This window comes from Formivibrio sp. oc-25 (assembly GCF_055810895.1).
On record NZ_JBVVOL010000006.1, the window covers coordinates 23,774 to 81,158 of the forward strand.

Genomic DNA, 57,385 nt, shown 5'->3' on the forward strand with positions numbered 1-57,385 from the left:
CCACCATCGCCACCGATGGAGTCATTGCCGAGCACACCGGCCGGCGTCACGGTCAGTACGCCATCTTCATCGACTTCATAGCTGTCGTTGACGGCATCGGGCAGATCGTTGACCGACTTGACGGTGATGCTGACGGTAGCGGTGTCGGTATCGCCATTGGCATCGGTGATGGTGTAGGTGTAGCTGTCGGCACCGAAGTAGTTGGCATCCGGGGTGTAGGTGAAACCGCCGTTGGCATTCTGGGTCAGGGTGCCATGGCTAGGCTGGGTGAAGCTGGTCACGGCCAGCGTGCCACCATCGCCACCGATGGAGTCATTGCCGAGCACACCGGCCGGCGTCACGGTCAGTACGCCATCTTCATCGACTTCATAGCTGTCGTTGACGGCATCGGGCAGGTCGTTGACCGAGTTCACCGTGATGTCGACAGTGGCTGGGGTTGCATCGTCCTGGCCTTCGTTATCGGTTGCCGCATACTGGAAGCTGGTATCGCCGTTCCAGTTTTCATCCGGTACGAAGCTGAGGCTGGCGCTGTTGCCTGCGGCCGGAATCACCTGGCCGACGGTCACCGGGTTGCCGTTATACAGCAGGGTACCGTTTTCCGGCAGGCTGTTGATGGTGAAGCTTGCCACCGTACCGTCGAGATCCGCACCAGTGAGGGTGATTGCAATCGGTTCGCCATCTTCATTGCCGGATACATTCTTGTCGTCGGTTGTCGGGGCTTCGTTGGCAGTCGTCGGTGCGACGATATCCGGATCGCTCAGTGGCATCAGTTCCTGTTCTTCAACTACAGCTGCTTCAAAGTTGAAGGCGAGCGGGCTGACATTTTCAACGATGCGCAGCAGGCGCACGAAACCGTGGCCTTCATCTGCGCCGCCAGGGCCGCCTACCAGGCCGGCTGCGGCAGGCTCCAGGGCGGTGGTAACGTCAATGCCCTGTTCCAGCGCGCCCAGAATCTGGTCGCTGACGGTGCCGGCGCTGGCCACGCTGGCTTCGCTCTGATCCACCGGCGGCATGCTGGCCATTTCGGTATCAAAGCGCACTTCGCGATTCGGCCCGATATCGATGATTTCGCCATTGGGCAGTTGCAGCTTGGCGAACCCTTGCGCATCGGTGATCAGCGTCTGGCCATCGAGCAGCGGATCGCCCGGTTTGAGCTGAACCAGCCCGCCGGTTGCATTGCGTACATAGGCCACGCCTTCGATCACGATGACGGATTGGGTTGCGGCAACAGGAACAACGGTAGATTCAGCCATGATTTTCTCCACGCTCAGGAATAAGGGCTTGTATTCAACTTAGGCCGGGGAGAAAACGGTCGCTATTGTCCTGAAGTACAGGTGGCGAGGAAGGTGACGTGCAGCCGACAGGCGGTGGGTCTTTCCAGGAATTTAGCGAATGCCATTGACCAGCAAGGTCAATTGCACCCGATCCTTGATGTGCAGCTTTTCGAAAATGGAGGAGAGATGCGCCTTGACCGTGCGTTCGGTAATGCCGAGCTCGCGTGCGATAAGCTTGTTGGCCGCGCCACGCGCCGCCTGTATTGCCACTTCGCGTTCGCGTTCGGACAATACGGTGAGCAGATCGGGGGCGGCGCTTGGCCGGGGTAATTGCTGCAAACCGGTCAGCAGGCGCTGCAACAATGCCTGGCCAGTCCAGATGCCATCGTTGCTGATGACCTCCAGAATCTGCTGCAGCGTTGCGCGGGGTGCCAGTGCATGGCAGTAACCGCGGCAGCCGGCCTGCAGCGCGGCGTAGGCTTGCGTATCCTGCGGTACGGTATGGGTGAACAGGATCCGGTAGCGGTCGGTGCGTGCTTGCCACCAGTGATCGCCCAGCGCCGGCAGGCCGGGCATGACGGCATCGATCAGCACGCAGCTTTGTGCCGGTGCTTGCCAGTCGAGTCCCGCCGGTACCGTTGGATGGGGCGCGACAGCCGCCTGCCAGTGACGCAGCAGGTAGTCATCGGCGGTTATCAGAATGATTGGCAGGGTATTCATCGTTCTGTCAGTGCACTGGCCTTGGCCCGCAGCACGGGCTTCAGCAGGTAGGAAAGTACGGTCTTCTTGCCGGTCAGGATATCCACTTCGGCCATCATGCCGGGAATGATCGGCAGTTTTTTTCCGCTTTCTTCAAGATAGGCATGTTTGGTGCGTACGCGCACCAGAAAATACGAATTGCCCTTATCGTCGGTAATCGAATCGGCACCGATGTGTTCCAGCGTGGCATCCAGCCCGCCGTAAATGGCGAAATCGTAGGCGGTGAATTTCACCAGCGCGGGCTGACCGGGGCGCAGGAAGGCAATGTCGCGCGGCAAGACTTTGGCCTCCAACAGCAAGGTGTCTTCGCTCGGCACGATGGCGATGATGTCCTTGCCCGGTTGCACCACGCCGCCGACGGTGTTGGTGAACAACTGCTTGACCGTGCCGTTGACCGGAGAGCGGATTTCCGATTGCTTGACGCGGTCGGCCAGCCCGACGCTGCCGGCGGACAGGCTGGAGAGCTTGCCCATCACGTCCGACAGTTCCGAGCGGGCCTGGTTGCGAAATGCCAGCTCGACCTCCTGTACCTTGCGCGAGGCTTCGCTGATCGCGGACTGGATGCGGGGAATCTGCGCGGTGGCGCTGTTGCGCTCGCCACGGTATCGCGCCAGATCGCGTTCCAGCCGCAGGATGTCGACATCCGATACCGCGCCGCTCTTGAGCAAGGGGCGGGTGGCATTGAGCTCTTGCTGGGTCAGGTCATAACTTTGCGATGCCTGCTCGCGGCGGGCCTGCACCTCGCTGAGCTCCTGCGAGCGCTGTGCCAGTTGCGAGCGTGCTACGCCGAGTGAAGCCTGCAGCTCGGCCATCTTGGAAAGGTAGAGCGAGCGTTCCTGCGCGGCGATATCCGGAATCTGTTTTTCCACCGCGTCCGGCAATTCGAACGGTCTGCCCGAGGCAATCGCCTCCAGCCGGGCCGCCTTGGCCTGCAGCGCCAGGTTCTGCGACTGGTTTTCCTGCAGAGACGATTCAAAGCGGGTCGGGTCGATCTTGATGAGGATCTGGTTTTCCTTGACCGCATCGCCCTCGCGCACCAGGATTTCCTGTACCAGGCCGCCATCCAGGCTTTGCAACACCTGCAGCTGGCGTGAGGGAATCACCTTGCCCTCGCCCCGGGTGACTTCGTCCAGATGGGCAAAGGCGGCCCATACCAGCAGCAGGCCAAGGGCCAACAGGGTGCCCCAGACCAGGATGCGGGCGCCGCGCGGATTGTGCTGGGTCGCAGCCCAGCTCGCATCGGCCAGAAAATCGCCGTGATCATGTAATCCGGAATCTTGATTGGCTGGTTTCATGGTCAGCTCGCCTTTCCGATACGCCCTTGTTGCAAGGCTTCCACGACCTGGGCTTTCGGTCCGTCCGCCACAATCTGGCCCTGATCGATCACGATCAATCGGTCGACCAGTTCCAGCAGCGAGGTGCGATGCGTAACCAGTAGCAGCGTCTTGCTGGCCACCAGGCGGCGCAGTTTGCCTTTGAGTTGCTCTTCGCTCTGGAAATCCATGGCGCTGGTGGGCTCATCCAGCAGCAACAACGGGGGATCATTGAGGACGGCGCGCGCAATCGAGATGGCCTGTTTTTGTCCGCCCGAGAGCGAATCGCCGCGTTCGCCGATCAGCATGTCAAAGCCGCGCGGATGGCGGTTGACGAATTCGGCCAGACCGGCAATTTCGATGGCGTTCACCAGTTGGTGTGCCTCGGCAAACGGTACGCCCATGGCGATGTTGTCGCGCAGCGTGCCGTAGAACAGCAGCGAATCCTGCGGGACGAAACCGATGGATCGCCGCAGTTCGGCCGGGTCGATTTGCCGGGTGTCTATGCCATCGACCAGTACCGAACCTTCGTCCGGATGATACAGGCCAAGGACGAGCTTCTCGATCGTGGTCTTGCCCGAACCGATGCGTCCGATCACGCCGATCTTTTCGCCGGCCTTGATGTGAAAACTGGCCCGGCGCAAGGCCGGTTCTTCCGCGCCGGGATAGGTGAAGGTTACGTTGCGGAACTCGATTTCCCCGCGAAATGCGCTGCGATGCAGGAAGTTGCTGTCCTGCGGCCGCTCCACCGGCAATTGCATGTGCGTTTCAATCGCGCTCAGCGCAATGCGGGCGTTGTGGTATTGCGTGAGCAGGCCAGCGATCTGCCCCAGCGGCGCCATGGCGCGGCCGGACAGCATGGACGCCGCAATGATGCCTCCCAGGCTCATTTCGCCTTCGATCAGCAGATACACGCCGACGATGATGATGATCACCGACACAATCTGTTGCGCTTCCTGGGCGAAGTTGATGGTGCCGGACGATAACAGCTTGAGGCGTTCGCCCACGCTGGCCAGAAAGACCGTGGCGCGTTCCCAGCGTCGCTGCATCTCGCCTTCCGCGCCCATGGTCTTGATGGTCTCGATGCCGACCAGGCTTTCCACCAGCGTGGCGTTGCGCTGGGCCACCGCCCGCTGGCTGAGCTCGGTCAGATTGCGGATCTTGCCCTGGGTGACCAGCGATACCAGCACGACCAGCACCATGCCTGCCAGCGGCGGGATGACCAGCCAGGGCGAAATCCAGGCAAGTACCAGCAGAAAGATCAGTGCAAATGGCAGATCGATCAGCGAAGTGATCGTTGCCGAGGCGATGAAGTCGCGCACAGCCTCGAAGGCGCGCAGATTGGCGGCGAATGAACCTACCGAGGCCGGTCGTACAGCCATGCGAATGCCCAGCACGCGTTCCATGATCAGGGCGGACAAGTTGATGTCGATACGCTTCGATGCCAAGTCAATGAAGTAGGCACGCGCCGTGCGCAGGATAAAATCAAACACCAGTGCAATCGCCACGCCAATTGCCAGCACCCACAGCGTTTCAATCGCATGGTTGGGGACTACCCGGTCATAGACATTCAGCGTGAACAGCGGCAGCGCCAGGGCAAAGGTATTGACGATCAGCGATGCAAGCAGCGCATCGCGATACAGTCGCCAGTTGGAATATACCGTGCTCCAGAACCAGTGCCGGCCCCGAAACTGACCCAGTTCGGGGGTACGGCTATCGAAGCGATAGCGCGGGCGCACGAATATCGCAAAACCGGTGTAATGCGCTTCGAGCTCGGGCAGGGTAAGGCTTTCTGCGCTTTCACCCGATTCGGGGAAGCGAACCTGAAGCTGACCATCGGGCAGGCGTTGCAGCAGCAACAGGGCGCGCTGGTCATTCAATAGCAGTATTGCCGGCAGCAGCCGGTCGGGAATTTCATTCAAGCCTCGCTGGACGACGCGTGCGGAAAGTCCGGCACGTGCTGCGGCACGCGGCAGCAAGGAGGGGGTGAGCAGGTTGTCTTCCAGCGGCAGCCCTGCCACCAGCGATTCACGCGACCAGGGCTCGCCATGGATGCGGGTGAGTTCGATCAGGCATTCAAGCAGCGGATCAAAATGCGCAGCATGCTGACGGGTATGCCAGCCAGGATTGGGAGAAGACGGAGCGCTGGGCGCGTGGGCTTGCGGATTCATGGGCGTCGCCGGCAACAAGACTTATTATCAGTTTAATCAAAGCATCGCTGGCATGCCGCACAAAATAATTAACAATCAGCGAAAAATCTTGCCCGGGTTCATGCGGGCGTGGGGGTCGAGCAACTGCTTGATTTGCTGCATCAATGCCCATTCGATACCGCCGCGATAATGCGCCAGTGCTTCGGGTTTGAGCTGGCCAATGCCGTGTTCGGCGCTGAAGCTGCCGGCAAATTCGGCCACGCAGTCGTAGACGATCGTGTTGATCGCGGCTTCGTCCCGGTAGGCTGCAGCGCTCTTGTCGGTACGAAACACGTTGTAATGCAGGTTGCCATCGCCCAGATGGCCAAAGGCAACGATCTCGGCATCGGCAAAGGCCGCCATGATGCGCGGCGCGCAAGCGGCCAGAAAATCCGGCACGCGGCTGACCGGCACGCTGATATCGTGCTTGATGCTGACACCCTCGCGCTTCTGCGCCTCGGGGATCTCTTCGCGCAAGCGCCACAGTGCTTCGATGTCGCTCTCGCTGCGCGCCAGTACCGCATCCTCGATCGCCGATTCGGCCAGCACTTCCAGCAGGCGATCATTCAACGCTTCGTGATCGCCGCAATCGCTCAGCTCGATCAGCACCGCCCACTCCGGCAAGGGCGAGAACGGCTGGCGCAATTCGGGGAACTGCTTTTCCAGCAGCGCAAAGCAGGTGCGGCCGATCAGCTCGAACGAGGTGATGCGGTCGCCAAGCTGATCCTGCAGGTTGCGCAACAGCATCAGTGCCTGCTGCGGATCAGGCACGACCACCAGTGCAGCAGCGCGCGCCGTGGGCAGTGGGTAGAGCCGCAGTACCGCGCGCGTAATGATGCCGAGCGTGCCTTCCGAGCCGATGAACAACTGCTTCAGGTCATAGCCGGTATTGTCCTTGCGTAGCGCCCGCAAGCCGTTCCAGATCTGGCCATCGGGCAGGATCACTTCCAGTCCAAGCGTCAATTCGCGCATATTGCCGTAGCGCAGCACATTCAAGCCGCCAGCATTCACCGCCAGCGCTCCTCCGATACGACACGATCCGGCGGCACCCCAGTCCGCCGGAAACAGGCGCCGGGCTTCGCGGCAGGCCTGTTGTACGTCAGCCAGAATGGCGCCGGCTTCGACCGTGACGGTGTTGTTGCCGGCATCGACTTCCAGTATCCGGTTCATGCGTTCCAGTGACAGGATCAGTGCCTGCCCGCTTTCGTCCGGCGTGGCCGCGCCGCAATTGCTGGTGTTGCCACCCTGCGGCACGATCGGCACCTGATGCTCAGCACACAGGCGCACCACGGCCGCGACTTCCTCGGTCGAGGCCGGGCGCGCCAGGGCCAGCGCCTGCCCGCGATAACGGCGACGCTGGTCCAGGCAGTAGGGTGCCAGATCGGCCGGATCGGTCAGTACGGCGGATGTGCCCAGCAGTGCTTGCAGTGCGGACAGGAATTCGGGATGGGTCATCGGAAGGTGGTCTTAGGCAATAAAATGCACGACGTCGTAGGTCGGAATTCATTCCGACCTGCGGCAATAAGCTTGAGTAAATCAGAATTCGAACAGTATCCAGCGCGGTACCGGCATGTTTTCCAGTGCCGGATTATCGCCGTGATCAAAGCGTCCCTTGCCTTCGTTATCGATCAGGTAGTAGGCCGGGCCGATGCGTGGCTGTACCTTGATCTTGTACAGTCGGCCGTTGGCGCGGTATTCGGTGATCGTGGCTTCCTTCTGCTCGATGATGCGCACCTGCTGCGCATCCGGGCTGTCTGCCGACGGGGGGGGCGGTGGCGGGTCGATTGGCGCGGGCGCGGCAACGGCAAACAGGGGCAACAGGGCAAGCAGTAACAGGCGACGCATGATGGTTCCTTTCCCGACCCGTCCGGTCAGAGGCTGAACTGCATTTCGCGCTCGGCATCCGAAGGCTCGAAGCCGCGCGATTCGTAGAATTTGAAAATGGTATCGACCACGGCCTGCGGCTCATCGATGACCTGGATCAGGTCCATGTCCTCCGGGCTGATCATGCCCTCGCCCGCCAGCGCGCTGCGCAGCCATTGCACCAGTCCGGCCCAGAAGCTGCTGCCCACCAGCACGATTGGAATCTTGCGCGATTTGCCGGTCTGGATCAGGGTCAGTGCCTCGAACAGTTCATCCATGGTGCCGAAACCGCCCGGCATCACCACATAGGCGCTGGCGTGGCGCACGAACATCACCTTGCGCGCAAAGAAATGGCGGAAGGTCTGCGAGATATCCTGATACGGGTTGCCGTGCTGTTCGTGCGGCAACTGGATGTTCAGGCCCACCGAGGGAGAACTGCCGTGGAAGGCGCCCTTGTTGGCGGCTTCCATGATGCCTGGGCCACCGCCGGAAATTACCGAAAAACCGGAATCGGACAACTGGCGCGCAATGGTTTCGGTGAGCTTGTAGTATTCGTGGTCGACGGGCGTGCGCGCCGAGCCGAAGATCGACACCGCCGGCCTGATCGATTGCAAACGCTCGGTCGCTTCAACGAATTCGGCCATAATACCGAACACGCGCCAGGCTTCGCGTGCCAGCAGGCTGGAGCTGTCGTTGGGAATGGCCGGGGCCAGGCTTTGGGGCAACTTGTCGCGCAAGGTCATGACGGTTTCCTGTTTTTTCATTATCGCGGGGCACGCGCAGGCGTTTTCCCGTATCTGAAGTATAGAGGCTTTCTTACATGCCCACCTTGTTGCTGATTGATGGCTCGTCCTACCTTTACCGCGCTTTTCATGCGATCCAGTCGCTGTCCGCGCCCGATGGCACACCGACCAATGCGCTGTACGGCTTTATCAACATGCTCAAAAAGCTGCGGGAAAAAACGCCGGCCGATTATATCGCCTGCGTGTTCGACGCCAAGGGCAAGACTTTCCGCGATGACCTCTATCCCGAATACAAGGCGCACCGCCCGCCGATGCCGGACGAGTTGCGCGTGCAGATCGAACCGATCCACGCTGCCGTGCGCGCATTCGGCATTCCGATCCTGATGGTCGACGGCGTGGAAGCCGATGACGTAATCGGCACGCTTGCAGCCTGGGGTACGCAACATGGCATTGAAACCATCATGTCGACCGGCGACAAGGACATGGCGCAACTGGTGAACCAGCATGTGCGCATTGAAAACTCGATGTCGGGCGAAGTGCTCGATGAGGCTGGCGTGCTGGAAAAGTTTGGCGTACGCCCGGACCAGATCGTTGATTACCTGACGCTGGTCGGTGATACCGTCGACAACGTACCCGGCGTACCCAAGTGCGGGCCGAAGACCGCCGCGAAGTGGCTGGCCGAATATGGGACGCTGGATCAACTTATTGCCCATGCCGAGGGCATCAAGGGCGTGGTGGGCCAAAATTTGCGCGATACGCTGGGCTGGCTGCCGGTGGCGAGGCAACTGGTCACCATCAAATGCGATGTCGATCTGCAAGCCGAGCTGCCGCAGGGCGTGGAAAGCCTGAAGCCGCAGGCCAATGACTGGGCCGCACTGCATGGTCTGTTCAGCCGTTATGCTTTCAAAACCTGGACGCGCGAGGCAGAAGCGCACCTGCAAAGTGCGGCTGCGCCCGCGGCCGGCACCACCGACCTGTTTGCAGGCGCCGATCTGTTTGCCGATCCGCCCGCCGCGCCAGCCCCGGCAGAGACCGTGCCGCCTGCCCGGGTCGAACGTCATTACGAATGCATCCTGACGGAGACGCGACTCGATGCCTGGCTCGCCCGCTTGCTGGCCGCGCCGGTGGTGGCCGTGGATACGGAGACCACCAGTCTCGATCCACTCAATGCGCGCATCGTCGGCATGTCTTTCTCGATCCAGGCCGGCGAGGCTGCTTACCTGCCGCTCGCGCATCGCGGGCCGGATGCCCCGGATCAGATTCCGCTCGATCTGGCGCTGGCGAAACTCAAGCCCTGGCTGGAATCGGCCGAGCACAAAAAGCTCGGTCAAAATCTGAAATACGATCAGCACGTCTTTGCCAATCATGGCATTGCACTGGCCGGGATCAGCGACGATACGATGCTGATGTCCTACGTGCTGGCCAGCCACGAAAAGCACAATATGGATGACTTGGCCGCGCGGGAACTGGGTGAGACCACCATCCACTACGAGGAACTGTGCGGCAAGGGCGCCAAGCAGATCGGCTTCGACGAGGTGGCTGTGGATGACGCCACGGCCTACGCCGCCGAGGATGCCGATATCACTTTCCGACTGGGGCAAGCGTTGGGCGCGAAGCTCGCGGCCGAACCCGCGCTGGAAAAACTCTACCGCGAGATCGAGCTGCCCTCGCGCGAAGTGCTGTACCGGATGGAGCGCACCGGCATCCTGCTTGATCCGCAACTGCTCTCGCGCCAGAGCCATGAGCTGGGTCTGCGCCTGATCGCACTCGAGCGCCAGGCGTATGAACTGGCCGGCCAGCCGTTCAATCTGGCCAGCCCCAAGCAGATCGGCGAAATCTTTTTTGAGCGGCTCAAGCTGCCGGTGATCAAAAAAACGCCGAAGGGGGCGCCATCGACCGATGAAGAAGTGCTGCAGGAACTGGCGCGCGATTTTCCGCTGCCCAAGGTGCTGCTGGAGCACCGCTCGCTCTCCAAGCTGAAATCGACCTACACCGACAAGCTGCCGCTGATGGTCAACCCGACCACGGGCCGGGTACATACCAGCTTCAGCCAGGCCGTGGCGGTGACCGGGCGACTGGCCTCCAGCGACCCCAATCTGCAGAACATTCCGGTGCGCACCGAGGAAGGCCGACGTATCCGCGAAGCCTTCATTGCCCCGGCCGGCTGCAAGCTGGTTTCCGCCGATTATTCGCAGATCGAATTGCGCATCATGGCGCATCTCTCGAACGACGCTGCGCTGCTCAAGGCCTTTGCCGAGGGAATCGACATTCACCGCGCCACCGCCGCCGAGGTGTTTGGTGTCACACCGGATGAAGTCAGTCACGAACAGCGCCGTTACGCCAAGACCATCAACTTCGGCCTGATCTACGGCATGAGCTCGTTCGGGCTCGCCAGCCAGCTTGAAATCGAGCGCAGCGCGGCGCAGACCTATATCGATCGTTACTTCGGCCGCTTCCCCGGCGTGGCGAGCTATATGGAGCGCACGCGCGCCGAGGCGAAATCCCGGGGCTATGTGGAAACCGTGTTCGGTCGCCGCCTGTGGTTGCCGGAAATCAACTCGCCTAACCCGATGCGCCGCGCCGGCGCCGAACGCGCTGCGATCAACGCGCCGATGCAGGGCACGGCTGCCGATCTGATCAAGCTCGCCATGATCGAGGTAGCACGCTGGCTGGAAACGGAAAAGCTGCAGTCACGCCTGGTCTTGCAGGTACACGACGAACTGGTGCTCGAAGTGCCGGATGGTGAAGTCGCGCTGGTGCGCGCGGAATTGCCACGGCGCATGGCCGGTGTCGCGCAACTGGCCGTACCGCTACTGGCCGAAGTAGGTGTGGGCATGAACTGGGATGAGGCGCACTGAGCGTTGTTTGTTGCACTGCAAAGCGATGGCATGCTTTCTGCTGCATGATCGGGTCACTTCATGCATAAGGATTCCACTGCAATGTCAGCCCTGAAAGTCGCCGTGCTTTGCGGCAGCCTGCAACGCCCTTCCCGCACCCTGGTGTTGTGCGAAGCCCTGCTCGCCAAGATTGGCGAACATCGCACAATTACCCCGCACGTGATCGAAATCTCACAAATCGGTCGTGTGATCGGAAGCTGTCTGCAACGTGGCGAATTGCCAGCCGAGATGCAGGCGCATCTGGTGGCCGTGGAAAATGCCGATCTGGTGATCGCCGCCAGCCCGGTTTACAGCGCCACCTATACCGGGCTATTCAAGCATTTCATCGATTTCATGGGCATGGATGCGCTGGCTGGCACACCAACGCTGCTGGCTGCAACCGGCGGCAGCCCGCTGCACGGGCTGGTGATCGACCAGCAACTGCGTCCGCTCATGGCGATGAAGCAGGCGCTGACCCTGCCGCTGGGCGTTTATGCCACCGAAGCCGACTTCGTGAATTACAAGATCGCCAGCCCGGCGCTGGAGAAGCGCATCGAACTGGCGGTTGGGCTGGCGTTGCCGCATCTGCCGCAAACTGCCTGACCATTCACTTCAGGCATATTCTGGCTGTTTTCCCTCTCCCCAACCTGCATGCGGGAGTGGGGCTGTAGGTCGGAATTCATTCCGACATCGATGGCCGCAGGCCGTCAGGTTGAAACCCGATCTACGGCTGCAGTGCAATCCCGGCAAAGTGCGAAATTCGCTCGGCCAGCAGTGCGTTGGTTGCCAGAACGGCGTTGCCCTGCAGGATGGCGTTTTCCGTCCAGTAGTCATTGACGCGACCACCGGCTTCTTCCACCAGCAGCAAGCCGGCAGCGCAATCCCACGAATTCATGTGCGCACTGATGTAGGCATCGACCCGGCCTGATGCCACGTAAGCGAGCCCCATCGCCCCGGACCCGGTGCGCCGCACCACACAACCGGCATTGATGGCCGTCTGTACCAGGGGCACATATTGTTCGGTGGCACGCAGCGACCAGCCGATCTCGACGCTGGCCTCATCCAGCGAGGCCACCGTGCTGACCGCCATCGGTTTGTCGTTGCTGGTTGCGCCCAAGCCGCGCTCGGCAAAGAAAAGCTCATCGTGATTGGGATCGTAGATCGCGGCGACCTGCGGGCGTCCATCGTGCAGGTAGGCCAGCGAAATGCAGCAATGCGGAATGCCGCGGGCAAAGTTGGCGGTGCCATCGATCGGATCAATGATCCACAAATCGGCCGCCTGGGCATCGCCGCCTTCTTCTTCGCCCAGTACCGCGTGCTGCGGGAAACGTGCCAGGATCATCTCGCGCACGACGCGCTCGACCGCGCCATCAGTCTCGGTCAGGTAATCCTGCCGCCCCTTGAAGGTAAAGCCAGTATTGCCAAAAGCAGCGCGGATCATGCGTCCGCCCTCTAGTACCACCTGCCTGGCCAGTTCGGCATGTGCCGACATGTTGTTCTCCTCAGATTGCGGGTCGAGGCTGACCCCAGAGAGGCTATTGTCCAACAGGATGCGCTGGCGGGCCAGATTCTGTTGACAGGGTGAATGGATTTTATGCGGGTCGCGTTGCAATCCACTTTTGCAGCTCGGACAAGGGCAACGGCGGGCTGAAGTGGTAACCCTGGGCCAGATCGCAGCCGAGTTGCCGCAGCAGATCGGCTTGTTCCGCGCTTTCCACGCCTTCGGCCACGATGCGCATGTCCAGCTTGTGGCCCAACGCTATGCTTTGCTCCACGACCGTGCGCGCACTCGGGTCGCTGAGCATCTCGCGGATGAAACTCTGGTCGATTTTCAGTTCGGTGGCCGGCACGCAACGCAATTGCGCCATCGATGAGTAACCGGTGCCGAAATCGTCGATCGACAGGCCGATCTGCTTGAGCCGCAGGCGCGCGAGGATGTCGAGCGCCTTGTGCAGTTCCGAGATCAAGCCGGTCTCGGTGATTTCCATCAGGATGCGCGCGGGCGGCACGGCGTAGCGTTCGGCCAGGGCATCGAGCCGGTCGGGAAAGCTGAGGTCGGTCAGCGACAGGGCAGAAATATTGATCGAAAGCGAAGTGTCTGCCACGGTCGCCAGCTGGCCAAATTCGGATAGCGCACGCTGGATCACCAGTTCGGTCAAGGCATCGATCAAGCCCAACTGTTCGGCGGTGACGATGAACATATCCGGATAGACAATGCCGCGAATCGGGTGCAGTAGCCGTACCAGTGCCTCGAAACCGGCGATACGGCCATTGGCCAGGTCGATTTGCGGCTGATAGTGCAGCACGAATTCATCCAGCTCTATGGCGCGCCGCAATTCGGTTTCGGTGACGGGGTTGGGCAGGCTGCGCAGTTGCGGGGGCAAGGGGGCCTGATCGCGAATGCTGCTGAGCAGGGTTTCGATTTCGGTCAAACGGAAGGGTTTTTCCAGCCGTCCGATGGCGTTGAGGCCGAGTGAGATCGCCAGTTCTTCTGCCGTGCGCAATACCTTCTTGTCGATACCGCTGATCAGGATCACACGCTGTCGGTATTTGGCCGCACCCAGCAGCCGCAATAGTTCGATACCGTCGGTACCCGGCATCATCAGGTCGATCATGACAGCGCACACGTCATCGGCCATGACCGCATGAAAAAAACTGCTGACACTGGTCGTTGCCGTGCAGGCAAGGCCCAGGCCTTCGGCAGCCAGGCAGATCAGTTCGCCGATTTCCGCCTCGTCATCGATCACGACAATACGCGGTGGGCGGCAGTGTTGGGTGTATTCACTCATGCGCGGGTCTCTTCCATGACTTGGCTGATCATCTTTACAAACTCGCCTTTGACATAAGGCTTGTTCAGCAACGGCCCATCGACGCGGGTGCCGTTGCGTTCGGCCAATGTTTGCGACGGGAACCCCGAGGTGTAGATCGTGCGGATACCGGGTCGCAATGCACGAATCTGCTCAGCAAGTCTCACGCCATTCATGCCGCCAGGCATGATCACATCGGTCAGCAAGAGATCGATTCTGTCGGCTTGCGCCTGTGCACTCAGCGCGGAGGGACCGTCAGTGGCCTGTATTACACGGTAGCCGATTTCAGTCAGATGGGTAGTGGCGATTTCCAGTAGATCGGGCTCGTCATCGACCACCAGCGCCACCATTCCCGGCACTGCCTGATAGTTCGGCGAGGCTGACAGACTGGCATGTGCCACCGCATCATTTTCATCAGCCACCGGCAACAGCATCGATACCGTCGTGCCGATGCCGATCTCGCTATAGAGCCGGATGTAACCGCCGGATTGCTTGACGAAGCCGTACACCATGGCTAATCCGAGCCCGGTGCCCTTGCCGCGCTCCTTGGTGGTGAAGAAGGGCTCGAATGCGTGTTTGAGCTGCTCTGGCGTCATGCCGTGTCCGGTATCGGAAATTCGCAGGCAGACATAACTGCCAGGCCCGATCTCGCCGGCATGTACGGCCGGGAAATCCTGATCCAGCTCGACCCGATGCGTGCTGAACGTGAGCGTGCCGCCATCGGGCATGGCATCGCGGGCGTTGACGGCCAGATTCAGCAGCGCATTTTCGAGTGCTGCGGCATCGACATGGATGGTGGGCGTCGTGGTTTCGATATCGGTCACGATGCGGATATCTGGCCCCAGGGTGCGTGCTGCCATTTCCACCAGGTTGGTGATGGTGTCCGCCAGTTGCACGGCGGCCGGTTGCAGATGCTGGCGGCGTGAGAAGGCAAGCAGTCGTTTGGTCAGGTCGGCACCGCGCAGGGCGGCTTTCTGGGCGGTATGTACCCGCTTCAGTGCGGCGGGCTGCGTGGCGACGATGCGTTCCAGCAGATCGAGATTGCCGACGATGATCCCGAGCAGGTTGTTGAAATCATGGGCGACTCCACCCGTCAGCTGGCCGATCGCTTCCATTTTCTGGCTTTGCAGCAGTTGCTGTTCGAGCTGTTGCCGTTCCGAAATGTCACGCACCACGCTGATGATCCAGCTGCCATCCTCCATGTCGAGCAGGCTGCGTGTCACCTCAATCGGGAATAGGCGACCCCCGCGGGCTTGCCCCTGCATTTGCCGGGTCTGGCCCACGCTGGCGTGGTCGTCGGACTGGCGCAGGCACATGAGCTCGTCATGCAATGCGGCTCGGGTATCTGCAGGCGAGAGGATGCTGACCGGCTGGCCGATCAACTCGCTTGCCGGTGTGGCGTAAAGGGATTGCGTGGCATGGTTGACCAGCAGGATGCGGTTGTCGTTGTCCGAAATGATGATGGCATCAGGCGCTGCATCCAGAATGGCCCGAAAGCGCAAATCGCTTTGCCGCCGTGCTGATTCGGCGCGCATCACGATCAGCAATGTAGCCCCCAGCAAACTCAAGAGCCCGGCCAAGCCGAGGCCGATCCAGCTTAGCCTCCGTTTGGATGTTTTAACCGATTTTTTCAGCTGTGCCTGCAGGGCCTGGAACGATACTTCGATCAGCCCGAACTGGGTATCGATCGTGCGGGTCAGGTTGTTGAAGTAGTCCCGGTAGGGAAGCGAGAGCTGGCTTGAGTAGAGGATATGCATGTCGATCAGGCTGAGCGCACTGCCAGTCTGCGCCAATGCTTGCGCCATTGGCACCTGCAGATGCTGCTGCAGGGCCGGATCGCTCGCGGTCGCCAGCAGCAACGCCTTGCGTGCAGCGGACAGATCGCTTTGTATGCTGCCGGCCAGAGCCGCCAGTTGGCGCCGCTCTTCCACGCCGGCCTCCTGGCGCGACAGAGCCAGCGCGCCGTGTGCACGCAGCTGACCCAGGTTTTCCGTTACGCCCGGCAGATATTGCACTACGGCGGCCTGCAGATAGTGGCCGGCGGTTTCCTGGTGCAGGCTGATACCGCTGTCGATGGCGATATCGTCGACCAGTGCCAGCAAATCGGCAACCAGACCGGTATGCAGGCGGAAACTTTCCTCGCGGCTGATCTGTTGCGCTTCGATTTGATCGACCAGCGCTTGCCAGCGTTTGCCGATAAGCGCGATCTTTTCCTGCAATAGAATGTTGTCGAGTTGTATCGCTGCCCGTTGCAGTTCCTGGCTCGCTGCATGGGTTTTCTGGCGGGCATCCGCCCAGTCCGGCAACAAATCATCCTGGCCGCCCAGCGCCAGGTTGGACAAGCCTCGATGCAGCTGAGTCTGTTGTACCAGTTTGAGCGTGGACCATAACGGCGCCAGCCCGCTGACTTCGCGTTCGGCGCGCGCAATTGCGGCGAACTCCCCGCGAATCACCATCAGCGAGGGGGCCGCGAGCAGGATCAGGGCAATGCCGCCGAGCAGCATCAACTTGTGTGAAAACTTCATTCGTTCGAAAAGAGAGCCCACAGCGTTTTCTCGATATTGAGCGGTTTTAGCGCCTGTTCAAAGTCTTTTCGCCCCAACGTTCTGAACAGTCTCTTGGTGCCTGCCAGATTTTCTTGTCAGGTATTTATGGGTATTTGTCAGTGCAGTGAATGAAAAGCAGAACTATTTATTTAGCAGTCGCTGCCGCGATGATCAAGCTCGACTGGCTTGTCTTTACGCTGCCGGAACCGGCGCCTATGCTTGGCAGCAGCGAATCCGCCCGGGATTCACATTCTGGATATGCAATATGCGCATTCTGATCGTCGAAGACGATGCCGACATTTCTGCCAATCTGTATGACTATCTCAGTGCACGCGGGCATGAAGTTGATGCTGCGCTCAACGGACTGGTGGCCTTGCATCTGGCCACGAGCCAGCCGTTTGATGCGATCGTGCTCGACCTTGGTTTGCCTGGCATCGATGGCCTGACGCTGGCGCAACGCCTGCGCCGCGATGCGCGCCTGGCCATTCCGATCCTGATGCTGACCGCGCGCGATACCCTGGACGATAAGCTGGCGGGTTTCGAGGCCGGTGCCGATGATTACCTGGTTAAGCCATTTGCCCTCAAGGAAGTCGAGGTTCGTCTGCAGGTTCTGGTCAAACGCGCCCAGGGCCGGGTGGTGGACCACCACTTGCGCTTGGGCGCACTGGATTACGATCCCGATCGTGGTGTTGTGCAATGGCAAGCGAAGTCACTGAGCCTGCCGCCCAAGGCCCTGCAGTTGCTGGTGATGCTGCTGGGGCAGCCGGGTCGCCTCTTTAGCCGGCAGGAACTCGAAGTACAGGTATGGGGAGAGACACAGGAAACCAGCGATGTGCTGCGCACGCAGATGTCGCTGTTGCGCCGTGCGCTGACGCTGCCCGATGGCCGCTGCCCACTGCAGACGGTGCATGGCCGTGGGTACAAACTGGTGGATGTCGATGCCTGAATCCAATGCGCTTTCCGGCCGGCACAGCTTGCGCCGACGCCTGATGTGGGCGTTTACGCTGCTATGCACACTGGCCTTGCTGATCCAGGCGGTGGCCTTGTTTGCCGCGAGCGAAGAGCAGGAAGAAGACCTGATCGATGAGGTGGTCAATACTGCACTCGATGGCATTACCCGCAGTGCGCCCGAGCATGCGGCAGAAGCGCTGCCACGCCATCTGACCTTGTACCATGCCCCGATGGGCACGATACCCGCCGGCTTGCCCACAGCTTTGCAGCATTTCATGCCCGGCAACCGCGAATGGTTCGATGCCGATACCGAATACCATGTCGGCGTGCGCGATCATGCCGGCGAGCGGTTCTGGCTGCTGTACAACACCACCGAACATGAAGAACGCCTGGCCTATCTGGCGTGGGCGCTGGTCTGCGGCGTGGTGGTGGTATCGCTGCTGGCTTTATGGCTGGGCAACCGGCTGGCCGCCATCCTGCTGCGGCAACTGGAAGCACTGGCGCAGCGGCTGGACAAGGAAGATCCGCAGCCGCTGGTCGAGGTTGGCCAGGATCGCGAAGTTGCCTTGCTGGCCGCCGCACTCGATGATTACCGCCAGCGCAACGCCGCCCTGATCGCGCGCGAGCGCGAATTCACCGCCAATGTCAGCCACGAGTTGCGTACCCCGCTCACGCGCATTCGCACCAGTGCCGAGCTGCTGCAGGAAAGTGGCGGCGATCGTGTGCGGGCGACGCGGATCGTGCTCGCAGTGGACGAGCTGGAAAAACGGCTGCAAGGCTTGTTGTTTCTGGCGCGCGGTACGCAGGCGACGGCAGTGGCAACTGTGGATCTGCACGCGCTGGTTGAATCACAGCTGGATCATTACCGTGATGATTGCAAAATCCGCGGCATACAGCTGGAAAACCGGGTGGCCAGCGCAGTGAGGTTGCAGACCGATGGCGCGCTGCTTTCCCTGCTGGTGGATAACCTGCTGCGCAATGCCGTGCGCTATACCCAGGCCGGCAGCATTGCGGTGGGCTTTGATGCCGGCTGGCTGAGCGTGCGCGATACCGGCATCGGTATTCCCGCCGACAAGCTGGCACATGTGTTCGAGCGGCATTTCCGTGCTTGCGATCTGCCTGATGGCATGGGGCTGGGATTGGCCATCGTGCGCGCGGTGGCCGAGCGCTGTGGCTGGCAATATGCCTTGCACAGCGAGCCCGGCGTCGGCACGGAAGTGCGGGTTTGTTTGCAGGGTGCTGGTGTTGTCGCCGGGTAGATTTTTCCTGCTCACACAATCCTCACATTTCCGCGCCAAATTCCTCACACACACCTGTTTATTGTGGAACGCCCGAGTATTCCCAGGCGTTGTCCATGCTGCCGATCGCGATCCGCTCCCGTTTTCCGTCCATCCAGGCCATACGGCCGGAATGGCTGACGCTGGCCTCCGTATCGTTTTTGCTGGTGTTCTGCAACGTGCCGTTCTGGAGCCGGCTGCTGCAGATATATCCGCTGACCACAGCGAGCTGGCTGAGTATTGCCGCGTTGTTTGCCTGCCTGCTGGCGCTGTTCAATCTGGTGCTGACCTTGCTGGCCTGGCCGTATGTACTGCGGCCGGTGCTGACCGTCCTGCTGTTCATGACTGCACTGGTGGCCTATTTCATGAACCAGTATGGCGTGATGATCAATGTCGACATGGTGCGCAATGCGTTCGAGACCGATGTCGCCGAAACGCGCGATCTGCTGACGCTTAAACTGGCTGCCTATGTATGCCTGCTGGGAGGATTGCCGGTCTGGTTGCTGTGGCGCGTACCGCTGCGCTGGCATCTCCCGCGCCGCGAGTTGTTGCACAAGCTGGGTGCTGCGATCCTGTCGCTCGGGCTGGCAGCGGCACTGCTGCTGACGTATTTCCAGACCTTTGCACCTTTGGTGCGCAATCACAAGGAACTGCGGTATCTGCTCACGCCGATCAACTATGTCCAGGCCACCAGCAGCTATTTCAAGCGCCTGAATGCCAAGCCGGCTACCTTGCAAAAAATCGGCGAGGATGCCCGGCTGGGCGCGGCCTGGGCAGGCCATGTGCGCAAATCACTGACGGTGCTGGTAGTGGGCGAAACCGCGCGCGCCGATCATTTTTCGCTCAATGGCTATGCACGCGATACCAATCCCTTGCTGTCGCGCCAGAATGGCCTGATCAATTTCCCGAAAGTTTCCTCATGCGGTACGGAGACCGCCGTGTCGGTGCCCTGCATGTTTTCGGGCCTGGGACGGGAAAATTTTGATCGGGAAACCGCGCAGCAGCGCGAAAACCTGCTCGATGTGCTGCAACACGCCGGACTCACGGTAACCTGGCGTGATAATCAATCCGGCTGCAAGGGCGTGTGTGATCGGGTGAGCAGCGAGAGCCTGCGTGCCAGCTCCAGAGCGAAGCAATACTGCAATGCCGAAGAATGCTTCGACGATATCCTGCTCGATGGCTTGGCCGAACAACTCGATACGCTCAGTCGGGATACGGTGCTGGTGCTGCACATGATGGGCAGCCACGGCCCGGCGTATTACAAGCGCTATCCGGACAGGTTCGAGGTGTTTCTGCCGGTCTGCCGCAATAGCCAGCTTGACCAGTGTTCACCGCAGGAAATCGTCAACGCCTTCGACAACACCCTGCGCTACACCGATTCGGTGCTCTCCGGCCTGATCGATATCCTGCGCCGGCATGCCGATCGCGTCGATACCGCCATGATCTATCTTTCCGATCACGGCGAATCGCTGGGCGAGCGCAATCTGTACCTGCATGGCACGCCGTATCTGATCGCGCCCGATGCGCAGAAGCATGTACCGATGCTGATGTGGTTTTCCGAGGGTTATCAGCGCAATTTTGGCCTGGATACCGCCTGCCTGGCCGAGCGCAGCAATCAGCCCCATAGCCAGGACAATCTGTTCCATTCGATGCTGGGCCTGCTGCAGGTGAGCACCCGTGAATACAACCCAGCGCTGGACCTGTTCAAATCATGTCGCAAATCCTGAAACTTAAAGCGCATGGCGCACGCATCCGGGCAACGCTTGCCGCACACACTGCCGGCTTCTGGTTCTGGCATTTGCTGCTGCCGCTGTTGCTGGGCCTGCTGCTTTGGAAGGTATACCCGGCAACTGGCTGGGATGATGCGGTCGAGCGCTGGTACTACGACCCGGTATCGCGCTCGTTTCCGCTGCGCGATGTGATCTGGATGACGGCTGGCATGCATACCGGCCTGAAGCTGGCGATGATCGCCATCGGCGTGGCGGTCTTTGGTGCCTGGGTGGCCACCTTCTTCAATGCGGAACTGCGTCGCGAGCGCGGACGGCTGGCCTGGATCTGGCTGGCGATGCTGGTTGCCAGCCAGTTCATCGCCTTGCTCAAAAGCCAGAGCATTCATCATTGCCCGTGGGATATTGCCGACTATGGCGGTTATGCGCCGCATCTGGCCCTGTTCGACCGGCTGCCGGCAGGCATCACCCCGGGGCGCTGTTTTCCTGGCGGGCATGCCTCGGCCGGATTTATGCTGATGGCGCTGTATTTCGGCCTGCGCCATGACCGGCCACGCTGGGCACACGCCTCACTGCTTGGCGCCTTGCTGCTGGGCGGCAGCATGGGCTGGTCGCAGACTATGCGCGGCGCACATTTTGTTTCGCATACGCTGTGGTCGGCCTGGGTGGTGTGGCTGGTGCTGCTGGCTGCTTATCTGCTGTTTCCCCTGCAGTCAGCTACGGTCAATCAAAACAAAAAATAACGAAAGATTTTGTGCAAAACCGATAGTCCGGGCGTATGTTGTTGTCTTCGCCCGTAAACACTGTTGTGCACGATGTCTGATCCAGTTTCTACTCCAGGCCATGCGCTGCGCGGCATGGCTTATTGTGCCGCAGCCCTGCTGCTGTTCGCCTGCATGGATGCTGCCACCAAATACCTCACGACACGCACCTCGATTCCGCTGATGATCTGGATACGCTACGGCGTGCATCTGGCCTGCATGTCGCTGCTGTTGCTGCCGCGTGAGCGCGGGCAATTGCTGGCGGCGCGCCAGCCTGCGCTGGTCGTGCTGCGTGCGGTGATTCTGATCGCGATTACCTTGCTGGTGAGCCTGGCGCTGCAACGCATGCCGGTGGCCGAGGTCACTGCGGTGCAGTTCCTGGCGCCGATCATGGTGACCATGATGGCAGGGCCGTTGTTGCGCGAAAAAACCGGCAAGGTGCGCGTTGCCTGTGCCGTGGTCGGGTTTATTGGTGTGCTGCTGGTGGTGCATCCGGGCAGCGGACTCGATCCGGTCGGGCTGCTGTTTGCGTTGCTGGCCGCGCTTTTCGGGGCGATGTACCAGTTGCTGTCGCGCCTGCTGGGCACCACCGAGCGCACGCTCGTCATGATTTACTACATGGCGCTGGTGGGTTTTGCCTGCTTTTCCCTCGGCACGCCCTGGTTCTGGCCCGATCAGTGGCCGGCAGGATTTGATTTTCTGCTGATCGCAGTGCTCGGGCTGGCAGGTTGGGGCGGGCATTTCCTGTTTACGCTGGCCTATCGCCATGCCCAGGCTTCACTGCTGGCGCCGGTGACCTACCTGCAGTTGCTCTGGGCGGGCCTGCTGGGCTGGCTTTTGTTTGATCATTATCCGTCCGGGCTGACCCTGCTTGGCATGCTGGTGATTGCCGCTTCGGGGATAACGGTTGCAGTACATGACCGTTTGCGGCACCCTGCCTGACCTTTTGCGTTTGGAATATTTGCTTTCATGAACACGCCGGATTCAGCGATTTCTTCTGTCCATGTTGCCGTGATCGGTGGCGGGCCGGCCGGCCTGATGGCGGCCGAAGTCCTGGCGGCGCAGGGTGTGCCGGTGGATTTGTACGATGCCATGCCCTCGGTCGGGCGCAAATTTCTGCTGGCGGGCAAGGGCGGGCTCAACATTACCCACTCGGAAGCGTTTCCTGCGTTTGTCGGCCGTTATGGTGCGCGCGCTGGCGAGATCGGATCGTGGCTGGATGAATTCGGCCCGCAGGCCGTCTGCGACTGGGTGCATGGCCTGGGGATCGAGACCTTCGTCGGCAGCTCCGGCCGGGTATTCCCGAAGGAAATGAAGGCAGCACCGCTGTTGCGCGCCTGGCTGCATCGCTTGCGCCAGCGCGGTGTACGCATCCATGTGCGGCACCGCTGGCTGGGTTGGGATGCCGATGGCAGTTTGCACTTTGCGACGCAGGAGGGTGACGTTCGGGTGCGTGCCGGCGCCGTGTTGCTGGCACTGGGGGGCGGTAGTTGGGCCAAGTTGGGTTCGGATGGAGCCTGGGTGCCATTGCTGCAGGCACAGGGAGTCGACGTTGCGCCGTTGTTGCCGGCCAATTGCGGTTTCGACGTGGCCTGGAGCGAGCATTTTCGCAGCCGCTTTGCCGGTGCGCCGCTCAAGTCCATTGCTGCCGGTATCGATGCCGGCGCGTTGCGGCGCGGCGAATGCGTGATCACTCAAGAGGGCATCGAAGGCAGCTTGGTCTATGCCCTGTCGGCCACGCTGCGTGATGACATCATGGCCTGCGGACAAACCACCCTGATCCTTGATCTGTTGCCTGACAAAACCCTGCAGCAGGTCGTCGAAGCACTGGTCAAACCGCGTGGTGCCGATTCGATGGCCAATCATCTGCGCCGCAAACTGGGGCTCGACGGGGTGAAGGCCGGGCTGCTGCGCGAACTCGTCAGCAAGGAACAATTCGCCGATCCTCAGCAACTGGCCGCCGCGATCAAGGCCTTGCCTGTGCCATTGCTGGCGGCGCGTCCGCTGGATGAGGCGATCAGCAGTGCGGGCGGGGTAAGGTTTGATGTGCTCGATGGCAATCTGATGCTGCGTGGCCGCCCAGGCGTATTCTGTGCGGGTGAAATGCTCGATTGGGAAGCACCCACAGGCGGCTATCTGCTGACCGCCTGCCTGGCCAGTGGCCGGGTGGCGGCGCAGGGAATATTGCAGTGGCTGGCCAGAATCTGATCAATGACAGCGCCTAGCACACACGCTGATTGAGTTCGTCGCGCGCAAGGTCGATCACTTCGCTGGCGGTCAGGCCGATGCCGGCCGGATGGGCTGCGCGCCAGTTGTCGGCCGCCTTGCCATGCAGCCAGGCAGCGCACTGCTGCGCTTCCAGGCCATTCAATCCCTGCGCAAGCAGTGCAATGGCCATGCCGGCGAGCGCATCGCCCTGACCGGCATTGCTTAATGCCGCATTGCCGGTGGCATTGATGCTCCAGTGCACTCCATCGCTGCATACCGACCCCGCGCCTTTGAGCAAGACGATGCAATTGAATTCGCGCGCCAGTGTCAGTGCCGCATTCACCCGGTCGGATTGGACTGCGCTGGTGGGGCATTGCAACAGGCGTGCGGCTTCTGCCGGGTGGGGCGTGAGCAGGGCGGGTTCGGTGCGTGTCCGCAGCAGGGTTTGCAGTGCCGGGTCGGCCGCGACCAGATTCAGTGCATCGGCATCCAGCAGCAAGGGGTGTGGCAATTCCAGCAAGTTGGGCAGCTGCGCCCGTGCTTTTTCATCCGTGCCGAAACCGGGGCCGGCCAGGTAGTGTGTGCTGTCGGACATGGCCAGCACGGCATCGGCTGGGTGCAGCATCAATTCCGGCTGTTGCAGATCAAGCGCCGGATACGCATCGGCCAGAAAGCCGATTCTGACCTTTCCCGCGCCCAGCTTGAGCGCGGCCCGGCCGGCAAGGAGCGGGGCGCCCAGCATGCCCGAGGCCCCGCCGACAATGGCCAATGTGCCAAATTGTCCCTTGTGGGTATCGGCCCGGCGCTGCAACTTGCCCAGGCAAGCCGGTGCATGCCGGAGCAATTCGCCCTGCAGCAGTTGGCGCGGCACATTCAGCCCCAGCGTTTCCAGCAAGACTTCGCCGGCGCAATTGCGGCCGGCACCGGTATGCAGACCGGGTTTGTCGGCAATGAAAGTCAGGGTTTTTTCGGCGCGGATGGCGCAGCCGCGCACGCAACCCCGATAAGGGTCGAACCCGCTGGGGGTGTCGATGGCCAGAACCGGTTTGCCGCTGTTGTTGACCGCGTTGACCAGTGCGGCGGCATCACCTTCCAGGTCGCGCGCCAACCCAATGCCGAACAGTGCATCGACAATCAGATCGGCCCGCGAAAAATCCACGCTTTCGCCGATCCTGCATACGGTGACATCCAGGCCCGCCTTTTCGAGTTCACGTGCACAGACCAGACCATCGCCACCGTTGTTACCGGGGCCGACCAGCACCGTGATGCGTACGGGTGCGCGCGAGTCATTCAGGATCAATTCGGCCGCAGCGTGTCCGGCCTGCTCCATCAGCGGCAAACCTTGCGCGAGCGCCCGGGTTTCGACCTGGCGCAACTCGGCCAGGGATGGGAAACAGGTGTTCATGACAATGTGATCCTGGCGCGATCCAGTCGATTGATAAAGCGTTGCAGCTGCGTTTGCGCGGCGCCGTTCAGTTGCGCGAAGCGACAGCCGATGCGTAGGTTGCGGCGCCCGCCTCGTGTACCAAGATCACGCGAGGTGCATACGAGCAGATCAACCGGGACGATGATTTCGGGCGGCAAATGCAGATGGCAACCTTCCAGCCGCATACCGGGCTGCAGATTCAACCCTGGCAGCGGCCCGATCAGGCTGATGCCGCCCAGGCTGATATCGGCGACCTCGGCTTCGATGAGCTGGCTGGATTGGGCAATGTGGCAATGTACCGATTCATGTGCCGGCACCGGCAGACGGTAGTAATCCCTGCGTTGCATGTAATAGACATGATCGGGCCGTTGCGTGCGAATGGCCGGGCGACCGTCATGCAGAACGGCCAGGGGCTGCAGCACCTCGAACTGGATATGCACTCGCGCCAGGCTGCTTACGCAAATCATGGTTGGTGCCGCCAGCAACAGCGCCTGGGTCTGGGGATCCGGACTCGCATCGAAAATCAGATGATCCGTACCGACTTCGAGCAAGGCGCTGAGCGCAAAGGGCTCGCGCCGTCGGGGCGGGTAGAGGCAGACGATTTTCGGATGTTTGGCGAGCTGCACCAGCAGGTGCTGCAGTTGCAGTGGATCCTGTATCAGATAGTGGGCCTGATCGTCCGGCGTTAACGGTGCTAGCGAGTTATAGTCGGACATGCTGGGGCAGGCCTGTTGCGGGGGTGGGATTACTTATACATAGCATGGCGGGCAGGGGGTGCCAATTCAGTCTTTGCCGCCATGGCCGGCGGCCATGTCCGGTCCCGCGTCATCCAGCATCTTTTCCATTTCCACGAGGCTGGCGCGTTCTTCGCGGTGGCTGCCATTGCGTTCAGCTGCCAGCGGACGCACATGCAGCAGTACCGGCGTATCGTCGTACCAGAATGACAGCGTCGGGTACCCTGGAACATGGGGCACACCGGCACTTTCCTTGTACTGATAGTCGATCTTGCGATCGATCAGGAAGATTTCCAGGGTCTTGGGATCATCATGGTAGAGCAGCAGGTTGATGTTGGAGTGCGGGCCGGCGCTGCCATTCAGAACCGATCCTGTCAGATAGGGGCGGTAGTTGGCAAAAAAACGCATCAGATAGATGGCTTTGCGACGGTAATCCGCCAACAGGCCAGGATAATCCGGTTGATATACGGCGCGGTATTCGGTCAGGGCATCACTGATTTCCTGGTTGGATGGCAGCGATCGCCCATCGGTGATCCCCAGCTGCCGCGCCGCCTTGCGCTTGGCCTGGGCGAAATCGTGAACATGACCTTCAGCGATCATGCGTGCCGCCCGGCTCGCGATGTCAGCGCGCAGGCTTGCCGATGAGCGGTCAATTGCCGGTCGGCTCACGGTGTTTCTCCCTTGATCTTTCCGCACCATCCTGACAATTTCTGTCAGAACAGCAAATTCTTGATTTCATCCAGCGGCGCCGGTGCATCCGTGCTGTTGCCGAACCCGAGCGCCGGATTGGTCTGCGTGAATTCCTGGTAGAAATATTCGTCGCGAGGCCCTTTGTCGGTTTGCAGGGTTTGCACCACGATACCTTCCGGTACCGGATAGCTGACTTCGGGTACATCCTTCAGCGCCTTGGCCATGTAGTTGATCCACACCGGCAGGGCGGCCGCACCGCCGGTTTCATTGTTGCCCAGCGACTTGGGTTGATCGAAACCGATCCAGACCACTGAAACCAGGTTGGGCTGGAAACCGGCAAACCAGGCGTCATTGGCATCGTTGGTGGTGCCGGTCTTACCGGCCAGATCGTTGCGACCCAGGCTGCGTGCCTTGGCGGCGGTACCGAATCGCACCACGTCGCTCATCATGTTGGTCATGACATAGGCGTTGCGAGCATCCAGTGTCCGCGGGGCATTTTCGCCGGCAATTTCCGGCTCCATCTTGGCCAGGATGCGTCCGCTGCGGTCTTCGATCATGCTCACGTAATGCGAGTGAATGCGATAGCCGGTATTGGCAAATACGGCGTAGCCCTCGGCCATTTGCAGTGGCGTCACCGAGCCGGCGCCCAGCGCCATGGTCAGATAGGCCGGATGATTTTTCGGGCTGAAACCAAAGCGGGTGATGTGCTGCTGGGCGTATTCAGGCGAGATTGCCTGCAGAATGCGGATCGAGACCAGGTTCTTGGACAGGGTCAGGGCGTTGCGTACGGGCATCATGCCGGCGAATTTGCCGTCATAGTTCTTGGGTTCCCAAGTCTGGCCGCCCAGTTGGTCGGGGTTGATCACCAGCGGCGCATCGTTGATCAGGGTGGCCGGCGTGATGCCGCGTTCAAGCGCAGCCGAGTAAATGAAAGGTTTGAAGCTGGAACCGGGCTGTCGCCAGGCTTGGGTGACATGATTGAAGACGCTGCGATTGAAATCGAACCCCCCAACCAGCGCCTTGATGGCCCCATTCTGCGAATCCAGCGAGACGATGGCGCCCTCGACTTCCGGCAACTGCGTGATTGCCCAGCCCTTGTCGGTCTGACGCAGGCGGATCACGGCGCCCGGACGCAACTTCGCAGCCGGCGGTGCCTTGGCCGAAAGCAGTGGCCGCGCAAGCCGCAGGCCATCGCCTTCAATGGCTACGGCACCCTGCCCGCGAATATAGGCTCGTACGGATTTGCTGTTGATCTCGAGAATGACGGCAGTCCGGATTTCCTCGGCATCTTTGAAGTCGGCCAGGGCATCATCCAGCTCTTCCTCGTTTTGCAGCAATGTGCCATCCAGAAAAGCTTCCGCACCGCGATAGCCATGACGCTGGTCGTAGTCGAGCAAGCCTTGCCGCAGCGCCTGATAGGCTGCTTCCTGCTGCTTGCTGTCGATTGTGGTGTAAACCCGGTAACCAAGGGTATACACGTCGTCCTTGTAGCGTTCAGCCATCATCTGGCGGGCCATTTCGGCGACATATTCGGCATGTACCGCAAAGCCCTGCCCGCCTTGCCGAACCGTGAGCGGCGCATTTTTCGCCACTTCATGCTCTTCCTGGGTAATGAATCCCAGTTCATTCATGCGGCGCAATACATAAAGCTGGCGCAATTTGGCGCGTTTGGGATTGACCACCGGGTTATAGGAGGATGGTGCTTTGGGCAGGCCCGCCAGCATGGCGGCTTCGGCGATACTGATCGATGACAGATTCTTGCCGAAATAAGTCTGTGCCGCTGCAGCAAAACCATAGGCGCGCTGCCCCAAATAAATCTGGTTGATATAAAGCTCGAGGATTTGATCTTTGGTCAGATTGTGTTCAATCTTGAATGAAAGCAAAGCCTCGTTGAATTTCCGGGTAAAGGTTTTTTCATTCGAAAGATAAAAATTGCGCGCTACCTGCATGGTAATGGTGCTGGCGCCAGACATGGAGCGGCCGGATAGCACGTTGCTGATCATGGCGCGTACAACACCAATGTAGTCAACGCCACCGTGCCGGTAGAAGCGCTCATCCTCGGCTGCCAGCAAGGCATTCTTCAATACCTGCGGTGTTTCGCCAATCGGTGTAAAAGAGCGTTTTTCCTCGCCAAATTCGCCAATCAATACTTTATCCGCGGTATAAACCCGCAATGGAATTTTGGGGCGATAATCAGTCAGCGCTTCCAGAGAGGGCAATTTGGGATAAGTCAGGATGACGGCCAGGAAAATCAGGCCGACAGCAATTAATGCCAATCCTCCGATTGCGCCAAATATGATCAGAAAAAAACGTTTGCCCATGATTACCAATTATCCGATTCGGTCATGAATGTGCCATTTGCCTGAAAGCCTGCCCTGTTGCAAAAATAACGTGGCCCATCTACGTTTCCTTTACAGGGTCGATCCACGCTGCTAGGATCTTTACGAAAGCTGGGAAGAAGGCGGCCTATTTATCTAATTTTAAAAGGAATCCAGTGTTGAATCTCGATTTCCTGAAGCCCAAGGCCACCCCCTTGATTGGCGTTGACATCAGTGCTTCCGCCGTTAAGATGGTCGAGTTGAGCCAAGCCGGACAAAACTACAGCCTTGAGCGTTATGTGATCCAGCCTCTGCCCAAGGATGCCGTGGCAGATGGCAATCTGGCAAATCTCGAAGTTGTTGCCGAAACCATGCGTCGAGCATGGCAGCAGCTGGGTACACGAGTCAAGCACGTTGCCATCGCCCTGCCTGCAGCCTCCGTCATCACCAAAAAAATTCTGGCGCCAGCTTCCATGAGCGAGCGCGAACTGGAAGACCAGGTCGAAACAGAAGCCAATCAGTACATTCCATTCCCGCTGGATGAAGTCAATCTCGATTTTCAGGTGCTGGGGGTCAATCCCAATTCTCCGGAAGAAAACGATGTCCTGATCGCCGCCGCGAAAAAGGAAAAGGTTGAAGAGCGTGTGGCTGCAGTTGAAGCGGCCGGGCTCAAGGCCGTGGTGGTTGATGTCGAATCCTATGCCACGCAGGCCGCATTTGAACTCATGCGCCCGCAATTGCCCAACAACGGTGAGGGCCAGATAGTAGCCGTGGTCGATATTGGCGCGACCGCGATGCACATGAATATCTTCAAGGATGGCCAATCAATCTACAGCCGCGATCAGGCCTACGCCGGCAATCAGCTGACTCAGGAAATCCAGCGTAAATACAATATGTCGTACGAGGATGCCGACCAGGCCAAATGCCAGGGCGGCTTGCCGGAAAACTACGAATCGGATGTGCTGCAACCGTTCATGGATACGCTGGCCATGGAAGTTGCCCGTTCACTGCAATTTTTCTATACCTCCAGCAATTACAACAAGGTGGATCATGTCCTGCTGGCGGGCGGTTGCAGCGTCATTCATGGCCTGGACGAGGCGGTGTCGAGCAGAACCCAGATTGCAAGCACGATGCGCGCCAATCCCTTTTTCAGCATGTCCACCGGCAAGGTGCGAGGCAAGCAGATCCAGCTCGATGCCCCGTCCCTCCTGATTGCCTGCGGCCTCGCAATGCGGAGGTTTGACCCAGTATGATCCGGATTAATCTGCTGCCACACCGGGAAGAAAAACGACGCGCACGGCAGCGTCGTTTTCTGTCGTTGCTGGCATTTGCCTTTGTGGCTGCTGTTGGCGTAACCATCGTTGGCTTCACCGTGCTGTCTGCCAAGATCGATACCCAGAATTCCCGCAATGATTTCCTGATGGCGGAAAATGCCAAGCTGGACAAGGAAATTGCCGAAATCGAAAAGCTCAAGAGTGAAAAGCAGGCACTGCTTGATCGCAAGAAGATTGTCGAACGTCTGCAATCCAACCGTACCGAAGCGGTACATGTGCTTGACCAATTGGTGCGTCAGACCCCTGAAGGTGTTTATCTGAAAGACTTCAAGCAGACCGCTGACCAGATCACGCTGCTTGGGTATGCCCAGTCCAATGCCCGGGTGTCGACCTATATGCGCAATATCAATGATTCCCATGTTTTCGAGCAGCCTCTGCTGGTCGAGGTCAAGGCAGCCAATGTCGGGAATTTGCGTCTTGCTGAATTCAATTTGCGTACTCGCATTACGCGTGCCGTGGATGCCAGTGCGGCCGAGCCTGTTGCCAAGCCGAGGGTGACCAAATGACTTTAGATGAACTGCGGCGTCTGGATGCCAAGGATGCAGGAAACTGGCCGTTGTCCGTGCAGTTTGTCTGCATGTCGCTGGTGTTTGCATTGGTGATGGCCGGTGGTTATTTCTATGTCTGGAGTGATCAGTTCGATGAACTCGAAGCCGGCAGAGCCAAAGAGGAGCAACTGAAACAGCAATTCCTCGAGAAAAAGAAGAAAGCAGTCAATCTTGAGGCATACCGGCAACAGTTGCTGGAAATCGAGCAGGCATTCGGCGCCATGCTCAAGCAGTTGCCGAATAAATCCGAAATGGAAACGCTGCTGACGGAAATCAACCAGGCCGGTGTGGGACGCGGCTTGATGTTCGAACTGTTCAAGCCTGGTGCTGAAGTCAAGACCAGCGAATTTGTCGAACAGCCGATCAGCATCAAGGTCACCGGCAATTATCATGATCTCGCATCGTTTGTCAGCGATGTGGCACAGCTTTCCCGCATTGTTACCCTGGGCGATATTCATCTGGCTCCAGCCAAGGATGGCCAACTGATCATGGAGGCCACGATCAAAACCTACCGTGTACTGGATGAAGCCGAACTGCAGGCAATCAGGCAGGCTGAAGCCAATGCCCGGAAAAAGAAGAAATAACGCCAATGGGTACTATGCAAAGTGAGATCGACATGATGAAGCGCTGGCTTGGTATTCCCCTGATATTGCTGGGTTTGGGCGGTTGCTTTGGCGACGAGAATAGTGACCTGAAAGAGTGGATGCGCCAGAACAGCGAAGGTCTGCAAGGCAAGGTTGAGCCTTTGCCGGAAGTGAAGACATATGAGCCGTTTGCTTATGCGGCACAGGAGCTGGCTGATCCGTTCCGTCCGGCCAAAATGGAATTTTCCAAGAAAGGTGGCGGTGCGTTGGCACCCAATATGAATCGGCCCAAGGAACCGCTTGAAACCTATGATCTGGAGCGGTTGCGCATGGTGGGTATCCTGCAGCAGGGCAAGAATATCCAGGCCTTGGTCAATGCCCCGGATGGCAATCTGTACCGCGTGAAACTTGGCAGTTACATGGGCCAGAACTTCGGCATGGTTACAGGCATTACGGAAACGGGTATCCGGCTCAAGGAAATCGTCGAAGAAAGTGGCGGTGACTGGGTAGAGCGCGAAACAACACTCAACCTCGAAGAAGTTGGGCAAAAAGCGGAGCAGAAACGATGAAATACAGCAAAGTCATGACATGGCTCGGGTGCCTTGCTTTGGCCGTGGTCGCGCCGCTGAGCTGGGCGCAGGATCCGGTTGGGATTACCGGTATCGAAGTCAGCAACATCTCGGCTGAAAAACAGGTCGTGAAAGTGAATTTCAACGGGACGGCACCGAGCCCTGCCAGCTTTTCGATCAATACTCCGCCACGCATTGCTTTCGATTTTGCCAACTCGACCAATGAATCGGGTAAAAGCACGCTGCCGATCAATGGCAATGTGCTGCGGCAGATCAATATCGCCGAAGGTGCAGGTCGTACGCGGGTCGTACTCAATTTGCAGAAGATGGCTGTCTATGCGGCCAAGGCTGAAGGGCAAAGTGTGCTGATTACGGTCGATGGCGCCACGACAGACATGTCCGCGAGCCGCAGCACGCATTTCTCCGATGCCCAGCCGACCGAAAAAGCCCAGGGAATTCGCGATATCGATTTCCGCCGTGGCAATAACGGTGAAGGCAAGATCGTGGTGGATCTGACCAGCCCGAATGTCGGTATCGATATTCGCCAGCAAGGCAAGAATCTGGTGGTCGATTTTGCCAAGGCGGCATTGCCCAAGAAGCTGGAGCGTCGACTTGATGTCACGGATTTCGGCACGCTGGTACAAAAAATCGATGCGTATGCCCAGGCTGATCTGGCGCGGCTGGTGATTGAACCGCGTGGTAACTGGGAATATTCTGCTTACCAGACTGAAAACCGCTTCACCATCGAAGTACGCGAAGCTGCGGACGAATCGAAAAAGCTCGCTAGCCAGAAAACCTACAAGGGCGACAAGCTTTCGCTCAATTTCCAGAATGTCGAAGTGCGAACCGTGTTGCAGGTGCTGGCTGAGTTTACCGGCATGAACATCATCACCAGTGATACCGTGGGTGGTTCGCTGACCTTGCGCCTGAAGGATGTGCCCTGGGATCAGGCGATGGACATCATCCTCCAGGCCAAGGGACTGGATCAACGCAAGACCGGCAATGTGGTGTGGATTGCACCGCGCGATGAATTGTCCGCCAAGGAAAAGCAGGAGCTGGAAACCCAGAAACAGATTGAGGAGCTGGTGCCGACCCGCCAGGAAATGTTCCGCCTGAAGTATCACAAGGCGCAAGATTTTGAAAAAATCCTCAAGGATGACAAGAACAAGCTGCTTTCCAAGCGTGGCAGTGCAGTGATGGATCCGTTGACCAATACCCTGATCATCAACGACGTGCCGACCAAGCTGGAAGAAATTCGTGATCTGATTGCCAAGACCGATATCCCATCGCGCCAGGTCATGATCGAGGCGCGGATTGTTGAAGCCACGGATTCATTTAGTCGTGAGTTGGGTGCCAAGCTGTCTGTGAGTCGAACCGGAAATACCAATAGCTATACTGCTGAAGCGAACCTGCCTGCACAAGCATCAAGTAGCTTCTCTGCCGGGGCGTTCAATGCAATATTTGGCTCGGTTTTTGGTAGTGTGATTGATCTGGAGCTTTCCGCACTGCAATCGGACGGCAAGGGCAAGATCATTTCCAGCCCGCGCCTGATTACCGCTGACCGGGTCGAGGCAACGATCGAGGATGGTGAGGAAATTCCCTACACCGAAACCGCGCCCAACGGCGCTACCACCATCTCCTTCAAGAAGGCTACCCTGTCCCTCAAAGTGACGCCGCAGATTACGCCGGATGGCAATGTGATCATGGATCTGAAGATCAACAAGGATAGTCGCGGCGATGAAACATCCGCTGGACCAGCGATTGACACCAAGCAGATTCAGACCAGGGTACTGGTCGAGAATGGCGGCACGGTGGTGATTGGCGGTATCTATGTGCAGACCTTGCAGGATACGCGTGACAAGATCCCGCTGCTGGGGGACATTCCGTTGTTGGGCGCCTTGTTCCGACACGATTCCAAGCTGGATGAAAAGCGCGAGATGCTGATCTTTATTTCGCCCAAGCTAATGTCTAGTGAGCTGAGCTTGAAGTAAGGCGCGCAATCGCCTCCTTGCAGGCTTTCCGCTACAATGCCTGGCATGAAAATGCCAGGCAATTTTTTTCTGGTCGGCCTCATGGGGGCTGGCAAAACTACGGTAGGACGGGCGCTGGCCCGGCTGACGGGCAAACAGTTTCTGGATTCCGATCATGAAATCGAAGCCAGAACCGGGGTGCGGGTTCCGATCATCTTCGAGATCGAGGGCGAGGCGGGTTTTCGCGCACGCGAAGTTGAAATCATCGCCGAACTGGCGGCGCTGCACGATATCGTACTGGCCACCGGTGGTGGGGCAATTCTCAATCCGGCCAATCGCGAAGCGCTCAAACGCAATGGATTTGTGATCTATCTGCGTGCCAATGTCGATGACCTGTATCAGCGCACCTGCCACGACAAGAATCGGCCGCTGTTGCAGACGGCTGATCCAAAAGCACGGTTGCAGGAGCTGTTCGAAGCGCGTGATCCGCTTTACCGTGAAGTGGCGGATCTGGTGATCGATACCAGCCGCCAGTCTGTTCATCAATTGCTCAACCGCTTGCAGCGCGAGCTGGAGAATCATTTCAGTGCGAACCGTCCCACTTGATCTGGCCCATGCGCCCTACGAAATTCATATCGGCCGCGGGCTGCTGACGCGTGTCGAGCTGATCCTGCCTTTGCTGCCGCAAAAGAAGGTCGCCATCGTCAGCAACGAGACGATTGCCCCCTTGTATCTGGAAAGTCTGCAAAGTGTGCTGGAAGCGGCCGGTGTGCAATGCCACAGTATCGTCTTGCCTGATGGTGAACAGTTCAAGACTTGGGAAACCCTGAACCAGATTTTTGATGCCCTGCTGGCGGCAAGGTGCGAACGCAAGACCACCCTGATTGCCTTGGGGGGTGGCGTGATTGGCGACATGACCGGATTTGCGGCGGCGGTGTATCAGCGTGGCGCACCCTTCATCCAGATTCCTACCACGCTCCTAGCGCAGGTTGACTCCTCTGTCGGTGGTAAAACCGCGATCAATCACCCGCTGGGCAAGAATATGATCGGAGCGTTCTATCAGCCCAAACTGGTGCTGGCCGATCTGGCTACGCTTGATACTTTGCCCGCGCGCGAATTTTCAGCCGGCATGGCTGAAATCATCAAATATGGCCTGATCGATGATTTGCCGTTTTTCGAATGGCTGGAGGCCAATATCGATCGCATGATGGTGCGCGATCCGGATGCGCTGGCTTATGCGGTGGAGCGGTGCTGCCAGAACAAGGCGCGCATTGTTGCCCAGGATGAGCGTGAGACCGCAGGTGTGCGTGAACTGCTTAATCTGGGGCATACCTTCGGTCATGCCATCGAAGCTGGCATGGGTTATGGGGTCTGGCTGCACGGTGAGGCCGTCGCGGCCGGGATGGTGCTGGCGGCGCTGGCTTCGCGTGAGCTCGGGCAACTGGGTGATGCTGACATCGAGCGCATCACGACATTGCTGACGCGTGCCGGTTTGCCGGTGCGGGCCCCGGCGCTTGGCGGAGTTGCGCATTATCTTGATTTGATGGCGGGCGACAAAAAGGTCGATGCCGGGCGCATCCGCTATATCCTGATGCGCAGGCTCGGCGAATCCTATGTCGGGGAGCTGTCGACCGGGGTGGTCAGCAAGGCACTGGTTGCCGGCTGCGACTGAGGCTGCCGCTGTTTCGCATAGTCGGCCAGCGTCATGTCCAGTCCTTGGCGCAAGCGTGCCATGTGCGGCTCCAGCGCCTGCTCCTGCGCGCACCACAGCGGGGTCTGCACCAGCTCGAATACATCCAGCAGACGGATCAGGTTCAGATCGATCGCCAGTAGCCATTTGCCATCGCGACTGGCATCGACCCATTGCCTGCGTGCCATGGTTTCCAGCAGCTGATTGGTGACGTCGAGTCCCAGAGATGCTTTGCGGCGCAGCGTGTTGATATGCAGCACAACGCCATCGCGCTGTGCCTGTGCCAGGGCCAGCAGGATCAGCAAGGCCTGCTCGAAACGGCTGCCCTGTTTGCGCTGCCAGCTCCAGGCATCGTTGCGCCAGTAGGAAAGACTGGCCGACAGCATGGCGCCGGCCAGGACGATGACCCAGCTGACATAGAGCCAGAGCAGAAAGATCGGAAAGCTGGCAAAGGCGCCATAGACCAGCTTGAAGGTGCCGAATTGCTTGATATACAGCCCGAACAGCCATTTCATCAGGTTCAGCGCACTGGCGGTACAGAAAGCAGCAATCAGCGCGTGGCTGCGCGGCACATAGCAATTGGGGATGGCCAGATAGATCATCGCCAGGCTCAGGAATACCAGCAACCAGGGACCCAGTTGCAGCAGATAGAGTCCCTCGCCCGGCAGGGCACCGGGTAACTCGCCCGATAGCCAGGACGCCAGTGAAATGCTCAACCCGATCAGCAACGGCCCCAGGGTGAGCGAGGCCCAATAAATCAGGGTACGCGAGAGCAGATTGCGCGCGCGCGGCGCTCCCCAGATCTGGTTGAGGGTTTTTTCGATGGTGAACATCAGCAGCAGTGCGGTGGCCACCAGGCCGACCATGCCCAGCGCGGTAAGACGCTCGGCATTGTCGGAAAACTGATGCATGTAGACGCCGATGACCTTGCCGGATGCATCAGGAACCAGATTGGTCAGGATGAACGACTTGAACTTGCTGCTGTAACTGCTGAACATCGGGAATGCAGCAAACAGGGTCAGGGCAATGGTGAACAGCGGCACGATCGCCAGCAGGGTGGTATAGGTCAGGCTGCCCGCCGTTTGCAGACAGCGCCCGGCGATCAGGCGCTGGACGACGAAATGGGAAAATCCGGCAACGCGGCGCCAGAAATCAACAGAAATGAACGGGATGGGCATGGTAAGTTTCAGACCGGATCAATGCTGCAATCATAACGTACCCGTCCCGTGCATGCCTCAAAGGAGAAATCGTATGGTCGAAATCCTGGTGTTGTATTACAGCGTGCATGGCGCCACGCGTCAGATGGCGCAACTTATCGCGCGCGGCATCGATTCCGTACCAGGCGCGACCGCGCGTGTGCGTACCGTTCCACGCGTGTCCACGGTGTGCGAGGCGACTGAGCCGGATATTCCGGCCCAAGGTGCTCCCTATGTCGAGCTGGCTGATCTGCAGGAATGTGCCGGTCTGGCATTGGGTAGTCCCACCCGTTTTGGCAATATGGCGGCACCGATGAAGTATTTCTGGGACAGCACCAGTGCCGATTGGCTCAAGGGCACCCTGATCGGCAAGCCGGCCTCGGTCTTCACCAGCTCCAGCGCCATGCATGGCGGCAATGAGACCACCTTGCTCAGCATGATGCTGCCCTTGCTGCATCACGGCATGCTGCTGCTCGGCGTGCCCTATTCGGAAACGGCACAGCTTTCCACCACCACGGGCGGAACGCCGTATGGCAGCAGCCATGTGGCCGGGCCGGATTCCAACAGGCCGATCAGCGACGCCGAGCGCCAGCTGTGCCTGGCCCAAGGCAAGCGTCTGGCAGAAGTGGCACTGAAGCTGGCGAGATCCGCATGAGCCCGGCGGCCAGGAGGGTACGTGCCTGCCAGATCGGCGCCATTCTTTGCTTGCTGGCGTTGATCGTGCTCTGTATCGGCTGGGAGCTATGGTGGGCACCGTTGCGCCCGGGCGGATCGTTTTTGGTGCTGAAGGCGCTGCCGTTATTGTTACCCTTGCGTGGCTTGCTGCATGGGCGACGCTATACGGCGCAATGGACCAGCCTGTTCATTCTGCCCTGGCTGGCCGAAGGCGTGATGCGCATGCTGAGCGATCCGGAACCTTCGCGCTGGTTCGCTGTAGTCGAATTTCTGTTGAGTGTTGGCTGTTTTGTCTGTGTTGCGTTGTATGCCAGGCAGACCCGCCCGCCGCGTGATGCAGCGGGCAAGATATCCACCTGATTCCGCCACACTTCTCTGGTTCAGGCGGCCAACGCCAGTGCCGTGTCGACCGGGTTGCCATGGTCATCCACGACGATGACCGGAATGCGCGTTGCTTTGGCTGCGACATCCCGCACATTGTCGTGGTGAAAAATGCGCTGCCATGCAGGATGGGGCTGTGGCAGCACGATGGCATCGCAATCCAGGTGGTCGGCGGCGAACGCAATCGAGCCCGGGATATTGCCGGCGCAGAAGTAGGCCTGGTGCGCAATGCCTTGGCCCACCAGTTGCTGGGCCGCATCGGCCAGAAGGAACTGCGCCCGCTCCTCCTGGAATTGCACCAGTTCCTGGCGCGTATGCATGCAGATGACTTCCAGATTCTTTTCCGTGTCACCGACATTAAGCAGACAGACTTCAACAGCCTTGCCCTGCTGATGCAAATTCAAAACATAAGCCAAGCCCAGATGCGATCTTTCGGTCGCATCAATGGGCAGCAGTAAACGTTCAACTGTGGTTGCGTTATCGCTGCGTGAGCTCAGTGGCGTGCCAAACAGCGGGCCTTCGAGTGCAATGGCTGCAATGGATTGAGTCGAATCGAACATGATGCCCTCCTGGGAACAAGATACTGTTCCGGTTGATTGATGACGTAGGCTTTCTGGTCGTGCCTGGTTTTACTGCAATGCTGTTGACTTGGTTGATCAGGAAAATCCTTTGAATGCCAGCATTGTGATCAGGGTTGGTGGAAGCGCTGCAAGGAAAAGCCACAGCGGACTAACAGCCTGATCCGCAAAATAATTTTTAAGGATGGAAAAACCGGCAGGGTTTGGTGCATTGGCAATGACGGTCAGTCCGCCACCTGTGATTGCGCCTGCTACCAAGGCATATTGGAAATCCGCATCGACACCCTCGACCAGCGAGCCGAGATAGGTCAGGGCGGCGTTGTCGGTTATGGCAGTAAGCGCTGTGGCCGCATAAAAGAGAAGATCGGTATTGATTCCGGCAAGAGCTTGTTCAAGCCACCATTGCTGCAGGCCCCCCAGCGTGATCAGACCTGCCAGGAAGAAGGCAACCAGCAAACCCTCGCGCAGGATAAGTTTGTCCTGGTGGCGCTTGTATGCCTCAGTGAAGCCCAGAAAGAACAGGAACAAACCCATGAACACTTGGGGATAATGGGCAAATAGAACAACCCCTGCCAGAAACAGTAGATGCACCGCTGTTACGGCATGCGGCACGCCCGGACGCTTGCTGGCGGTATTGTCCAGGTTGCCCTTGGTGATGATTTCCTTACGGAAAATTAATGTCAGGATGGTGGCGTTGATAAGGACTGCCAGTACTGCTTTCCAGCCAAACTGGGCCAGCATAAAGCTGATATCCCATCCCCACTTGCCTGCAACCATCAGGATGGGTGGCGCTGCATAGGGGGTGAGAGCTCCGCCGATTGAAACATTCACAAATAAAGTCCCGAGCGTGGCGTACTGCATACGGGTGCTGAGTCGTTGACTGTAGAAAACGTCGCGCAGAATCAATGCGGCCAAGGTCATTGCCGCTGGTTCGGTAATGAATGACCCCAATATCGGAACCAAAGAGAGTGTCAGGAAATAAGCGGCGATATTGTCTGCAGCCGGTAGTTTCTTTGCCAGCTGCTGGACGCATGCGCGCACAAGCTCGAGGATCGGCCTGCTTGCTGCAACAACCATGATGACAAATACAAACATCGGCTCTGTGTAATTCCGGGTTTGCAGGTATTCAATCGATGCAGATTTGCTGGAAAGAAAGACCAGCATCACCACAAGGATGAATGCCCAGAATCCAAAGACAACCTCTACTTCACCCAAGAGATGCCAAAGGCCTGCGTGACGTGGTTGCCTATGTGCCAGAAAAGCAAAAAAACGGGTCGAGAATGTATGGAGCACCGCAACGGCAAACAGAAATGCGGCAATGTATTCGGGATGAAATATCTGCATGATCGTGGAGTCGGTTGTTTGGGATGCCCACAATCTACATGTGGTGAAAACCAATCTATCAGTTTGGAATTGATCTTGAAATTCGTTGATTTACATACGTAAATCACGTATTTGTGCGGTTTGGACTTGATCGAAAGGTCCATTTTCAGAGGATGGGAGGCAGTATTAAGTGAAACGCTTACGGGCAATTGCCAATTCGCGCGAACCAATAAATGACGACAATGGCAGCATGGTTACCTCCAACACGTCTTCAAGTCTGGGCTGGCGCATCCTGACCTCGTTGTTGTTCATTGCCGCGTACGTGGCAATGGATTGGGCGAGCTATCTGCATCCGCTGCATGGCCTCAATATCACTGCCTGGAATCCTGCTCCGGCACTGGGTGTGGTCTTTGCCTTGCGTTGGGGGCGTTGGGTGTTGCCCCCGTTGTTTCTGTCGTTGATTGCGGCGGACTTCTTCGTGCGGGGTATGCCGGAGTCACTGCCGGCTTCCATGCTGATGGCGGGACTGATAACGGTGGTGTATTACGCGACAGGCATCATGCTTCGCCGTCTGCTGCATGCCAAGACCCTGTTCGGTAATCGGCGGGATTTGCTTATCTGGCTGCTGGTGACCAGCGCGGGCGTACTGACTGCCAGTGTGTGCTTTGTTACGACCCTGTACCTGGCCAAACTGTTGCCTGCCGATCTCTGGCTTGAAGCCCTGGTGCGCTACTGGATAGGCGATTCTGTCGGCGTGTTGTTGTGCATGCCGTTGTTTGCGTTGTTGGCTGATAAGGTATTACGCAGGCGCTTTATTACCCAATTGGCCAATCGCGAAGTTTCCTTGATTTTGCTTTTCTCGGTATTGGTACTCTGGTTGGTATTTGGCATCGGAGCGGAGAATGAGTACAAGTATTTCTATTGCCTGTTTTTGCCGGTGATCTGGGCCGGGGCTAGGCAAGGTTTGCTTGGTGCGATTGCCATCGCTGCTTGGGTACAGTTGGGGGTGATTGTTATCGCCCAGTTTCTGGATTTTAAAACTGTCACGGTATTCGAGTTGCAAATGCTGGCGCTGGCAATTGCAATGGTGGGTTTTTTTGTCGGTGTCGTGGTGGATGAATACCGCCAGGCCAGCGAGGAGTTACGCCACTCGCTGCGCTTGGCCGCCGCTGGTGAAATGGCTGCAGCACTCGCGCATGAACTCAACCAGCCGCTGACCGCGTTGACCATGTACGCCAAGGCGTGTGAATTTCTGCTGGAAAAGGGCGATACCGGTAGTCAATTGCAGGACACCATGAAGCACCTGCTGGCGGAAGCCAATCGTGCCGCTGAAGTGGTGCGACGTTTGCGTGATTTTTTCCGTACCGGCGCAACCAAGCTGGAGTTGTTTTCGGTGGAAGATTTGCTGCTAGGGGTCAGTGCGGCCTACAAGGAAAAATTGAGCAAGCAGGGAACGGAATTGATGGTGGATCTTCCTGTGAATTCCATGGCGGTGTTTGCGGATAGGCTTCAGATTGAAGTGGCTTTGCGCAATCTGGTTTCCAATGCCGGCGATGCTGTTCAATCCATGCCGGAGGGAGCTCGCATGATCAAGGTTTCCGCGCATCAGTTGCCGGGTGAACGGGTCTGTATTCAGGTGGAAGATAGTGGTAGCGGCCTGGCGGGCACGGCTGAAAGTTTGTTCGAGCCTTTTGTTTCGACCAAGTCCAGCGGGATGGGGTTGGGGTTGGCCATCAGCCGGGCGATTGCCGAGGCGCATGGCGGAATGCTTTGGGCAGAAGAAGCTGGCCATGGCGTGTTCAAATTGGTATTGCCTCTGGAGGGGGTACATGAAAAACGCGAATGATCTGGCGGTATTCATCGTGGATGATGATGCGTCTGTCCGTGATTCGCTGAGCTTGCTATTGGGCTTGCGCGGATGGCGTACGGTTTGCTTTTGTGATGCGGAGAGTTTCCTGAATACCTGGAAGCCTGGCTGGGTAGGCTGTTTGCTGCTGGATATTCGCATGCCAGGCATGGATGGACTGACTTTACAGAAAAAGCTGGTCGAACTTGGCACCCATCTTTCAATCATTCTGATTACCGGCCATGGTGATGTCGATGCGGCACGCGCGGCATTTCGCAATCAGGCGGTCGACTTCCTGGAAAAGCCGCTGGAGGAACAGAAACTGATCGCGGCACTGGAAGAAGGAATGGCTCGTGCCCTGACGGTTCATCAGGAGGATGCTATCCAGGGTGAGTTGGAACAACGCTTGAAAACACTGACCCCGCGTGAGCGTGAGGTGATGGAGAAAGTCGTGGCGGGCTGGCACAACCGCGAGATTGCCAGGGAGCTGGGTATCAGTGTGCGCACAGCAGAGGTCCACAAAGCCCGCATGATGGACAAACTCGGCACCCGCAGCGTGGCCGAACTGGTACGCATGGCCTTGCAGAGTGGTATGACGGTAAGCGAATGATCCGATAGGCTGGATAGAACAACGTATGCCAGAAAAAACACCCCCTTCCGCGAACGGTTGGGGGCGTTTGATTTTCCGGAAGGGATCGTTTTACTTGATCAAGGTAACCGGAATTTCTGCCAGGTGCAGGATCTTCTTGGCAACGGAGCCCAGTACGATTTCCAGCAGATTGCCGTGGCCATGCGTGCCCATCACAATCAGGTCGGCAGGCAACTTCTTGGCCAGTTCGATAATTTTGTGCGGAATGTCACCAATCAGGTCATGGCTATGGAACTTGACTTGGGCCTTTTCCAGTTGCTCGCGTGCCGGGGTGAGTACCTCTTTGGCATGCAAGCGCAGCTGGGCTTCTACGGCCTGGGTTTCCAGTCCATGGGTTTGCCAGGCTTGAGGTTCCGGCACGACGTAGGCGACATGGATTTCATCGTCATGCGATTCACGGTGCGCAATGGCCCAAGCCAGTGCGCGTACAGAAAAATCGGAGCCATCGTAAGGAACGAGTATTTTTTTCATGGCAGCCTCCAGATTATCGGTGTGCCCGGTTGCCGGGCACACTTCTAAGTTCATTATTGGACAGCGTAATCAATGTTGCTGAACAACTGCTTGGGCGGCACTCGGTGCTTCCTTGTGCGGGTCGTGCGGCTCCCAACCCCACAGCGCCAGCATGATGAAGAAACCAATCACGTAAGCGACCGGGACAAACCAGCCATGCTTGACCCACTGTACGGCAGAGCGGGCTTCCGGATACATATTCGACAGGGCAACGCCAGCAGAAGAGCCGAACCAGAGCATGGAGCCACCAAAGCCCACGGCATAAGCGAGTACGCCCCAGTCAAAGCCGCCTTGCTTGAGAGCCAGTGCAGTCAGCGGAATGTTGTCAAATACCGACGATACAAAGCCCAAACCAAATGCCGACAGCCAGGAGGCCGGTGGCAGTGCTTCAACCGGCATCATCGAGGCGATGGTGACCAGCGACAGCAGGAAGACCGAGCCCTTGAAGGTTTCCGGCATCAGTTCCCAGGCATGGCGGCGTACCGGAATGGTCACGAGGATTGCGACCCAGACTGCAGCGCCGAGGAACGGAAAGCTGTTGGAAATATCGGCAAACTGGGTGTTGACGACCACGTTGGTGATGATGGCCAGGACCAGAATGGCTGCGACGATGCCAACACGTCCCCAGTCAACATGGAGTTTGGCTTCCGTATTCTTGACGATCGGCGAGTAAGCATGTTGTTTCTTGGCTGCAAAATAGCCCAAGAACAGCAGTGCAGGGATTGCGGCCACGTATGCGTGGATCACATCCAGTGGCGAAACGCCGTCAATCCACATCATGGTGGTGGTGGTGTCGCCTACCACAGAGCCGGAGCCGCCGGCATTGGATGCGGCAACAATGGCTGCCAGATAGCCGATATGTACCTTGCCGCGGAACAGTTGCTGTGCCATGGCACCGCCGATCATGGCGGCGGCGATGTTGTCGAGGAAGCTCGACAGCACAAATACCATTACCAACATGGCAAAGCCGCCCTTCCAGTCATCCGGCAGGTATTTCGGCAGTACGTCCGGAACATGGCTCTTTTCAAAATGGTGCGACAGGATGGCAAAACCCATGAGCAGACCAAGCAGGTTGGTCAGGGTTACGGCCTCGTGTCCCATATGGGCGGCCAGTCCGGCAAAACCGGCGCCAAACTTGAAGCCGGTGAAAATCAGCTTGTAGATGGTGACGGTAACGAGGCCGGTCAAGGCAACTTGCAGCGTGTAGTGGTGGAACAGTGCCACACCCAGCAGTGTCAGACCGAACAGGATGAAATCAACGGGAATGCCGGCCACAGTGGGCCCGCCTGCAGCAAATACCGGGGAACTCAGCATGGCCAGCAACCCGCCAAGCAGCAACCCCTTAAAGACTGGTTTCATGTTTACCCTACATGTTTGATGGTTGAAAAATCCGAGAGGTCACGCTGACTGGTTTTTGATTAAAACATCCTAATCAAAACAAGTACGTGATCAACTTAATTAGCCTCCCCCAAGGCAAGCACGAATCGTACAAGCAAGGGGGTTCAATGGCCAGACAAGTTGGATTTTATGTTGCGTAAAACGCTACGTTTTTTGAGTATGAACAAAGAAATGTTGAAGGCATGAAACAAAAAAACATGCTAGGACCTTGTCCTAAGCCTCTGATGGAGCGGGTTTATTCGTGTCTGAAAAATTGCTGGCAGCATGAGCAGTGGCATGGCTGTGCGCAAGCAGTGTGCTGGCGAGACAAAATTTCGTCTGGGCGATGGATGGGTGGGGTAGATCGTTTGCAGCAGTGAAAAGAAGCTGGCGCAAATCAGCTAATTGTGCGATTTGCGCCAGTCTGGCGGGGGCGGTTGTGCTGGATCAGACTTGCGGGTTGACGCGTTCCGTCTTGCCGATCAATTTGTTCAGTGCCGATACATAGGCCTTGGCGCTGGCGGCGATGATGTCGGTATCGGCCCCTTGGCCGTTGACGATGCGCCCATCCTTGGCCAGTCGTACCGTGACTTCACCCTGGCTGTCGGTGCCACTGGTGATGGCATTGACCGAGTAAAGTTGCAATTCGGCGCCGCTGTTGGCCAGCGCTTCCAAAGCCTTGAATACGGCATCGACCGGACCGCTGCCGGTGGCATCCGCCTTGCGCTCGCTGCCATTTTCATTGATGACGATGTGTGCGGTTGGCTGCTCGCCCGTTTCTGAAACCACCTTGAGCGAGGTGAGCTTGTAGTGCTCCTGGATGATGCTGACCAGCTCATCCGATACCAGTGCGTGCAGATCTTCGTCGAAGACTTCGCGCTTGCGGTCGGCCAGTTCCTTGAAGCGGGCAAAGGCAGCGTTGAGCGCTTCTTCGCTTTCCAGCATGATGCCAAGTTCCTGCAGTTTGCTCTTGAAGGCATTGCGCCCGGAGAGTTTGCCAAGCGTCAGGCGGTTGGCCGACCAGCCGACCGATTCCGCGCTCATGATCTCGTAGGTTTCGCGATGTTTGAGCACACCGTCCTGATGGATACCGGATTCATGTGCAAAAGCGTTGGCGCCGACAATGGCCTTGTTCGGCTGCACCGGGTAGCCGGTGATGGTTGAAACCAGTTTTGATGCCGGCACGATCTGCGTGGTGTCAATACGCGTTTCCACGCCGAACACATCACGCCGGGTCTTGGTGGCCATGACGATTTCTTCCAGGCTGGCATTGCCGGCACGTTCGCCCAGGCCGTTGATGGTGCATTCTACCTGGCGGGCGCCACCGAGCACGGCGCTGAGCGAATTGGCCACGGCCATGCCCAGGTCGTTATGGCAGTGAGCGGACCAGATCACCTTGTCGCCACCGGGCGTGCGTGTGATCAGATCGCGGAAGAACTGTTCCGTCAGGTAAGGCACTGCATAGCCGACGGTATCGGGCACGTTGATGGTACCCGCGCCGGCCTTGATTACTTCACCAAAGATGCGGACCAGGAAATCCGGCTCCGAGCGCAGGGCATCCTCGGCCGAAAATTCGACATCGTCGGTAAATTCACGCGCAAACTTCACGGCCTTGATGGCGGCCTCCACTACCTGATCCGGATGCATGCGCAACTTCTTTTCCATATGGATCGGACTGGTGGCGATAAAGGTATGGATGCGCTTTTTCGCCGCCGGGGCAATCGCCTGGCCAGCGATGCGGATGTCATTTTCGGTGGCACGCGCCAGCGAGCAGACGGTGGATTCCTTGATGACCTCGGCAATGGCGCGAATCGCCTCGGCATCACCGGGGCTGGCGGCGGCAAAGCCGGCTTCGATGATATCCACCCCCAGTTTTTCCAGTTGGCGGGCAATGCGGATCTTTTCTTCACGGGTCATGGAAGCGCCCGGGCTTTGTTCGCCATCGCGCAAGGTGGTGTCGAAAATGTAGAGACGATCGCTCATGGCAGGCTCCCGCAAGACCGGCGTACTGGATGGGCCGGCGAAATAGTGGTGGATATTGAAGGTGCGGCCCTGGCTCGCAGCGAGCGGGCCAAGCCTGGAAATGTAAGTCATGGGGATGCTGCCGCGTTCGCGCCACTTGTAAATGGCTGCGCGCGATACAGGCTCGTCCGGGAAGAGCCTGTTAAGCCCTTCGGCAAGCACGCCGGGACCGCCGAAATCAGCGATCAGCTGTTCGATGTCCAATTTCATGTCCAATCTCCATATGCCGCATGTGTGCAGAATAGAAGGTTGGCGGACTTTGTGTCAAATCTATTTTGTATTTTGGGCGGATTTAGTGCTGCGGGTGGATTTTTTGATTTCTAATTGGACATTATGTCTAATTTTTCCGGATTTTTGCCCTGTCTCTGCCTGATCAGGCAGTACAGCAGGTAGATGTAGCCAGAAAAGGCATAGCAGACGAAAAATCCAAATAGAACCAGCGATGGTTTGGCTGCCAGGAGGCTGATAAGGAAGACCACAGCCAGCAGTGCCAGAAACGGAACCGTGCGGCGCCGATTGAATTCCTTGAAGCTCCAGTAGCGTACATTGGAGACCATGGTCAGCCCGCCAAACAGGGTAGCGAACAGGGTCAGCCAGGGGAGCGCCGGCGCGATGGGTTGCAGTTCTTCTGCATGCTCCAGGCTGATCCAGACCAGCCCGGCCACCAGTGAGGCGGCGGCTGGGGAAGGCAGGCCCTGGAACCAGCGCTTGTCCACCGTGCCGAGGTTGGTATTGAAGCGTGCCAGGCGCAAGGCTGCGCCGGCACAGTAAATGAACGCCACAATCCAGCCGAATTTGCCAAAATCCTTGAGCGCCCACTCATAGGCGACCAATGCCGGTGCCACGCCGAATGACACCATGTCGGACAGACTATCGAATTCCGCGCCAAATGCTGACTGGGTATGCGTGAGCCGCGCCACACGGCCATCCAGTCCATCCAGAATCAAGGCCGCAAAAATGGCAACTGCCGCATGCTCAAAGCGGCCGTTCATCGACTGCACCACCGCATAAAAACCGGCAAACAATGCAGCCAGTGTGAACAGGTTGGGCAGCAGGTAAATGCTTTGCCGGCGCAGATTTATTTGGCGATCAGGCTGCATGGTGGCGCTTCCGGTCAAATCAGGCGAGTTCTGCCAGGATGGTGCTGCTGGCACTCACCTTGTCGCCAATGCTGACCTTGGGTCGGGCATCAAGCGGCAGATAGACATCGACGCGCGAACCAAAGCGGATAAAGCCATAGCGCTGACCGCGTGCCAGCGTGTCGCCCGCTTGGGTGTAGCACAGCACTCGGCGAGCCACGAGGCCGGCGATCTGCACGAAGGTGACTTCGGTGCCGTCGGCCAATCTGGCCAGTACGGCGTTGCGTTCATTTTCCAGCGAGGCTTTGTCGAGCGCGGCGTTCAGGAAAGAGCCGGGATGGTATTCGACTTTTTCCACCACGCCATCGACTGGGCTGCGCTGGGAGTGCACGTTGAACACGTTCATGAAGACACTGATCTTGAGCGCTTCTCGCTGGCGGTACGGATCGAAGGCTTTGTCGACGACCACAATACGGCCATCGGCCGGGCACAGTACGGCCTTGGGATGCTGCGGGATGTCGCGCGGCGGATCGCGGAAAAACTGCAATACGAACAGCGCGACAATCCACAAGGGAATGGACCAGCTGCCGCCCAGCCAACTGGCCAGTACGGCGAGCGCCACGATGCCGGTCAGAAAAGGCCAGCCTTCGCGGGCAATGATGGGGTGCGGATAATGACGATTCATGTATGCAGGTGTTCGATGCGGTAAAACGCTGATTGTAACCTACTGTATTGCGCTTGGAGCCGGCATCTGTGATGCGGTGAGCCGAACGTAACTCGATCGTACGATAATTCGCTAGAATGATGTTGTATGGTGGTGAGGCGCGTTGCAATGAAATTGCAATGCGCGTGAAATAAACTCTGGAGATAAAAATGGGTCGTACTGTCAAGTGTGTCAAACTGGGTTGTGAAGCCGAAGGTCTGGATTTTCCGCCGTTGCCAGGCGCAATGGGTAAAAGGATTTACGAAAATGTCTCCAAGGAGGCTTGGCAGGCATGGGTGCGGCATCAAACCATGCTGATCAATGAAAACCGCCTGAATCTGGCAGATCCGCGTGCGCGGGAGTACCTCTCCCAGCAGATGGAAAGTTACTTCTTCGGATTGGGTGCAGACCAGCCGGTCGGTTATGTGCCACCAAAGAACTGAATATGCATGACGAAACAGGCCGCAGTACGCGGCCTGTTTCGTCTGATCACGATGAAAGTCGAAAAATGATCTACAAGCCCACCGATAACCAACTGATGCTCAATCGTGAGCTGGGGTTGCTCGAATTCAACCGCAGGGTGCTGGCGCAAGCCGAAGATCCGCGCAATCCGCTGCTTGAGCGCCTCAAGTTCCTGTGTATTGTTTCTTCCAATCTCGATGAATTCTTCGAGGTACGGGTTGCCGTGCTGAAGAACATGATCCTGCGCGATCCCAAGGCCATGTTGCCTGAAGGTGTGTCAGCCCAGGCCACGATGAATCTGGTTGCGCGTGAGGCGCATGATCTGGTCGAGCGGCAGTACCGTTTCCTTGGCGATGTGATGTTTCCGGCGCTGGCGGCAGAAGACATCCATTTTTTCCGGCGTAGCCTGTGGACTGACGCGCAACGCGAGTGGGTGCGTGACTTCTTTTTTCATGAACTGATGCCGCTGCTCACGCCGATCGGCCTGGATCCGGCCCACCCGTTTCCGCGCGTCTTCAACAAGTCGCTGAATTTCATCGTTGAACTGGAAGGGCGCGATGCTTTTGGGCGCAATTCCGGGATTGCCATTGTGCAGGCACCCCGCGTGCTGCCGCGTTTCCTGAAAATGCCGCGCGAGGTGAGCGGCGTGGAGCACGGCTTTGTGTTCCTTTCCTCGATTCTGCATGCGCACGTCGAGGAGTTGTTTGCCGGCATGAAGTCGCTCGGCTGCTATCAGTTCCGCGTGACGCGCGATTCCGATGTCACGGTCGATGATGAAGAGGTCAAAGATCTGCGTGTAGCACTGGAAGGCGAGCTGTCGCAACGCCCGTTCGGGGCTGCGGTACGACTGGAAATCGCCGATAACTGTCCGCCGCATCTGCAGGATTTCCTGCTCAAACAGTTTGAGCTGTCTGAAGCCGATCTCTATCGTGTCAATGGTCCGGTGAATCTGGTGCGCCTGATGCAGGCGCCGGACCAGATCGATCGTCAGGATCTCAAATTCAAACCCTTCATGCGCACTGTTCCGCCGGAGCTCTCCCATCAGCCGGATGTATTCGCCGCAATGCGCCATGGCGATATTCTGTTGCACCATCCGTACCAGAGCTTTACCCCGGTGATCGATTTTCTGCAGCAGGCAGCCAATGATCCGAATGTAGTCGCCATCAAGATGACGATCTATCGCACCGGTACCGAGTCGGTGCTGGTCGAAGCCTTGCTCGATGCCGCGCGCAATGGCAAGGAAGTCACGGTGGTGGTGGAGCTGATGGCGCGCTTTGATGAAGAGGTCAACCTTGGCTGGGCGGCCAAGCTCGAGCGGGCCGGTGCGCACGTGGTGTACGGCGTCTACGGATTCAAGACGCATGCCAAGATGCTGCTGGTGGTGCGGCGCGAGGATGGCCGCTTGCGCCGATATGCGCATGTCGGCACCGGTAACTACCATCCGCGTACCGCCCGCCTGTATACCGATTTCGGACTGATGACCAATGATGAGGACATCACCGATGATATCAACGATGTGTTCATGCAGTTGACTGGTCTGGGACAGGCCGGCAATCACAAGGCTTTGTTGCAATCACCCTTCACCATGCTGTCACGTATCCTGGATGCGCTCGATCGTGAAATCATGCATGCCAAGGCCGGCCGCAAGTCGGTGGTGATCGCCAAGATGAATGCCCTGCTGGAAGAAACCGTGATCAAGAAGCTGTACGAGGCTTCGCAAGCGGGGGTGACTGTGCATCTGATCGTGCGCGGCGTGTGCGCGCTGCGACCCGGCCTGGCCGGCATCTCGGAAAATATTCATGTGCGCTCGATCATCGGCCGTTTCCTCGAGCATCATCGTGTGTTCTATTTCTTCAATGACGGCGCCGAAGATGTCTATCTGTCTTCGGCCGACTGGATGGAGCGCAACCTGCATCGGCGCATCGAAATCGCATTCCCGATCAAAAATCCCAAGCTCAAGCGGCGTGTCGTGCGCGAAAGCCTGCGTTCCTATCTGGTTGATAATGTGCAAGCTTGGGAAATGCAGCCGGATGGCCGCTATCGGCGCAAAACCTCACGTGGCGGCAAACAGCGTTGCGCCCAGGAGATGCTGCTGGCCGAGCTGACTGCGAAAGGACGCAAGGAGGCGTAAATGGATCTGATCCTGTGGCGCCATGCCGAAGCCGAGGAAGGCTGGAACGATCTGCAGCGTGCGCTCACCCCCAAGGGGCGGCGCCAGGCCGAGAAGATGGCCAAATGGCTGTCCCGGCAGTTGCGTGGCAAATCGCTGTGCCTGATCGCCTCGGGCGCCTTGCGCAGCCAGCAGACACTGGCTGCGCTGTCGCAGGACTACCGGATAGAAATTCGTCTGAATCCGGGCGCATCTCCGACGGAGTACCTGAATATCTGTACCGGGCAGGATGGCGAAACCGATGCCGTGATCGTGGTGGGGCACCAGCCTGAAATCGGCCGGGTCGCCGGGTACCTGCTTACCGGGCGCGATACGGAATGGGCGGTTAAAAAAGGAGCAGTGTGGTGGCTGCGGCCACGCAGGCAGCTTGAGGCAGGATCATCCTACGCGTTGCGAGCCATGGTCACTCCGCAGATGCTGTGAGCTGGCCGATTGCAATAAAAAACCGGGCTTTCATGAATCCCGGTTTTTTATTGCAGGTACACCTTGCGATCAGGGCGCCAAAGCCAGTTCAAGGCTGGCTCGATAGTGGCGATTCGCCTCGCTGTTGCGCTCGAGCTGCTCGCACAGCTGGCCAAGTTCGGCATGTGCCACGGCGGTCGGTTGCACAGCAATGCTGGCTTCCAGGTAATTCTGCGCCTTGCCCCACAGTGTCTTCGCCAGGCACAGTCGGCCCAAGGTCAGCAGCAGCAGGTGATCGTTGGGCTGGCTCGCCAGCCAGCTTTCGGCCTTGGCCAGTTGTTTGGTGAGTGCATCATCTGTCAGGCTCAGGGCACCGTAGCGCTCGATCAACTCACTCGACCAATTGCTATCCAGCGCCGCTTCAATCGCAGTGCGCGCCAGATCCGGCTCGTCCAGGGCCATATAGCTGTCGGCCAATGCCAGCACCAATTGCGCCTGGCTGCGATCTTCTGCCGGCAGCCGGCGCCACCATTCGTTCAGTTCTTTCAGGCTCATTTGCTGCTGGCGCAATTTCTGCAGGCAGGCATGACTGTGCAGGCGACGGAATTGCTCGTCATCGAGCGCATCGGCACGCACCAGTTGCTCGACCAGCTTGAGAACGGCATCCGGGTTACCCTCGGCCTGGCGCAGGCGCAACTCCAGCCGCATTGCGGCAGTCAGCTTGGGAGAAATGGCCCGCACCTGCTCCAACGCACTGTTGGCCTCGGTATAGCGGCGCTCGTCCAGGTACAGTTCGGCCATGGTCATGGCGCTGGCCAGATCGGCAGTACCAAGTCGCTGGCGCAAGGTTTCGAAATGCTGGTCGCGACGTTCGAAGTCGCGAATCATGTGCGCGGCACGGGCTGCCAGCAGGGCATTGACCGCGAATGATTCATTGTTGCGGCTGGCCGCCATGGCTTCGCCGGCCAGTTTTTCTGCGCGCTGGTAACGGCCTTCGGCAAAGGCAATGTGGGCATCGCGTTCCATTTTCAGGCAAGCGTTGGCTTGCTTGCGGCTGCGCCAGGCACGCACCCGGCCGGGCAGACCGGTGAGCTCTGCCAGGATGCGTGTGACGAAATAGAGCAGTGCCACGAATACTGCCAGGACAATGATGAATACATTGAGCGAAAGCTCGATGCGCCACGGCGGTAAAAAGAGCAGCGCATAGCCGGTGTTGACCTGGGCGAACAGCGTCAGGCCAACCGCGAGCGAGAATAGTCCGATGAGCCACAGCAACGTCTTCACGGTTTGGCCCTCTCGACAACATTGCGCGCATTGCGCACCGCACCCAGGCTGCCGGCCAGATCGGGCAGCTTCAAGACCATGGGTTGATCGATCAGCTGGGCAATCAGATTTTGCGTCGTGACGGTTTCGGGTGAGCGCGGGTCAAAATGCTGGCGCAGCTGGCTTTGCACGGTCTTGAGGTCGGCCAGGTAGGTGGCCTGGTCGCGCAGCAGCAGTGCATTGCGTGCATTCATCAGTCGTAATTTCAGGTTTTCGCGCACGAAGAAGGCTTGTTCGGGTGAGAGCAGCAAGGCATCCGGACGGTCCATGCGGCGGATCTGGATCAGTTGCTTGAGCTCATGCCAGACCTCGGCAGCCAGGCGCGCCAGCGTGTCGCCTTCCACTTTGGGGGCGGGCTTGGGTGGTTCGCGATAGCTGTCAATCGACATGGGCACCTTGCTGATCATGCCGGCGATCTGGTCCAGCTTGAGTGAGATCGCAAAAACATCATAGGCAGGCAAGGCCTTGAGCGTATCGGTGTCCTTGGCGATCGCCTGGCGCAGGCTGATCAACTCCGGGCGGTTGAGCCGCGCGAGTTTGTAATCGACATCCGCCAGTGTGGACAATGCTGCCGGGGTGTTGCCAGTCAGCTGCAATTGCTGGCTGGTAAACGTGAGGATCTGCTCGATTTCGGACAAAGTGCGTGCGGCATCCGAGCGGGTCAGTGCTTCGTACATCGCTCCCAATGCCTGTTGCTGGCCCTGCGTTTCCGCCTGATGCGCCTCAAGCAGTGCAAAACGGGCTTCCAGCGCCTTTTGTTGTTCCAGTGCGGCTTGCTGCATTTCCTGTGTGCGCTGGCGTGCTTCGCTGCTGACAGACTGGCTGCGTTGCAATTCCTTTTGCAGTGCCTGCACCGTGCGGAACTGATAGAACCCAAAGCCGGCGGCCACGAGCAGCGCGAGTGTGGAGACCAGCAGTGCGGGTTGCGGCCGGAAGCGGTTCGGTGCTGCGGCCGGTTTGAGCACGGCGGAAAGCGATTCTTGGGAATTATCCTGCATCATGCGTATTCTTCGCGGTATTCGGCCCGGTTTGGCGCGAGCCGAAATGGTTGACAATGGTTTCCGTGATTCCGCTATCACCCACGGCGGTCAGGCAGGTCTGCCGTGCGCCCTGGTCATGCAGGGCCGTGATGATTCGCGGATGCGGAGCGAAATACAATAATGATTGTAGCTGCTCAAGCGTTGCGCCTCTACCCAAGTCAAACAGGTATTGCACGGCTTCCGAGCTGGAAATGATCACGCCAGCGCAGCCGGCAGCCAGTTGTGCTTGCAGGTAGGCGTGATCGAATGCGGGCGGCAGGCGGCGGTAGGCGGCCACCCGGGTCAGGCGGGCGCCGCGTGCCAGCAGCGTTTCGGGCAGGGTTTCCCGGCCACCGTCACCCTGGAACAGCACCACATTTTTGCCGGCAAGCGCCTGCATGGCGGGCAATTGCAGCAGACCGTCGCTATCAAATTGGCTGGTTGGCGCGATGATGTGCGGCAAGCCAAGCGCACGGGCTTTGAGAGCACTGCCCGGCCCCATCACTGCCGCTGCGAGATGATGTGGCCACTGCCCGTGCAACCGGCCCATGACGGCATCCAGTGCAGAGGGGCTGACAAATACGGCGATGTCGAACTCGGATAATCGTTCCAGCGCATCAGCCAGTGGCGCGGAATCGAGTGGCGGGGCGATTTCCAGCAAGGGCAGGGCCAGCACCTCGGCGCCGGCATTGCTCAGCAGGGTGATCAGTGCAGCCGCCTGGTTGCTTGGCCGAGTGACCCACAATCGCAGTCCATGCAGTGGTTGATCAGTCATGCCAGCCTCTGCAGCACGGAAGCCGCGCCTTCGGTCAGCAACAGTTCGGCCACCTTCAATCCCAGGCCCTCTGCACCGGCGCGCGAGCCGCTACCCTGCGCGTGGATCATGTCCTGTCCGTTCGGGAGTGCCACGAAGGCCGACAGTTGCAGCATGCCGTCGTCATCAGTGCAGAAGCCGCCCAGCGGCAACTGGCAGGAGCCGCCCAGCCGGCGCGACAGCGCGCGTTCGGCGCTGACACAGGCGGCCGTCGCCGGGTGATTGAGCGGTGCCAGCAGCTCGTGCAGGTCTTGCCGGTCCGCGCGGATTTCAATGCCGAGCGCACCCTGCCCGGGGGCGGGCAGACTATCGGTGACGGCCAAATATTCGCAGATACGGTTTTCCAGTCCCAGGCGCTTGAGACCGGCGGCTGCCAGCACGATGCCGGCGTACTGGCCCGCATCGAGCTTGGAGAGTCGTGTGCCGACATTGCCGCGCAAGGGCTGGATATCCAGATGCGGAAATCGGGCGCGCAACTGGCTTTCCCGGCGCAGGCTGGAAGTGCCGACAATGGCGCCGACGGGCAGTTCGGCCAGGCTGGCATGGTGGTTGGAGACAAAGGCATCGCGCGGATCTTCGCGTTCGCAGATTGCTGCCAGCGTGAGTTCCGGCGGCAGTTGCATCGGTACATCCTTCATCGAATGCACAGCCAGGTCGGCGCGACCATCCAGCAGGGCCTGTTCCAGCTCCTTGACGAACAACCCTTTGCCGCCGATCTTGTTCAGGGTCACGTCCAGAATCCGGTCGCCTTGCGTGGTCATGCCAAGCAGTTCGATGACCATGTCCGGATAGCGTTGCTGCAATCTGGCCTGAATGTGCCGGGCTTGCCACAGGGCAAGCGGGCTTTCACGCGTGGCAATGACAAGACGACCAGGCAGGGACACGGCAGGCTCCGAAATGCAATTGATAATGGATTCTAGCATGGAGAGACAATTGGGCCGGGTGGCGGCTTTTGGTTGACGGCCTGATCAGGTAAAATCCGCGCCAATTCAATTACTTCCATTGCGGGGCGCCTTGCGCCCCGCTGCTTTTGCAGGATTTGCCATGACCGAGAACATCCAGGCCGAACTCAGCGACGTCGAGAAGAAACAGGCCCACGAGAACAAGAAGCTGACCAAAGGGTTGCGCCACGCCGTGGGCGATGCGATCAACGATTTCAACATGATCGAGGAGGGCGACCGGGTGATGGTCTGCCTTTCGGGCGGCAAGGATAGCTTCGTCATGCTCGATATCCTGCGTGGCCTGCAGAAATCCGCGCCGATCGATTTCAGTATTGTCGCCGTCAACCTCGACCAGAAGCAGCCGGGTTTCCCTGCCGACGTGCTGCCGGCCTATCTGGAGAGCATCGGCGTCGAATACCGCATCATCGAAGAAGACACCTACTCGATCGTCAAGCGCTTGGTGCCGGAGGGCAAAACCACCTGCAGCCTGTGCTCGCGCCTGCGCCGCGGGGTGCTCTACCGTGTGGCCAGCGAGCTGGGCGCGACCAAGATCGCGCTCGGCCATCACCGCGAAGACATTCTGGAAACGCTGTTTCTCAACATGTTCTACGGCGGCAAGCTCAAGGCCATGCCGCCGAAACTGGTCACGGACGATGGCCGGCATATCGTGATTCGTCCGCTGGCCTATTGCCGCGAAAAGGATATCAAGCGCTACGCCGAGTGGAAGCAGTTCCCGATCATCCCGTGCAACCTGTGTGGTTCGCAGCCGAACCTGCAGCGCGCCGTGGTGGGCGAGATGATCGAAGACTGGGATCGCCGCTTCCCGGGGCGGGTGGAAACCATGATGAAGGCACTGTGCAACGTGGTGCCCTCGCACCTGGCTGATACCAAGATTTACGATTTTGCCAATCTGCGCGCCGATGGCGTGGCGCGCGAGGATGGCGACAAGGCCTTTGATCGCGAAAACTTCAGCGAGCCGAGCCGTGTTTCGATTCTGGCCAGCCGCCCGGAAAAGATGCATGGCAACGAATGCGGGAGCGCCGCCTGATGCTATTTCGCAGCAAGCGCTACAGCCCGGGTGCCGTGGGGGAGATCGTGATCGACATCTCCGAGGAAGGCGGCATCCGCAAGCTGCATTTCGGTCAGGACGATACGCAAAGTGCGATGCGCGTGAATGATCCGACCGAACTGGTGCTGGCCTATTCGCGCTGCATGTTCGGTTTTCTGCTGTTTGCCGAGGCGCCACGCGAGGCTTTGCTGATTGGTCTGGGCGGCGGTTCGATTCCGAAATGGATGCACGAATACCTGCCGCAGGCCCGGCTGACCTGCGTCGAACTGCATGCGCAGGTGGTGAATGTGGCGCGCAGCATGTTTCACCTGCCCGAAGATGATGAGCGCTTGTCGGTGGTGGTGGGTGATGGTGCGGCGCATGTCTGGCAGATGCCGGAAGATTCGGTCGACCTGATCATGATGGATGCCTATTCCGCCACCGGCATCGCGCCGCCCTTGGCCACCACCGATTTCTTTGCCGCGTGCCGCGACCGGCTTACGGAAGAAGGTGTACTGGCCGTGAATCTGTGGGGATCGGACAAGCGCTTCGGCGAATACTGCCAGCGTCTGTCCAATGTCTTTGACGGGCGTGTCATCTGCCTGCCGGCGCGACAAAAGGGCAATGTGATTGCCTTCGGTTTCCGGCGCAGCCAGAACAACCCGCAATGGAAATCCCTGATTGAGCGCGCCGACAAGCTCAAGGCGGAGCTCGGTCTGGAATTCGACGAATTTGTCGCCGATCTGGCGCGCATGAATCCCCATAACGATCGACGGCTGTTCCTCTAGGCTCTGTTGACATTTGATTAATTTTTACGCGGTTGGGGTCTTTTGCTCCAGTACCAGGCATTTCCCAGGCCGCGGTACGGGTACCGCAAGTGGGAAATAACGCCGTAATGGAGCAAAAGACCCAGCCGCCCGAAGGGCAAGTCCGCCAATCTTGCCGGATGCTTTGTCGCCAATGCTTGCAATACACCGGTATTGCTTGCGCTTGGCTTCTCGCTCCGGCAAGTTGGCGGGCTTGCGTAAAAAACAATCAAATGTCAACAGAGCCTAGCGCGGGAGCGCGAACCGGAAACTGGCAGCCCGCCGCCTTTTTGTCCGGCAGGGATGATGGCGGCGGCGCTCTGTCGTATACTTCAGGCCAGAGGATAGCCGGTTGTAGTTGCCCGGCTTCGGGGTAGTCTGCCCGCCGGGTCGGCCCCCGCCAAAAAAATTGCAGGATAAGCTTATGCTCGACAGAGACGGATATCGTCCGAATGTCGGCATCATCATCATCAACCGCCAGAACCAGGTGTTCTGGGGCAAGCGGGTGCGCGAGCACTCCTGGCAGTTTCCGCAAGGCGGTATCAAGCAGGGTGAGACACCCGAGCAGGCGATGTATCGTGAATTGATGGAAGAGGTGGGTCTGTCACCTGACCATGTCCAGATCATCGGCCGTACGCGGGACTGGTTGAGATACGATGTGCCGACCAACTGGGTGCGGCGTGAATGGCGCGGCACCTACAAGGGCCAGAAGCAGATCTGGTTTCTTTTGCGATTGACCGGTCGTGACAGCGATGTGTGCCTGCGCCGTACCAGTCATCCCGAATTCGATGCCTGGCGCTGGAGCGATTACTGGGCGCCACTGGAAACCGTGATCGAATTCAAGCGCAGTGTTTACGAGCTGGCGCTGGCCGAACTGGTACGTTTTCTGGATCATGTGCCGTCG

50 protein-coding genes and 1 pseudogene (1 of these 51 only partly in view) are annotated in these 57,385 nt (G+C 58.8%); 25 read left to right on the plus strand and 26 right to left on the minus strand.

Features of this window, described 5'->3' with window-relative positions; all coding sequences use genetic code 11:
• From AC0KVQ_RS05530 to AC0KVQ_RS05560, 7 genes are all read right to left on the minus strand, one after another.
• The coding region (locus AC0KVQ_RS05530) for a retention module-containing protein (protein ID WP_473420143.1) at nt 1–1,253 on the minus strand (1,253 nt) is incomplete at its 3' end.
• Nucleotides 1,254–1,385: 132 nt separating this feature from the next.
• Complete coding sequence (locus tag AC0KVQ_RS05535) at nt 1,386–1,994, minus strand: response regulator transcription factor (RefSeq protein ID WP_473420144.1); 609 nt, start codon at nt 1,992–1,994, stop codon at nt 1,386–1,388.
• Nucleotides 1,991–3,328 carry an HlyD family type I secretion periplasmic adaptor subunit gene (locus AC0KVQ_RS05540; RefSeq protein WP_473420145.1) on the minus strand — a complete coding sequence of 446 codons (1,338 nt, stop codon included), beginning with the start codon at nt 3,326–3,328 and terminating at the stop codon, nt 1,991–1,993. Before AC0KVQ_RS05540 ends, AC0KVQ_RS05535 begins: the two co-directional genes overlap by 4 nt.
• Nucleotides 3,329–3,330: 2 nt before the next feature.
• On the minus strand, nt 3,331–5,517 hold the full coding sequence (locus AC0KVQ_RS05545) for a type I secretion system permease/ATPase (RefSeq protein ID WP_473420146.1): 2,187 nt from the start codon (nt 5,515–5,517) through the stop codon (nt 3,331–3,333).
• 75 nt (nt 5,518–5,592) lie between these two features.
• Nucleotides 5,593–6,990 (minus strand): FAD-binding oxidoreductase, encoded by a 1,398-nt coding sequence (locus AC0KVQ_RS05550; RefSeq protein WP_473420147.1) that lies wholly within the window; start codon nt 6,988–6,990, stop codon nt 5,593–5,595.
• An 81-nt stretch (nt 6,991–7,071) separates the two neighbouring features.
• Nucleotides 7,072–7,380, minus strand: coding sequence for a DUF2782 domain-containing protein (locus AC0KVQ_RS05555; protein ID WP_473420148.1), 309 nt, complete (start codon nt 7,378–7,380; stop codon nt 7,072–7,074).
• 26 nt (nt 7,381–7,406) lie between these two features.
• The gene (locus AC0KVQ_RS05560) at nt 7,407–8,141 is read right to left on the minus strand and encodes an LOG family protein (protein WP_473420149.1); all 735 of its coding nucleotides are present in this window, start codon (nt 8,139–8,141) and stop codon (nt 7,407–7,409) included.
• 77 nt (nt 8,142–8,218) lie between these two features.
• On the opposite strand from AC0KVQ_RS05560, the gene polA reads away from it, so the two are divergent.
• Together polA and AC0KVQ_RS05570 are read left to right on the plus strand one after the other, a co-directional pair.
• Nucleotides 8,219–10,999 (plus strand): DNA polymerase I, encoded by a 2,781-nt coding sequence (gene polA / locus AC0KVQ_RS05565; RefSeq protein ID WP_473420150.1) that lies wholly within the window; start codon nt 8,219–8,221, stop codon nt 10,997–10,999.
• Nucleotides 11,000–11,080: 81 nt separating this feature from the next.
• Complete coding sequence (locus AC0KVQ_RS05570) at nt 11,081–11,620, plus strand: NAD(P)H-dependent oxidoreductase (RefSeq protein ID WP_473420151.1); 540 nt, start codon at nt 11,081–11,083, stop codon at nt 11,618–11,620.
• 121 nt (nt 11,621–11,741) lie between these two features.
• Here AC0KVQ_RS05570 and AC0KVQ_RS05575 read toward each other — a convergent pair whose 3' ends face one another.
• The 3 genes from AC0KVQ_RS05575 to AC0KVQ_RS05585 form a co-directional block, all read right to left on the minus strand.
• On the minus strand, nt 11,742–12,509 hold the full coding sequence (locus AC0KVQ_RS05575) for an inositol monophosphatase family protein (protein WP_473420152.1): 768 nt from the start codon (nt 12,507–12,509) through the stop codon (nt 11,742–11,744).
• Nucleotides 12,510–12,609: 100 nt separating this feature from the next.
• Complete coding sequence (locus AC0KVQ_RS05580) at nt 12,610–13,806, minus strand: putative bifunctional diguanylate cyclase/phosphodiesterase (protein ID WP_473420153.1); 1,197 nt, start codon at nt 13,804–13,806, stop codon at nt 12,610–12,612.
• Nucleotides 13,803–16,349, minus strand: coding sequence for an ATP-binding protein (locus AC0KVQ_RS05585; protein ID WP_473420154.1), 2,547 nt, complete (start codon nt 16,347–16,349; stop codon nt 13,803–13,805). The genes AC0KVQ_RS05580 and AC0KVQ_RS05585 overlap by 4 nt, the downstream gene beginning before the upstream one ends.
• A 286-nt stretch (nt 16,350–16,635) precedes the next feature.
• Between AC0KVQ_RS05585 and AC0KVQ_RS05590 the strand changes: the two genes are divergently transcribed.
• The 6 genes from AC0KVQ_RS05590 (at nt 16,636) to AC0KVQ_RS05615 (ending at nt 23,294) form a co-directional block, all read left to right on the plus strand.
• Nucleotides 16,636–17,316, plus strand: a complete 681-nt coding sequence (locus AC0KVQ_RS05590; protein ID WP_473420155.1) for a response regulator transcription factor — start codon at nt 16,636–16,638, stop codon at nt 17,314–17,316.
• Nucleotides 17,279–18,580 carry a sensor histidine kinase gene (locus AC0KVQ_RS05595; protein ID WP_473420156.1) on the plus strand — a complete coding sequence of 434 codons (1,302 nt, stop codon included), beginning with the start codon at nt 17,279–17,281 and terminating at the stop codon, nt 18,578–18,580. The genes AC0KVQ_RS05590 and AC0KVQ_RS05595 overlap by 38 nt, the downstream gene beginning before the upstream one ends.
• A gap of 95 nt (nt 18,581–18,675) precedes the next feature.
• Nucleotides 18,676–20,325, plus strand: coding sequence for a phosphoethanolamine transferase (locus AC0KVQ_RS05600; RefSeq protein ID WP_473420157.1), 1,650 nt, complete (start codon nt 18,676–18,678; stop codon nt 20,323–20,325).
• Nucleotides 20,310–21,068, plus strand: coding sequence for a phosphatase PAP2 family protein (locus tag AC0KVQ_RS05605; RefSeq protein ID WP_473420158.1), 759 nt, complete (start codon nt 20,310–20,312; stop codon nt 21,066–21,068). The genes AC0KVQ_RS05600 and AC0KVQ_RS05605 overlap by 16 nt, the downstream gene beginning before the upstream one ends.
• Nucleotides 21,069–21,140: 72 nt before the next feature.
• Nucleotides 21,141–22,028 carry a DMT family transporter gene (locus AC0KVQ_RS05610; RefSeq protein WP_473420159.1) on the plus strand — a complete coding sequence of 296 codons (888 nt, stop codon included), beginning with the start codon at nt 21,141–21,143 and terminating at the stop codon, nt 22,026–22,028.
• 27 nt (nt 22,029–22,055) lie between these two features.
• Nucleotides 22,056–23,294, plus strand: coding sequence for a TIGR03862 family flavoprotein (locus AC0KVQ_RS05615; RefSeq protein ID WP_473420160.1), 1,239 nt, complete (start codon nt 22,056–22,058; stop codon nt 23,292–23,294).
• Between the two features lie 13 nt (nt 23,295–23,307).
• Here the strand turns inward: AC0KVQ_RS05615 and AC0KVQ_RS05620 are convergent, their stop codons facing one another.
• The 4 genes from AC0KVQ_RS05620 to AC0KVQ_RS05635 all read right to left on the minus strand — a co-directional run bounded on the left by AC0KVQ_RS05620 (nt 23,308) and on the right by AC0KVQ_RS05635 (nt 28,465).
• A complete protein-coding gene (locus AC0KVQ_RS05620) occupies nt 23,308–24,699 on the minus strand; it encodes an NAD(P)H-hydrate dehydratase (protein ID WP_473420161.1) in 1,392 nt (463 codons plus the stop codon).
• Nucleotides 24,696–25,436 (minus strand): flagellar brake protein, encoded by a 741-nt coding sequence (locus AC0KVQ_RS05625; protein ID WP_473420162.1) that lies wholly within the window; start codon nt 25,434–25,436, stop codon nt 24,696–24,698. The genes AC0KVQ_RS05620 and AC0KVQ_RS05625 overlap by 4 nt, the downstream gene beginning before the upstream one ends.
• Nucleotides 25,437–25,502: 66 nt before the next feature.
• Nucleotides 25,503–26,123, minus strand: a complete 621-nt coding sequence (locus AC0KVQ_RS05630) for a hypothetical protein (RefSeq protein ID WP_473420163.1) — start codon at nt 26,121–26,123, stop codon at nt 25,503–25,505.
• 44 nt (nt 26,124–26,167) lie between these two features.
• Complete coding sequence (locus AC0KVQ_RS05635; RefSeq protein ID WP_473420164.1) at nt 26,168–28,465, minus strand: penicillin-binding protein 1A; 2,298 nt, start codon at nt 28,463–28,465, stop codon at nt 26,168–26,170.
• A gap of 176 nt (nt 28,466–28,641) precedes the next feature.
• On the opposite strand from AC0KVQ_RS05635, the gene AC0KVQ_RS05640 reads away from it, so the two are divergent.
• Genes AC0KVQ_RS05640 through aroB form a run of 7 tightly spaced genes read left to right on the plus strand, consistent with a single transcriptional unit; the run spans nt 28,642 to nt 35,139 of the window.
• The gene (locus AC0KVQ_RS05640) at nt 28,642–29,715 is read left to right on the plus strand and encodes a pilus assembly protein PilM (RefSeq protein ID WP_473420165.1); all 1,074 of its coding nucleotides are present in this window, start codon (nt 28,642–28,644) and stop codon (nt 29,713–29,715) included.
• Nucleotides 29,712–30,302, plus strand: a complete 591-nt coding sequence (locus tag AC0KVQ_RS05645) for a PilN domain-containing protein (protein WP_473420166.1) — start codon at nt 29,712–29,714, stop codon at nt 30,300–30,302. The genes AC0KVQ_RS05640 and AC0KVQ_RS05645 overlap by 4 nt, the downstream gene beginning before the upstream one ends.
• Nucleotides 30,299–30,928 carry a type IV pilus inner membrane component PilO gene (locus AC0KVQ_RS05650; RefSeq protein WP_473420167.1) on the plus strand — a complete coding sequence of 210 codons (630 nt, stop codon included), beginning with the start codon at nt 30,299–30,301 and terminating at the stop codon, nt 30,926–30,928. Before AC0KVQ_RS05645 ends, AC0KVQ_RS05650 begins: the two co-directional genes overlap by 4 nt.
• 5 nt (nt 30,929–30,933) lie before the next feature.
• Nucleotides 30,934–31,497 (plus strand): pilus assembly protein PilP, encoded by a 564-nt coding sequence (locus AC0KVQ_RS05655; RefSeq protein ID WP_473420168.1) that lies wholly within the window; start codon nt 30,934–30,936, stop codon nt 31,495–31,497.
• Nucleotides 31,494–33,488 carry a type IV pilus secretin PilQ gene (locus AC0KVQ_RS05660; protein ID WP_473420169.1) on the plus strand — a complete coding sequence of 665 codons (1,995 nt, stop codon included), beginning with the start codon at nt 31,494–31,496 and terminating at the stop codon, nt 33,486–33,488. Before AC0KVQ_RS05655 ends, AC0KVQ_RS05660 begins: the two co-directional genes overlap by 4 nt.
• Nucleotides 33,489–33,524: 36 nt before the next feature.
• Nucleotides 33,525–34,073 (plus strand): shikimate kinase, encoded by a 549-nt coding sequence (locus AC0KVQ_RS05665; protein ID WP_473420170.1) that lies wholly within the window; start codon nt 33,525–33,527, stop codon nt 34,071–34,073.
• On the plus strand, nt 34,054–35,139 hold the full coding sequence (gene aroB / locus AC0KVQ_RS05670; protein ID WP_473420171.1) for a 3-dehydroquinate synthase: 1,086 nt from the start codon (nt 34,054–34,056) through the stop codon (nt 35,137–35,139). Before AC0KVQ_RS05665 ends, aroB begins: the two co-directional genes overlap by 20 nt.
• Here the strand turns inward: aroB and AC0KVQ_RS05675 are convergent.
• Nucleotides 35,079–36,335 carry a YihY family inner membrane protein gene (locus tag AC0KVQ_RS05675; RefSeq protein ID WP_473420172.1) on the minus strand — a complete coding sequence of 419 codons (1,257 nt, stop codon included), beginning with the start codon at nt 36,333–36,335 and terminating at the stop codon, nt 35,079–35,081. The two genes, aroB and AC0KVQ_RS05675, sit on opposite strands and share 61 nt — an antisense overlap.
• 73 nt (nt 36,336–36,408) lie before the next feature.
• Here AC0KVQ_RS05675 and wrbA point away from each other — a divergent pair, with 73 nt between their 5' ends.
• Together wrbA and AC0KVQ_RS05685 are read left to right on the plus strand one after the other, a co-directional pair.
• Nucleotides 36,409–37,008, plus strand: a complete 600-nt coding sequence (gene wrbA, locus AC0KVQ_RS05680) for an NAD(P)H:quinone oxidoreductase (RefSeq protein WP_473420173.1) — start codon at nt 36,409–36,411, stop codon at nt 37,006–37,008.
• Nucleotides 37,005–37,388: a DUF2069 domain-containing protein gene (locus AC0KVQ_RS05685; RefSeq protein WP_473420174.1), complete on the plus strand. Its 384-nt coding sequence runs from the start codon at nt 37,005–37,007 to the stop codon at nt 37,386–37,388. Before wrbA ends, AC0KVQ_RS05685 begins: the two co-directional genes overlap by 4 nt.
• Nucleotides 37,389–37,408: 20 nt before the next feature.
• On the opposite strand, the gene AC0KVQ_RS05690 is transcribed toward AC0KVQ_RS05685, so the two are convergent.
• Complete coding sequence (locus AC0KVQ_RS05690; protein ID WP_473420175.1) at nt 37,409–37,969, minus strand: universal stress protein; 561 nt, start codon at nt 37,967–37,969, stop codon at nt 37,409–37,411.
• A gap of 96 nt (nt 37,970–38,065) precedes the next feature.
• A complete protein-coding gene (locus AC0KVQ_RS05695) occupies nt 38,066–39,331 on the minus strand; it encodes a putative Na+/H+ antiporter (protein ID WP_473420176.1) in 1,266 nt (421 codons plus the stop codon).
• A gap of 169 nt (nt 39,332–39,500) precedes the next feature.
• On the opposite strand from AC0KVQ_RS05695, the gene AC0KVQ_RS05700 reads away from it, so the two are divergent.
• Both AC0KVQ_RS05700 and AC0KVQ_RS05705 read left to right on the plus strand, forming a co-directional pair.
• A complete protein-coding gene (locus AC0KVQ_RS05700) occupies nt 39,501–41,156 on the plus strand; it encodes an MASE1 domain-containing protein (protein ID WP_473420177.1) in 1,656 nt (551 codons plus the stop codon).
• Entirely contained in the window at nt 41,140–41,766 is a 627-nt protein-coding gene (locus AC0KVQ_RS05705; RefSeq protein ID WP_473420178.1) for a response regulator transcription factor, read from the plus strand. Before AC0KVQ_RS05700 ends, AC0KVQ_RS05705 begins: the two co-directional genes overlap by 17 nt.
• Before the next feature lie 90 nt (nt 41,767–41,856).
• Here AC0KVQ_RS05705 and AC0KVQ_RS05710 read toward each other — a convergent pair whose 3' ends face one another.
• The 5 genes and pseudogenes from AC0KVQ_RS05710 to AC0KVQ_RS05730 form a co-directional block, all read right to left on the minus strand.
• Entirely contained in the window at nt 41,857–42,276 is a 420-nt protein-coding gene (locus tag AC0KVQ_RS05710) for a universal stress protein (RefSeq protein ID WP_473420179.1), read from the minus strand.
• A gap of 69 nt (nt 42,277–42,345) precedes the next feature.
• The gene (locus AC0KVQ_RS05715; protein WP_473420180.1) at nt 42,346–43,674 is read right to left on the minus strand and encodes a hypothetical protein; all 1,329 of its coding nucleotides are present in this window, start codon (nt 43,672–43,674) and stop codon (nt 42,346–42,348) included.
• Between the two features lie 465 nt (nt 43,675–44,139).
• Nucleotides 44,140–45,924, minus strand: a complete 1,785-nt coding sequence (locus AC0KVQ_RS05720) for a 2-isopropylmalate synthase (protein ID WP_473420181.1) — start codon at nt 45,922–45,924, stop codon at nt 44,140–44,142.
• A 110-nt stretch (nt 45,925–46,034) separates the two neighbouring features.
• Complete coding sequence (pssA, locus tag AC0KVQ_RS05725) at nt 46,035–46,814, minus strand: CDP-diacylglycerol--serine O-phosphatidyltransferase (RefSeq protein ID WP_473420182.1); 780 nt, start codon at nt 46,812–46,814, stop codon at nt 46,035–46,037.
• Between the two features lie 25 nt (nt 46,815–46,839).
• A pseudogene (locus AC0KVQ_RS05730) lies at nt 46,840–47,478 on the minus strand (phosphatidylserine decarboxylase); the annotation flags it as partial.
• A 188-nt stretch (nt 47,479–47,666) separates the two neighbouring features.
• Here AC0KVQ_RS05730 and AC0KVQ_RS05735 point away from each other — a divergent pair.
• From AC0KVQ_RS05735 to AC0KVQ_RS05745, 3 genes are all read left to right on the plus strand, one after another.
• Nucleotides 47,667–47,939 carry an oxidative damage protection protein gene (locus AC0KVQ_RS05735; protein ID WP_473420183.1) on the plus strand — a complete coding sequence of 91 codons (273 nt, stop codon included), beginning with the start codon at nt 47,667–47,669 and terminating at the stop codon, nt 47,937–47,939.
• Between the two features lie 65 nt (nt 47,940–48,004).
• A complete protein-coding gene (ppk1, locus tag AC0KVQ_RS05740; protein WP_473420184.1) occupies nt 48,005–50,089 on the plus strand; it encodes a polyphosphate kinase 1 in 2,085 nt (694 codons plus the stop codon).
• Nucleotides 50,090–50,551 (plus strand): SixA phosphatase family protein, encoded by a 462-nt coding sequence (locus tag AC0KVQ_RS05745; protein ID WP_473420185.1) that lies wholly within the window; start codon nt 50,090–50,092, stop codon nt 50,549–50,551.
• Nucleotides 50,552–50,620: 69 nt separating this feature from the next.
• Here AC0KVQ_RS05745 and AC0KVQ_RS05750 read toward each other — a convergent pair whose 3' ends face one another.
• Genes AC0KVQ_RS05750 through hemC form a run of 4 tightly spaced genes read right to left on the minus strand, consistent with a single transcriptional unit; the run spans nt 50,621 to nt 54,609 of the window.
• Nucleotides 50,621–51,814, minus strand: a complete 1,194-nt coding sequence (locus AC0KVQ_RS05750; RefSeq protein WP_473420186.1) for a heme biosynthesis HemY N-terminal domain-containing protein — start codon at nt 51,812–51,814, stop codon at nt 50,621–50,623.
• Nucleotides 51,811–52,854 (minus strand): uroporphyrinogen-III C-methyltransferase, encoded by a 1,044-nt coding sequence (locus AC0KVQ_RS05755; protein WP_473420187.1) that lies wholly within the window; start codon nt 52,852–52,854, stop codon nt 51,811–51,813. Before AC0KVQ_RS05755 ends, AC0KVQ_RS05750 begins: the two co-directional genes overlap by 4 nt.
• A complete protein-coding gene (locus AC0KVQ_RS05760; RefSeq protein WP_473420188.1) occupies nt 52,841–53,647 on the minus strand; it encodes a uroporphyrinogen-III synthase in 807 nt (268 codons plus the stop codon). The genes AC0KVQ_RS05755 and AC0KVQ_RS05760 overlap by 14 nt, the downstream gene beginning before the upstream one ends.
• Complete coding sequence (hemC, locus tag AC0KVQ_RS05765) at nt 53,644–54,609, minus strand: hydroxymethylbilane synthase (RefSeq protein ID WP_473420189.1); 966 nt, start codon at nt 54,607–54,609, stop codon at nt 53,644–53,646. Before hemC ends, AC0KVQ_RS05760 begins: the two co-directional genes overlap by 4 nt.
• A 121-nt stretch (nt 54,610–54,730) precedes the next feature.
• Between hemC and ttcA the strand changes: the two genes are divergently transcribed.
• The 3 genes from ttcA to AC0KVQ_RS05780 form a co-directional block, all read left to right on the plus strand.
• Entirely contained in the window at nt 54,731–55,675 is a 945-nt protein-coding gene (gene ttcA / locus AC0KVQ_RS05770; protein ID WP_473420190.1) for a tRNA 2-thiocytidine(32) synthetase TtcA, read from the plus strand.
• Complete coding sequence (locus tag AC0KVQ_RS05775) at nt 55,675–56,463, plus strand: polyamine aminopropyltransferase (protein WP_473420191.1); 789 nt, start codon at nt 55,675–55,677, stop codon at nt 56,461–56,463. The genes ttcA and AC0KVQ_RS05775 overlap by 1 nt, the downstream gene beginning before the upstream one ends.
• Before the next feature lie 442 nt (nt 56,464–56,905).
• On the plus strand, nt 56,906–57,385 hold the 5' portion of the coding sequence (locus AC0KVQ_RS05780; protein WP_473420192.1) for an RNA pyrophosphohydrolase. It continues 36 nt past the right edge of the window; only the first 480 of its 516 coding nucleotides appear in the window; its start codon is at nt 56,906–56,908; its stop codon lies beyond the right edge, outside the window.

Coding starts and splice junctions, on each gene's coding strand:
- AC0KVQ_RS05535 (WP_473420144.1), bottom strand. CDS start 1,994: ATGAATACCCTGCCAATCATTCTGATAACCGCCGATGACTACCTGCTG.
- AC0KVQ_RS05540 (WP_473420145.1), bottom strand. CDS start 3,328: ATGAAACCAGCCAATCAAGATTCCGGATTACATGATCACGGCGATTTT.
- AC0KVQ_RS05545 (WP_473420146.1), bottom strand. CDS start 5,517: ATGAATCCGCAAGCCCACGCGCCCAGCGCTCCGTCTTCTCCCAATCCT.
- AC0KVQ_RS05550 (WP_473420147.1), bottom strand. CDS start 6,990: ATGACCCATCCCGAATTCCTGTCCGCACTGCAAGCACTGCTGGGCACA.
- AC0KVQ_RS05555 (WP_473420148.1), bottom strand. CDS start 7,380: ATGCGTCGCCTGTTACTGCTTGCCCTGTTGCCCCTGTTTGCCGTTGCC.
- AC0KVQ_RS05560 (WP_473420149.1), bottom strand. CDS start 8,141: ATGACCTTGCGCGACAAGTTGCCCCAAAGCCTGGCCCCGGCCATTCCC.
- polA (WP_473420150.1), top strand. CDS start 8,219: ATGCCCACCTTGTTGCTGATTGATGGCTCGTCCTACCTTTACCGCGCT.
- AC0KVQ_RS05570 (WP_473420151.1), top strand. CDS start 11,081: ATGTCAGCCCTGAAAGTCGCCGTGCTTTGCGGCAGCCTGCAACGCCCT.
- AC0KVQ_RS05575 (WP_473420152.1), bottom strand. CDS start 12,509: ATGTCGGCACATGCCGAACTGGCCAGGCAGGTGGTACTAGAGGGCGGA.
- AC0KVQ_RS05580 (WP_473420153.1), bottom strand. CDS start 13,806: ATGAGTGAATACACCCAACACTGCCGCCCACCGCGTATTGTCGTGATC.
- AC0KVQ_RS05585 (WP_473420154.1), bottom strand. CDS start 16,349: ATGAAGTTTTCACACAAGTTGATGCTGCTCGGCGGCATTGCCCTGATC.
- AC0KVQ_RS05590 (WP_473420155.1), top strand. CDS start 16,636: ATGCGCATTCTGATCGTCGAAGACGATGCCGACATTTCTGCCAATCTG.
- AC0KVQ_RS05595 (WP_473420156.1), top strand. CDS start 17,279: ATGGCCGTGGGTACAAACTGGTGGATGTCGATGCCTGAATCCAATGCG.
- AC0KVQ_RS05600 (WP_473420157.1), top strand. CDS start 18,676: ATGCTGCCGATCGCGATCCGCTCCCGTTTTCCGTCCATCCAGGCCATA.
- AC0KVQ_RS05605 (WP_473420158.1), top strand. CDS start 20,310: ATGTCGCAAATCCTGAAACTTAAAGCGCATGGCGCACGCATCCGGGCA.
- AC0KVQ_RS05610 (WP_473420159.1), top strand. CDS start 21,141: ATGTCTGATCCAGTTTCTACTCCAGGCCATGCGCTGCGCGGCATGGCT.
- AC0KVQ_RS05615 (WP_473420160.1), top strand. CDS start 22,056: ATGAACACGCCGGATTCAGCGATTTCTTCTGTCCATGTTGCCGTGATC.
- AC0KVQ_RS05620 (WP_473420161.1), bottom strand. CDS start 24,699: ATGAACACCTGTTTCCCATCCCTGGCCGAGTTGCGCCAGGTCGAAACC.
- AC0KVQ_RS05625 (WP_473420162.1), bottom strand. CDS start 25,436: ATGTCCGACTATAACTCGCTAGCACCGTTAACGCCGGACGATCAGGCC.
- AC0KVQ_RS05635 (WP_473420164.1), bottom strand. CDS start 28,465: ATGGGCAAACGTTTTTTTCTGATCATATTTGGCGCAATCGGAGGATTG.
- AC0KVQ_RS05645 (WP_473420166.1), top strand. CDS start 29,712: ATGATCCGGATTAATCTGCTGCCACACCGGGAAGAAAAACGACGCGCA.
- AC0KVQ_RS05650 (WP_473420167.1), top strand. CDS start 30,299: ATGACTTTAGATGAACTGCGGCGTCTGGATGCCAAGGATGCAGGAAAC.
- AC0KVQ_RS05655 (WP_473420168.1), top strand. CDS start 30,934: ATGGGTACTATGCAAAGTGAGATCGACATGATGAAGCGCTGGCTTGGT.
- AC0KVQ_RS05660 (WP_473420169.1), top strand. CDS start 31,494: ATGAAATACAGCAAAGTCATGACATGGCTCGGGTGCCTTGCTTTGGCC.
- AC0KVQ_RS05665 (WP_473420170.1), top strand. CDS start 33,525: ATGCCTGGCATGAAAATGCCAGGCAATTTTTTTCTGGTCGGCCTCATG.
- AC0KVQ_RS05675 (WP_473420172.1), bottom strand. CDS start 36,335: ATGCCCATCCCGTTCATTTCTGTTGATTTCTGGCGCCGCGTTGCCGGA.
- wrbA (WP_473420173.1), top strand. CDS start 36,409: ATGGTCGAAATCCTGGTGTTGTATTACAGCGTGCATGGCGCCACGCGT.
- AC0KVQ_RS05685 (WP_473420174.1), top strand. CDS start 37,005: ATGAGCCCGGCGGCCAGGAGGGTACGTGCCTGCCAGATCGGCGCCATT.
- AC0KVQ_RS05690 (WP_473420175.1), bottom strand. CDS start 37,969: ATGTTCGATTCGACTCAATCCATTGCAGCCATTGCACTCGAAGGCCCG.
- AC0KVQ_RS05695 (WP_473420176.1), bottom strand. CDS start 39,331: ATGCAGATATTTCATCCCGAATACATTGCCGCATTTCTGTTTGCCGTT.
- AC0KVQ_RS05705 (WP_473420178.1), top strand. CDS start 41,140: ATGAAAAACGCGAATGATCTGGCGGTATTCATCGTGGATGATGATGCG.
- AC0KVQ_RS05710 (WP_473420179.1), bottom strand. CDS start 42,276: ATGAAAAAAATACTCGTTCCTTACGATGGCTCCGATTTTTCTGTACGC.
- AC0KVQ_RS05715 (WP_473420180.1), bottom strand. CDS start 43,674: ATGAAACCAGTCTTTAAGGGGTTGCTGCTTGGCGGGTTGCTGGCCATG.
- AC0KVQ_RS05720 (WP_473420181.1), bottom strand. CDS start 45,924: ATGAAATTGGACATCGAACAGCTGATCGCTGATTTCGGCGGTCCCGGC.
- pssA (WP_473420182.1), bottom strand. CDS start 46,814: ATGCAGCCTGATCGCCAAATAAATCTGCGCCGGCAAAGCATTTACCTG.
- AC0KVQ_RS05735 (WP_473420183.1), top strand. CDS start 47,667: ATGGGTCGTACTGTCAAGTGTGTCAAACTGGGTTGTGAAGCCGAAGGT.
- ppk1 (WP_473420184.1), top strand. CDS start 48,005: ATGATCTACAAGCCCACCGATAACCAACTGATGCTCAATCGTGAGCTG.
- AC0KVQ_RS05745 (WP_473420185.1), top strand. CDS start 50,090: ATGGATCTGATCCTGTGGCGCCATGCCGAAGCCGAGGAAGGCTGGAAC.
- AC0KVQ_RS05755 (WP_473420187.1), bottom strand. CDS start 52,854: ATGATGCAGGATAATTCCCAAGAATCGCTTTCCGCCGTGCTCAAACCG.
- AC0KVQ_RS05760 (WP_473420188.1), bottom strand. CDS start 53,647: ATGACTGATCAACCACTGCATGGACTGCGATTGTGGGTCACTCGGCCA.
- hemC (WP_473420189.1), bottom strand. CDS start 54,609: ATGCTAGAATCCATTATCAATTGCATTTCGGAGCCTGCCGTGTCCCTG.
- ttcA (WP_473420190.1), top strand. CDS start 54,731: ATGACCGAGAACATCCAGGCCGAACTCAGCGACGTCGAGAAGAAACAG.
- AC0KVQ_RS05775 (WP_473420191.1), top strand. CDS start 55,675: ATGCTATTTCGCAGCAAGCGCTACAGCCCGGGTGCCGTGGGGGAGATC.